The 57671-nt window shown below is 64.9% G+C and carries 49 protein-coding genes and 5 pseudogenes (1 of these 54 running past the window's edge); 20 read left to right on the top strand and 34 right to left on the bottom strand.

The window, feature by feature from the left end; translation table 11 throughout:
- Positions 1-969 carry the 3' portion of a beta-ketothiolase BktB gene (gene bktB, locus NHG85_RS13665; protein WP_253333270.1) on the top strand. Its footprint begins 213 nt before the window's first position, so 969 of the gene's 1182 nt are visible here — the last part of the coding sequence; its start codon lies beyond the left edge, outside the window; its stop codon occupies positions 967-969.
- A gap of 143 nt (positions 970-1112) precedes the next feature.
- Positions 1113-2141, top strand: coding sequence for an IS110 family RNA-guided transposase (locus NHG85_RS13660; RefSeq protein ID WP_253333268.1), 1029 nt, complete (start codon positions 1113-1115; stop codon positions 2139-2141).
- A 401-nt stretch (positions 2142-2542) separates the two neighbouring features.
- Here the strand turns inward: NHG85_RS13660 and NHG85_RS13655 are convergent.
- From NHG85_RS13655 to NHG85_RS13645, 3 pseudogenes are all read right to left on the bottom strand, one after another.
- Positions 2543-3361 (bottom strand): annotated as a pseudogene (locus tag NHG85_RS13655) (IS110 family RNA-guided transposase); the annotation flags it as partial.
- Between the two features lie 276 nt (positions 3362-3637).
- A pseudogene (locus tag NHG85_RS13650) lies at positions 3638-4753 on the bottom strand (IS110 family RNA-guided transposase).
- A 109-nt stretch (positions 4754-4862) separates the two neighbouring features.
- Positions 4863-5105, bottom strand: a pseudogene (locus NHG85_RS13645) (IS110 family transposase); the annotation flags it as partial.
- A gap of 626 nt (positions 5106-5731) precedes the next feature.
- Here NHG85_RS13645 and NHG85_RS13640 point away from each other — a divergent pair.
- Positions 5732-8827 carry a Calx-beta domain-containing protein gene (locus NHG85_RS13640; RefSeq protein WP_253333266.1) on the top strand — a complete coding sequence of 1032 codons (3096 nt, stop codon included), beginning with the start codon at positions 5732-5734 and terminating at the stop codon, positions 8825-8827.
- A gap of 239 nt (positions 8828-9066) precedes the next feature.
- On the opposite strand, the pseudogene NHG85_RS13635 reads toward NHG85_RS13640, so the two are convergent.
- From NHG85_RS13635 to NHG85_RS13590, 10 genes and pseudogenes are all read right to left on the bottom strand, one after another.
- Positions 9067-9845: pseudogene (locus NHG85_RS13635) on the bottom strand (integrase core domain-containing protein).
- 142 nt (positions 9846-9987) lie between these two features.
- The gene (locus NHG85_RS13630) at positions 9988-10314 is read right to left on the bottom strand and encodes a GNAT family N-acetyltransferase (protein ID WP_253333264.1); all 327 of its coding nucleotides are present in this window, start codon (positions 10312-10314) and stop codon (positions 9988-9990) included.
- Positions 10307-11851: a VOC family protein gene (locus tag NHG85_RS13625; RefSeq protein ID WP_253333262.1), complete on the bottom strand. Its 1545-nt coding sequence runs from the start codon at positions 11849-11851 to the stop codon at positions 10307-10309. Before NHG85_RS13625 ends, NHG85_RS13630 begins: the two co-directional genes overlap by 8 nt.
- Positions 11852-12208: 357 nt before the next feature.
- Complete coding sequence (gene fahA / locus NHG85_RS13620; protein WP_253333260.1) at positions 12209-13450, bottom strand: fumarylacetoacetase; 1242 nt, start codon at positions 13448-13450, stop codon at positions 12209-12211.
- A 12-nt stretch (positions 13451-13462) separates the two neighbouring features.
- Complete coding sequence (gene maiA / locus NHG85_RS13615; protein ID WP_253333258.1) at positions 13463-14092, bottom strand: maleylacetoacetate isomerase; 630 nt, start codon at positions 14090-14092, stop codon at positions 13463-13465.
- Positions 14089-15441, bottom strand: a complete 1353-nt coding sequence (hmgA, locus tag NHG85_RS13610; protein ID WP_253333256.1) for a homogentisate 1,2-dioxygenase — start codon at positions 15439-15441, stop codon at positions 14089-14091. The genes maiA and hmgA overlap by 4 nt, the downstream gene beginning before the upstream one ends.
- Positions 15438-17255: a SulP family inorganic anion transporter gene (locus NHG85_RS13605; protein ID WP_253333254.1), complete on the bottom strand. Its 1818-nt coding sequence runs from the start codon at positions 17253-17255 to the stop codon at positions 15438-15440. Before NHG85_RS13605 ends, hmgA begins: the two co-directional genes overlap by 4 nt.
- Before the next feature lie 61 nt (positions 17256-17316).
- Entirely contained in the window at positions 17317-18888 is a 1572-nt protein-coding gene (locus tag NHG85_RS13600; RefSeq protein ID WP_253333253.1) for a sulfatase family protein, read from the bottom strand.
- Positions 18888-20846, bottom strand: coding sequence for a TRAP transporter permease (locus NHG85_RS13595; RefSeq protein WP_253333251.1), 1959 nt, complete (start codon positions 20844-20846; stop codon positions 18888-18890). Before NHG85_RS13595 ends, NHG85_RS13600 begins: the two co-directional genes overlap by 1 nt.
- A gap of 67 nt (positions 20847-20913) precedes the next feature.
- The gene (locus NHG85_RS13590) at positions 20914-21927 is read right to left on the bottom strand and encodes a TAXI family TRAP transporter solute-binding subunit (protein WP_253333249.1); all 1014 of its coding nucleotides are present in this window, start codon (positions 21925-21927) and stop codon (positions 20914-20916) included.
- A 110-nt stretch (positions 21928-22037) separates the two neighbouring features.
- Between NHG85_RS13590 and NHG85_RS13585 the strand changes: the two genes are divergently transcribed.
- From NHG85_RS13585 to NHG85_RS13575, 3 genes are all read left to right on the top strand, one after another.
- Positions 22038-22910 carry a LysR family transcriptional regulator gene (locus NHG85_RS13585; RefSeq protein ID WP_253333247.1) on the top strand — a complete coding sequence of 291 codons (873 nt, stop codon included), beginning with the start codon at positions 22038-22040 and terminating at the stop codon, positions 22908-22910.
- Positions 22911-23317: 407 nt separating this feature from the next.
- Positions 23318-23683 (top strand): cupin domain-containing protein, encoded by a 366-nt coding sequence (locus NHG85_RS13580; protein ID WP_253333245.1) that lies wholly within the window; start codon positions 23318-23320, stop codon positions 23681-23683.
- A 7-nt stretch (positions 23684-23690) separates the two neighbouring features.
- A complete protein-coding gene (locus NHG85_RS13575) occupies positions 23691-24602 on the top strand; it encodes an SMP-30/gluconolactonase/LRE family protein (protein ID WP_253333243.1) in 912 nt (303 codons plus the stop codon).
- Between the two features lie 117 nt (positions 24603-24719).
- Here the strand turns inward: NHG85_RS13575 and NHG85_RS13570 are convergent, their stop codons facing one another.
- Positions 24720-25391, bottom strand: coding sequence for a substrate binding domain-containing protein (locus NHG85_RS13570; protein ID WP_253333327.1), 672 nt, complete (start codon positions 25389-25391; stop codon positions 24720-24722).
- Between the two features lie 102 nt (positions 25392-25493).
- Positions 25494-25619 (bottom strand): annotated as a pseudogene (locus NHG85_RS13565) (helix-turn-helix domain-containing protein); the annotation flags it as partial.
- A gap of 114 nt (positions 25620-25733) precedes the next feature.
- Between NHG85_RS13565 and NHG85_RS13560 the strand changes: the two are divergent.
- The 5 genes from NHG85_RS13560 (at position 25734) to NHG85_RS13540 (ending at position 29512) form a co-directional block, all read left to right on the top strand.
- Positions 25734-26666, top strand: a complete 933-nt coding sequence (locus tag NHG85_RS13560; protein ID WP_253333241.1) for a ring-cleaving dioxygenase — start codon at positions 25734-25736, stop codon at positions 26664-26666.
- A gap of 54 nt (positions 26667-26720) precedes the next feature.
- Entirely contained in the window at positions 26721-27332 is a 612-nt protein-coding gene (locus tag NHG85_RS13555; protein ID WP_253333239.1) for an alpha/beta hydrolase, read from the top strand.
- 222 nt (positions 27333-27554) lie between these two features.
- Positions 27555-27860, top strand: coding sequence for a GNAT family N-acetyltransferase (locus NHG85_RS13550; RefSeq protein WP_253333325.1), 306 nt, complete (start codon positions 27555-27557; stop codon positions 27858-27860).
- Between the two features lie 178 nt (positions 27861-28038).
- Positions 28039-28947, top strand: a complete 909-nt coding sequence (locus NHG85_RS13545) for a LysR family transcriptional regulator (protein WP_256500416.1) — start codon at positions 28039-28041, stop codon at positions 28945-28947.
- Between the two features lie 121 nt (positions 28948-29068).
- Entirely contained in the window at positions 29069-29512 is a 444-nt protein-coding gene (locus tag NHG85_RS13540) for a DoxX family protein (protein ID WP_253333235.1), read from the top strand.
- A gap of 95 nt (positions 29513-29607) precedes the next feature.
- On the opposite strand, the gene NHG85_RS13535 is transcribed toward NHG85_RS13540, so the two are convergent.
- On the bottom strand, positions 29608-30198 hold the full coding sequence (locus NHG85_RS13535) for an NAD(P)H-dependent oxidoreductase (protein ID WP_253333233.1): 591 nt from the start codon (positions 30196-30198) through the stop codon (positions 29608-29610).
- Between the two features lie 129 nt (positions 30199-30327).
- Positions 30328-31290, bottom strand: a complete 963-nt coding sequence (locus NHG85_RS13530) for a pirin family protein (RefSeq protein WP_253333231.1) — start codon at positions 31288-31290, stop codon at positions 30328-30330.
- Positions 31291-31411: 121 nt separating this feature from the next.
- On the opposite strand from NHG85_RS13530, the gene NHG85_RS13525 reads away from it, so the two are divergent.
- Entirely contained in the window at positions 31412-31753 is a 342-nt protein-coding gene (locus tag NHG85_RS13525) for a winged helix-turn-helix transcriptional regulator (RefSeq protein ID WP_253333229.1), read from the top strand.
- Here the strand turns inward: NHG85_RS13525 and NHG85_RS13520 are convergent, their stop codons facing one another.
- Genes NHG85_RS13520 through NHG85_RS13505 form a run of 4 tightly spaced genes read right to left on the bottom strand, consistent with a single transcriptional unit; the run spans position 31754 to position 34361 of the window.
- Positions 31754-32710 carry a DUF5996 family protein gene (locus tag NHG85_RS13520; protein ID WP_256500415.1) on the bottom strand — a complete coding sequence of 319 codons (957 nt, stop codon included), beginning with the start codon at positions 32708-32710 and terminating at the stop codon, positions 31754-31756.
- Positions 32707-33336: a glutathione S-transferase family protein gene (locus NHG85_RS13515; RefSeq protein WP_253333227.1), complete on the bottom strand. Its 630-nt coding sequence runs from the start codon at positions 33334-33336 to the stop codon at positions 32707-32709. The genes NHG85_RS13520 and NHG85_RS13515 overlap by 4 nt, the downstream gene beginning before the upstream one ends.
- A 43-nt stretch (positions 33337-33379) precedes the next feature.
- Complete coding sequence (locus NHG85_RS13510; protein WP_253333225.1) at positions 33380-33772, bottom strand: nuclear transport factor 2 family protein; 393 nt, start codon at positions 33770-33772, stop codon at positions 33380-33382.
- A 31-nt stretch (positions 33773-33803) separates the two neighbouring features.
- Entirely contained in the window at positions 33804-34361 is a 558-nt protein-coding gene (locus NHG85_RS13505; RefSeq protein WP_253333223.1) for an NADPH-dependent FMN reductase, read from the bottom strand.
- Positions 34362-34703: 342 nt separating this feature from the next.
- Here NHG85_RS13505 and NHG85_RS13500 point away from each other — a divergent pair, with 342 nt between their 5' ends.
- A complete protein-coding gene (locus NHG85_RS13500) occupies positions 34704-36563 on the top strand; it encodes a monovalent cation:proton antiporter-2 (CPA2) family protein (RefSeq protein WP_253333221.1) in 1860 nt (619 codons plus the stop codon).
- A 78-nt stretch (positions 36564-36641) separates the two neighbouring features.
- Here the strand turns inward: NHG85_RS13500 and NHG85_RS13495 are convergent, their stop codons facing one another.
- Positions 36642-36989: an MliC family protein gene (locus NHG85_RS13495; RefSeq protein WP_253333220.1), complete on the bottom strand. Its 348-nt coding sequence runs from the start codon at positions 36987-36989 to the stop codon at positions 36642-36644.
- 506 nt (positions 36990-37495) lie between these two features.
- Here NHG85_RS13495 and NHG85_RS19870 point away from each other — a divergent pair.
- The 6 genes from NHG85_RS19870 to NHG85_RS13465 all read left to right on the top strand — a co-directional run bounded on the left by NHG85_RS19870 (position 37496) and on the right by NHG85_RS13465 (position 42154).
- Entirely contained in the window at positions 37496-37759 is a 264-nt protein-coding gene (locus tag NHG85_RS19870; RefSeq protein ID WP_370363027.1) for a DUF1127 domain-containing protein, read from the top strand.
- Between the two features lie 112 nt (positions 37760-37871).
- A complete protein-coding gene (locus tag NHG85_RS13485) occupies positions 37872-38090 on the top strand; it encodes a hypothetical protein (RefSeq protein ID WP_253333216.1) in 219 nt (72 codons plus the stop codon).
- 195 nt (positions 38091-38285) lie between these two features.
- Entirely contained in the window at positions 38286-38771 is a 486-nt protein-coding gene (locus NHG85_RS13480; RefSeq protein WP_253333214.1) for a Dps family protein, read from the top strand.
- A gap of 152 nt (positions 38772-38923) precedes the next feature.
- A complete protein-coding gene (locus NHG85_RS13475; protein WP_253333212.1) occupies positions 38924-40225 on the top strand; it encodes an MFS transporter in 1302 nt (433 codons plus the stop codon).
- 589 nt (positions 40226-40814) lie between these two features.
- Entirely contained in the window at positions 40815-41117 is a 303-nt protein-coding gene (locus NHG85_RS13470) for a YjiS-like domain-containing protein (RefSeq protein ID WP_253333210.1), read from the top strand.
- 569 nt (positions 41118-41686) lie between these two features.
- Complete coding sequence (locus NHG85_RS13465; protein WP_253333208.1) at positions 41687-42154, top strand: hypothetical protein; 468 nt, start codon at positions 41687-41689, stop codon at positions 42152-42154.
- Positions 42155-42256: 102 nt separating this feature from the next.
- On the opposite strand, the gene NHG85_RS13460 is transcribed toward NHG85_RS13465, so the two are convergent.
- From NHG85_RS13460 to NHG85_RS13430, 7 genes are read right to left on the bottom strand one after another with little or no spacing between them, the layout of a single operon-like run.
- The gene (locus tag NHG85_RS13460) at positions 42257-44239 is read right to left on the bottom strand and encodes a CocE/NonD family hydrolase (protein WP_253333206.1); all 1983 of its coding nucleotides are present in this window, start codon (positions 44237-44239) and stop codon (positions 42257-42259) included.
- Positions 44236-46533: a S9 family peptidase gene (locus tag NHG85_RS13455; protein ID WP_253333204.1), complete on the bottom strand. Its 2298-nt coding sequence runs from the start codon at positions 46531-46533 to the stop codon at positions 44236-44238. Before NHG85_RS13455 ends, NHG85_RS13460 begins: the two co-directional genes overlap by 4 nt.
- A complete protein-coding gene (locus NHG85_RS13450) occupies positions 46530-47546 on the bottom strand; it encodes an oligopeptide/dipeptide ABC transporter ATP-binding protein (protein ID WP_253333202.1) in 1017 nt (338 codons plus the stop codon). The genes NHG85_RS13455 and NHG85_RS13450 overlap by 4 nt, the downstream gene beginning before the upstream one ends.
- Positions 47543-48526: an ABC transporter ATP-binding protein gene (locus tag NHG85_RS13445; protein WP_253333200.1), complete on the bottom strand. Its 984-nt coding sequence runs from the start codon at positions 48524-48526 to the stop codon at positions 47543-47545. The genes NHG85_RS13450 and NHG85_RS13445 overlap by 4 nt, the downstream gene beginning before the upstream one ends.
- Entirely contained in the window at positions 48523-49419 is an 897-nt protein-coding gene (locus NHG85_RS13440; protein ID WP_253333198.1) for an ABC transporter permease, read from the bottom strand. The genes NHG85_RS13445 and NHG85_RS13440 overlap by 4 nt, the downstream gene beginning before the upstream one ends.
- Complete coding sequence (locus tag NHG85_RS13435) at positions 49403-50347, bottom strand: ABC transporter permease (RefSeq protein ID WP_253333196.1); 945 nt, start codon at positions 50345-50347, stop codon at positions 49403-49405. Before NHG85_RS13435 ends, NHG85_RS13440 begins: the two co-directional genes overlap by 17 nt.
- A gap of 21 nt (positions 50348-50368) precedes the next feature.
- A complete protein-coding gene (locus NHG85_RS13430) occupies positions 50369-51964 on the bottom strand; it encodes an ABC transporter substrate-binding protein (protein WP_253333193.1) in 1596 nt (531 codons plus the stop codon).
- A 90-nt stretch (positions 51965-52054) separates the two neighbouring features.
- Between NHG85_RS13430 and NHG85_RS13425 the strand changes: the two genes are divergently transcribed.
- A complete protein-coding gene (locus tag NHG85_RS13425) occupies positions 52055-52207 on the top strand; it encodes a hypothetical protein (RefSeq protein ID WP_253333191.1) in 153 nt (50 codons plus the stop codon).
- A 40-nt stretch (positions 52208-52247) separates the two neighbouring features.
- Here the strand turns inward: NHG85_RS13425 and NHG85_RS13420 are convergent, their stop codons facing one another.
- From NHG85_RS13420 to NHG85_RS13400, 5 genes are all read right to left on the bottom strand, one after another.
- Positions 52248-53150 (bottom strand): LysR family transcriptional regulator, encoded by a 903-nt coding sequence (locus NHG85_RS13420; RefSeq protein ID WP_253333189.1) that lies wholly within the window; start codon positions 53148-53150, stop codon positions 52248-52250.
- A 206-nt stretch (positions 53151-53356) separates the two neighbouring features.
- Entirely contained in the window at positions 53357-54901 is a 1545-nt protein-coding gene (locus NHG85_RS13415; RefSeq protein WP_253333187.1) for a phospholipase D family protein, read from the bottom strand.
- Positions 54898-55992 (bottom strand): AI-2E family transporter, encoded by a 1095-nt coding sequence (locus NHG85_RS13410; RefSeq protein WP_253333185.1) that lies wholly within the window; start codon positions 55990-55992, stop codon positions 54898-54900. The genes NHG85_RS13415 and NHG85_RS13410 overlap by 4 nt, the downstream gene beginning before the upstream one ends.
- Positions 55989-57047, bottom strand: coding sequence for an FUSC family protein (locus tag NHG85_RS13405; RefSeq protein ID WP_253333183.1), 1059 nt, complete (start codon positions 57045-57047; stop codon positions 55989-55991). Before NHG85_RS13405 ends, NHG85_RS13410 begins: the two co-directional genes overlap by 4 nt.
- 1 nt (position 57048) lies before the next feature.
- Positions 57049-57671, bottom strand: a 623-nt coding sequence (locus NHG85_RS13400) for an HlyD family secretion protein (protein WP_253333181.1), incomplete at its 5' end; no start/stop codon positions are given.

Genomic DNA, 57671 nt, shown 5'->3' with positions numbered 1-57671 from the left:
GCCCTGCGGGCCGGCGTGCCCGAGACCGCGCCGGCGCTGACGCTCAACCGCCTGTGCGGCTCGGGACTGCAAGCGGTGGTCAGCGCCGCCGAGCAGATCCTGCTGGGCAATTGCGAGATCGCGCTGGCCGGCGGCGCCGAAAGCATGAGCCGCGCCGGTCATCTGCTGACACAGTCGCGCGGGGGCCAGAAGATGGGCGACGTGGTGGCGACCGATATGATGCTGGGCGCGCTCACCGATCCGTTCGGCAACGGCCACATGGGCGTCACCGCCGAGAATGTCGCCAGGCGCGGCAACATCGACCGCGCGGCGCAGGATGCCTTTGCCGTCGAATCCCACCGCCGCGCCACCCGTGCCATCGAGGAGGGCCGGTTCAAGAACCAGATTCTGCCGGTGACCGTGCGCCGTGGCCGCGAGGAGGTGACATTCGACACGGACGAGCATGTGCGGCCGGGCCTGACCGAAGCCGATCTGGCCAAGCTGCGCCCGGTCTTCGCCAAGGACGGCTCGGTCACGGCCGGCAATGCCTCGGGGATCAACGACGGCGCGGCGGCGCTGGTGCTGATGGAGACCGAGACCGCCAAGGCGCGCGGTATCACCCCGCTGGCCCGGATCGTCGCCTATGGTCTGGGCGGCGTCGCGCCCGAAGTGATGGGTCTGGGCCCCGTGCCCGCCTCGCGTCAGGCCCTGGAGCGCGCCGGCCTGCGGGCGAGCGATCTCGATGTGATCGAATCGAACGAGGCCTTCGCCGCGCAGGCCTGCGCGGTCAGCGCCGACCTGGGCCTGCCCGCCGAGAAGGTGAACCCCAATGGCGGCGCGGTGGCGCTTGGTCACCCGGTCGGCGCCTCGGGCGCAATCATCCTCACCAAACTGCTTTACGAACTCGAGCGCATCGGCGGCCGCTACGGCCTTGCGACCATGTGCATCGGCGGCGGCCAGGGGATCGCCGTGATCGTCGAGCGCGGCTGACCGGCCTCCCGAACCGACGAAAGAAAGCGCCGCGTCCCGTCCTGATGCGTTCTCATTCATAGGGGCGCTGATGCTGTAACCGCCCCCCCGACGGCATCGGTGTGCCAAGGTGGGTTTGCAACATTCCACATTGGAGGGCGGTCATGCCGGAAGTTACCATAATCGGTCTGGATCTGGCGAAGAACGTGTTTCAGGTGCATGGAGCTGATGGCTCCGGCCATGCGATCCTTCGCAAGAAGCTGCGCCGGGATCAGGTCCTTGCTTATTTTAACCGAGTATCACCGTGTGTTGTCGCCATGGAAGCCTGTGGCGGCGCTCACTTCTGGGGCCGTGAAATCGGCAAGTCGGGCCATGAGGTGCAGCTGATCCCGCCAGCGTATGTGAAGCCCTTCGTCAAGCGGCAGAAAAACGATACTGCCGATGCGGAGGCAATCTGCGAAGCCGCGCAGCGCCCGTCGATGCGCTTCGTGCCGGTGAAGAGCGAAGCGACCCAGGGGGCTGCCATGGCCTTCCGCGTCCGGGAGCTTTTGATCCGACAGCGCACCCAGGCGATCAATGCCCTGCGCGGCCATCTGGCCGAGTTCGGGGCAGTGGTGCCGCAAGGGGCCACCAACGCCGGGCGCCTGGTGGCTCGGGTAGAGGATCGGGACAGTGGCCTGCCAGACGATGCACGAGGCACCTTGGAAGTCTTGATCGGAACGCTGGCGCAGCTCGACACACAGATCAGAAAGCTTGATGCCGAGATTGCCCGTCATGCCAAGGAGAGCGACGTCGCGCGACGGCTGATGACGGTCCCGGGCATTGGCCCGTTGATCGCCACGGCGATCGCGGTTTTGGCGCCCCCGCCGAAGACGTTCCGAAGGGGCCGGGACTTTGCCGCTTGGCTCGGCCTGGTGCCGCGACAGCATTCGACGGGCGGCAAGCAGCGCTTGGGCGCCACCACGAAGATGGACGAGCGATCCTTGCGACGCCTGCTGATCATCGGCGCCAACAGCGTCATCATCAAACGACACGTTCACAAGGAGGCGCAGCCGGGCACGTGGCTGGGCGGCCTGCTGTCGCGCAAGCTGCCGATGTTGGTGCGGGTGGCGCTGGCCAACAACGAGCCTTTGTGCGCCATTGGTTCAAGCACAATGGCGAGTGCGCGGATCGTCTGGGCCTTGATGGCTTGAGGCGGCGTCTACAGGTCTTAGGTCGCGATGGCGTAAGCCAGCGTCGGCCGCGAGGGCGTCGGAGCGAAAGAGGGCAAGGAGTTGTATGGCGCAACGGTCGTGAGACGGGATCGGGAAAACCAGTGTGCATGTATGGATGCCCCGTTGATGCAAGCGATGTTTGAACGGCTCAAGCGTATGATCGGGTGCGGTCATGTATCAGGCCTCTCTATGCGGCGCCGATGCCGCCGCGAGCCGGTATGGCGATGCGCGGATCAGAGGCATATCAACAGACCGAGCTCGATGGCTCCTGCACAAACGCTGCGTTCTCTGACCCGGATCTGATCGATCCTTTGCCCTTACTGTTCAGTGACCTCCTCACACCCCCGACGTGCCGGGACGAGGTGGCAAGCGTCGAGCGCTCACGCCATCATCGCCGCCGGGTTCCGGTAATCCTCTTGCTTTGTCATCATGGCCCAGAGGCCACGCGCCATCTTGTTGGCGAGCGCGATCGCGGCGACCATGCGTGGCTTGCGCGTCAGCAGGCGCTTCAACCAGCCACTGTTCGGGGTATCAAATCGTTCGACCGCCTGGAGCACCGCCATCGCGCCGGAGACCAGAAGTGTGCGGATGTCGCGCTGGCCCATCTTCGACGTCTTGCCCAATCGTTGTTTGCCGCCGGTCGAATGCTGCTTCGGCACAAGGCCGAGCCAGGCGGCAAAATCGCGCCCCCGTCGAAACGTCGCCAGATCGGGAGCGAAAGTTTCGATGGCAAGAGCTGTCACCGGGCCGACGCCTGGCATGGTTTGGGCGCGTCGTGCCCGGCCGTCTTCTTTGGCCGCGTCCCTCATCTTCTGGTCGAGATCCGCGATCCGAGCATTCAGGCCCTCGATCTGTTCCAGATACATCCGGCCGAGTTCGCGAATGTCCTGAAGCAACACCGTGTCATCATCCTCGATCGCATCGGCGAGGCGTTTGAGGTGCGCAGGCCCTCTGGCAGCAACCAAGCCATGCTCGGCAAGATGTCCGCGTAGAGCGTTGATCAATTGGGTTCGCTGGCCGACGAACATCTGCCGGGTGCGGAACAGCATCGCTCGTGCCTGCTGCGCTTCCGATTTCAACGCGACAAAGCGCATGGTGGGGCGCGTGGCCGCCTCCACGATCGCTTCGGCATCCGCCGCGTCGTTTTTCTGGCGCTTGACGAACGGCTCACATGAGGAGGATCGGATCAAGGGGAATTCTTCAGGCCATTGGTTTCTCTCCCTGACAATTCGGATCCGGGTTCGACCCCTTGATAGAGCGCGTGTCGTGGACCAACGCGCTCAAGCTCACATACGGTCGCCGGTTATACCGACTGCACCATCATCCCGCTTCCTGCGGTCGGGGTTCGAGCAGACGGGACCACTCTTGACTACGGCAGTTTTTGGCCATGCCATTCGCCGGTCCGTCCCCCCGGATCCGCCGAGGCTGATCATTCCTCGGTGGAACGCTGGAGTTCTTAAATTTCGAGTTCGGCTTCACGCCGCTTTCATAGCTGCACCCTCAATAACAACGCCGCTCGTTACGTATTTCCACAAGGCGACGAGAAGCTTCCGCGCCAGCGCGACAATCGTGACCTTTTTGGCGCGTGGGCCAAGCCGGCCAACCCGGTCGTGGAGCCACCGAGTGAGCGCCGATCCCGGTTAATGCCGCAGCCAGAGCCAAGCCATTTCCACCGCGATAGCTCGCAGCCGGGGATTGCCGGCTTTGGAAACGCCCTGTTCGTGGTTGATTGCCCCGCTCTTCCACGGTGTTGGTGCGAGCCCCGCATAGGCCGCAACCTGGCGTCTGTTTCTGAACGTTCGGAACAGCCCTTCGGACCAAAGGGCGCCGGCAAAGCCTGGGCCGATGCCCTTGAAACTGAGCAGCATGCGCACCGAGGCTGGCGTTGAACCGGCGGCCTACATCTCGGCAAGTAGTGCGTCACGCTCCATCTTCACGGTCTCAATCTGTCGTTTCAGCAACTCGATAATATCCAACTCGCGCAATACCAGAGCCTTGAGGTGGTGCAGGAGAGTGCGTCCGTCTCCGGTGCGCAGCTCTTCCAGACGCCTCTGGCGATCCTTGTTCCGCGGCTCATAGTCTCCAATACCTTGCGCGAAGAGCACCCCCTTCACTCGGTTCACGTGCCTGATGCGTTCTCCGATCAAGCTCTTCAGTTCCCGGCATACGCGACGACGGTCTTCCTCCTCCGGGGTCGGCACATGCACCATGGCGCAGACCCGGGGTTCGCCGCGTTTCCATGCCATGAGGGTGCGGACGAGTGCTTCACAATCAATCCGGTCTGTCTTGGCCCGACGGTGCCGTCGAGAGACGGCAATCGAGGCTGGGTCGACCACATGGCTCTCGATGCCCGCCGCAAGCAATGTGCGAGGGATCCAGAACCCATCCAGTCCAGCTTCTTGGATCACGACCACCGGCACGATTTTTCCGGTCCGCCGTTGGACGGTATGTTGCAGGTCCGCAAAGCGCTTCAAGAGTGCGGGAACATCGCCGCCCCGGATTTGATGACGCGACATCCTCGCGCCCAAGGCCGCTGCAAGCGCCGTGATCAACCAAGTTGATCGGCTCAGTTCCAGAGATACGAATATCACGGCGGCGGTGGTGGTGACCTAAGTAGTCCGCATGGCAGTGATCTCCATAAAAATGGCGGGTGCCAAGACTCTTCCAGAGCTGCAGGCGCCGGTCACCTCCTCATGGGATCTTCACGTAGATCGGTGGGATCAGGCGGACTTCATGCCCCAGCTTGCCAATCTCACGCCCCCAGCCATGCGCCGTCGCGCAAGCTTCCATGGCGATGATGCACTTTGGATGCTGTGACACAAAGGCCATCAATTGAGGTCGCGAGAGCTTCTTGCAGAAGACGACCGACCCGTCGTCGCGTGCTCCGTGCAATTGGAAGACACGCTTTGCCAGATAGATACCGATGAGGGTAGCTTCGGACATGGATGCACTCTCCTTCCGTGATGGCTCTACACACATCACAGTGGCACATTGCGATGCCGTCGGGAGGGAGCATCCACGCCATCAACAAAGCCTGTAAAGCCCATTAAATCGATAGACACGTTCTTGCCGACCTGCCGAAACCTTGTCGGTTCGACACGACATTTGTGACGTGACTGCCCATTTCGACAGGCTGGTCCCGTCGGGGAGCGTTCATCCTATCGACGCCAGGTGGAATGACCCATCCCGACAGTGCCAAGAACCGTGCTGTCCGCCACTCTTTCAAAGCAGGGCTCGCGGCATGATGCGGACGGCAAAAAATCTGGGTCATGTCGTCGGTCGGGGCATGAGGTCGCGATGACACCAGAATAACCAACGCTCTAGACGGGGTTGTCGAAAACGACGAAAGGATACTGACCCTGAGGCTTCATTTCATATGAATTGCTGGCCGCGTAAATATTTCGCAAACGGGGGGGATGCCGGAAACCGATCAGGTCAATTGCGAAACAATCACGGCTGTATATACTCACTGGAATCCTGCCTTACCCTGCGTCACCCGGGTGACGTAGGAATGCGTATATTTTCTGACCAACTCCATCTGCAAGTATTTTTATTTGTTAGGAAAATTTATGTCGGTTGTAGATGTTCGGGACCTGACAATCCTCGAGGGTGATAGCAGTTCGAAGAAGGCCGTTTTCACGCTGTTTCTCGATGAGATGGCTACTGCGCCTGTCACGGTGGAATATTTCCTGCACAGTCAATCCGCCGCTCCAACGACGGGGGACTATTTCGACACGCGCGGGACGGCGACGATCCCGGCGGGGTCATCGAGCGTGGACATTTCCGTTTCCGTCTATGGGGATACCCTTATCGAAGGGAGCGAGACCTTCGATCTTGTGGTGATGGCGCGCCAGAACGCGACGCTGGCGGATGGAGCCGCGGCGCTGTCGGCGACGGCGACGATCCTCGATGACGACGATGCCATTCTCGATCCGGTGCCGGGGACCGGTGGTCTTGCGGAGCGCATCATGGGGCCCACGGCCGAAGCGGGGGTCCTGCCCACGCTCGACATTCGGGGCGTAAAACTGATCGAGGGGGCGGGCAGTTCGGACCCGGCCAGCGTTCTGATCTTGCTCGACCGACCCGCGACAGCCGCCGTCAGTGGACAATTCCATTTGCAAAGCGTGGATGCGGCACCGACCACAGGGGACTACTTCGACACTCGGGGTTCCTTTTCGATCAAGGCTGGCGAGCAGGCGATCAGGCTCAACCTATCGGTCTACGGCGACACCCTGATCGAAGGGGACGAAGACTTCCAGGTCGTGCTGACAGATATCAATAACGCCGTCTTCGTGGGTGGCGCCGAGGCACTTTCCGCGACGGTGACGATCCTCGATGACGACGACGCGGGTGGCAGCCTTGTCGGGGGGCGGGTCGATGAGAGCACCCAAATTCAGGGGCCACCCTCTGCATCCGACACCTTGCCGACCGTCCGGATAAACGACGTCGCTGTGATCGAAGGCAATAGCAGCAGCGATCCCGGCCATTTCCTCATCACGCTCGACCGTCCTGCCCCGGCGAGCATCACCATGCAATATACGGTCATTGGCGGTTCAGCGGACGAGGGATCGGGCGATTACTTCCCGTCGCGTGGGACTCTGACCATCCGGGAGGGTCAGGAAAGCCTGCGCCTCACCACGAGTATCTATGGCGACGTGGAGATCGAGGGAGACGAACAGTTCTCCGTCGTGTTGAGCTCGCTCCGAAATGCCGTTTTCGAGAACAATGCTCCATTGCTTCAGGCTTTTGCGACGATCCTCGACGATGATGGCGGGCCGATCTCCGGGCCGGCAGGGATCGGCGAGCCGGGGCGGGGCATCGCCAAGCCGCCCAAGAGCACGACGGTACAGATCGAGACCGTGGATACCGGCCTCATCGAGGGCAACGGCAGTTCCGACCGTGCATCGGTCTTCCTGGTGCTGTCGCAGCCCGCGACCAGCGACATCACCATCCGCTTCGCGACCGTCGAAGGCACTGCCACGGCCAGAGAGGACTACTTTCCCGCCGCAGGGACCGTGACCATCGCAAAGGGCCTGCTCAGCGCCGAGGTCGGTATCTCGGTCTATGGTGATGTCGCAATCGAAGGCGACGAGACGTTCACCCTGCGCTTCACCGAACCCACCGGAGCCCTGTTCTCCAACGGGCTGTCGACGCTCGACGCGACGGTCACGATCTTCGACAATGACGACGCCCAGTCAGAGGCAGGCAAGGCGATCGGCCCACAGTTCCGCGAGGCCCCGTCCTTCGAGGTCGAGATCGTCGGCACCGCCGCCGAAGACGGGACGTTGTCGGCGAAAACCACCCTGCCTGCGAGCGCGGCGGGCACCTTCGCCTACCAATGGTATCGCAATGGTGAGACCATTCCCGGCGCATCGGCCAAGACCTATGTCCCGGGCCAGGCCGATGTCGGCCACGTACTGACGGTCCGGGTCACCTTCGACGCAGCCGGATCCAAAGGCCCCGAAGCCGTCGACAGCGGCCCGACGGCGGCGATCCTGAACGTCAATGACGCCCCGACCGGCAACGTCGCGATCTCGGGCCCTGCGAAAGTCGGCGCGACCCTGACCGTGCAGCACAGCTTGGCCGACGAAGACGGTCTCGGCACGCTGTCCTATCAATGGCTGCGTGGTGACACCGCGATCAGCGGGGCCAGGGGGACGAGCTACACCCTCGGCAGCGCCGATGTGGGGGCCGGCATATCCGTCCGGGCGAGCTATCGCGATGGGCAGGGCACCTCGGAAATCGTGGAAAGCGCCGCGACGGCCAGGGTGGCCGCCATGGCCACCAACGGCGCCGACGTCATCGTTCTGACCAGTGGCGGCAAGATCAACGCAGGAGGCGGCAACGACAGGGTCCGAGGCTCTAGCGAGACCGACATCATCAATGGCGGTGCAGGCCGCGATACCCTGCAGGGGAACGGCGGCAACGACAAGATAAACGGCGGCGCGGGCAACGATATCGTCAGGGGTGGCGTGGGCCGCGACATCCTCAATGGGAACGGCGGTGCCGACAAGATAAACGGTGGTGCGGGAAACGATATCATCCGGGGCGGCGGCGGGGCCGATGACCTCAAGGGCAACGGCGGCACCGACAAGATGATCGGTGGTTCGCGCAACGACACCCTCAGAGGCGGTGCTGGCGACGATACGCTCAGGGGCGGCAGCGGGGCCGACACCGCCATCGGTGGCACCGGCGACGATACCTTGCTGCTTGGCCGCGGCAACGACATTGGCAAGGGCAGCGGCGGCGCCGACGTGATCCGCGGTGGCAATGGCGACGACAGGATGTTCGGCCATGGCGGCGGCGACCTGCTCGATGGGGGGAAAGGGCAGGACTATTATCGCGGCGGCGGCGGCGGCGATATTTTCGTCTTCCGCTCGATCAGGGACAGCGCGACCAAAGACCGCGACGTCATCTCGGACTTCCACCGCCAGCAGAACGATGTGATCAGCCTGAAGGCGATCGACGCCCGCGAAGGCGGCGGCAATCAGGCCTTCCAGTACATCGGCGACGACGGCTTTTCGGACACGAAGGGAGAGTTGCGCGCGGTCAGCAGAGGCAAGGACATGATCGTGTCGGGCGACGTCGACGGCGATGGCAGAGCCGACTTCGCCTTTGTCGTCCGGGGGCTCTCCCGTCTGACCGAGGACGACTTCATACTTTGACCGACGGTCTCACGGTCCGGGAGCCACCGGCTGAAGTGGTCCAAGGAAGAGAACAGGCGCCTGACGCATGTGGTGGTCACGCCATTAAATGACATCGCAACTGATGACAGGTCGGCAACTCGTGACCGGTTGCGGTAGAACGTCGCCGAAGATCTCTCCGCGGCATAGCTTTCTTGTGCTAATGCCGACCGGCCCGAGAGCGTCAATGTCCGGTGACCTGCTCCCCGCCGGTCCCTCGGTCATAACGAGAGTTTGCGGGTTTGAGATTGGTAGTTGGACTGGTCGTTTCGGGCAAGCGCGGCGGGCGCGGCGCCCTCAAATTGCTCAAGCGCCCGGCGCGCTTCGAGCGGTGTCTGGTTTCCGAGCGAGGAGTGCGGCCTGACGGCGTTGTAGTCGTAGCGCTAGAGGGCCAGCTTTCGCCGGGCATCGTCCAAGGTGTCGAAGATCTCCTCGTTCAACAGCTCGTCGCGTAGACTGCCGTTGAATGACTCGATGAAGGCATTCTGCTGCGGCTTTCCGGGGTCAATGTAGTGCCAGGGGACCGCGTTCTGGTCGGCCCATTTCAGAATGGCCCGGCTGGTGAACTCCGTTCCGTTGTCGCTGACGATGCAAGAGGGCTTCCCGTAGATCCGCACCAGCGCGTCCAGCTCGCGGGCAACACGAGCGCCCGAGATGCTGGTGTCGGCGATCAGGCACATTGCGATGCCGGGAGCGGGAGCCATCCACTCCATCAATGGCGGACGATGGCTCACCGTCAGTTCTTTCCCAGCAGGTCTTTCAGAACCACGTTGTCCAGCATGGTATCGGCCAACAGGCGTTTGAGCTTGGCATTCTCATCCGTCAGCGCCTTCAGCTTCGCGGCATCGGACACTTCCATGCCGCCATACCGGGCCTTCAGCTTGTAGAACGTCGCCGGGCTGAGCCCATGACGGCGACAGACTTCGGCAGTCGGCATCCCGGCTTCCTGCTCCTTGATCATCCCGATGATCTGCGCCTCGGTGAAGCGGCTCTTTCGCATCGTCTGCTCCTTCGCAATTGAGCAAACTCTACATCAGACTGAGGGATCTCAAGGGGAGCAGGTCACATCGCTGTGCGCGCGAGCTCATGGGCGACTTGGCTGCCGTTGCAGCGATCGCCGCGACCCTCTCCCTTGTCCGGGTTCAAGTCGTCGTGTCGGTCTTGAAGAGGCGCTCCACGTCTGAGGTCGGATCGCGGCGCTGGCGTTCAAGCTGTTTCTTCACGAAGGGGCAGACGGGAATGATGCGGAACCCGTGTTCTCGTGCGTCTTCCAACATGAAATCATAGAGCGCCTTGGCGACGCCCCGCCCGGACATGGCATCTGGCACGCCGGTGTGATCGGCGCTGATGACCTTGTCGGAGCGACGCGTGAAGGTCAGCTCGGCTTCACCCTCCAGACCGGCCACCTTTGCCACGTAGCGGCCGTGACGCGCATCGCGAACCTTCCTGGTAATGCGGATGTCAGTCATTGCACCTTCCCTTCCGAACCTCGTCCAGCCAGTTCCGCGCGATGGCGAAGTCCTCCCGCGTCAGCCCGTGACCGCCCTCGATCCGTTGCGCGTCGAGCTGCGCGCCACTGTCCAGGGCCCAGTCGTTGAGACGCTGCGCAAAGCGGCCATAAGGGTCATCGGCGCCGGCGATGGTCAGCAGCTCAAGGCCGGACAGGTCGACCTGTGGAGAGTCATCGAGCGGCATCAGCGGTCGCAACAGGATCGCGCGACGGATCAACCCGGGGTAGATGCTCGCCACCGCGGCGGCGAAGTTGGCGCCATTCGAATATCCGAGCACGGTGATGTTGTCCGGATCAAGCCCATAGGCACTTGCGGCGTCCTGCATGAAGGCGTTGAACACTTCGGCTTCGGCTTGGATGTCCGCTTGGTCGAACCGGGCCATATCGCGCCTGCGAAAGAAGCGGGTCACGCCTTCCTCGGTCGAGCGACCGCGAACGCCCAGAAGCGTCGCCTCCGGGTCGAGCCGCGCGGCGAGCGGGAAAAGGTCGGTCTCGTTCCCGCCGGTGCCGTGCAGCGTCAGGATCACGTGGCCATTCGGTCGCTCGGGCGTGTGAAAGCGGTGGATGAAAGACAGGTCCCGCATGGCAATTCTTTCCGCGCCTGGCAGGGCGAATTGCGGAAGCATGACGCGCAGATCCGCGGCGCGATCCGCGTCATCGGAGGGGACGAACAACGTCTCTCCCAGGTGCCCCGCCTCCTCGTCCACGGTCATCCCCGGACCATCGGTGGCATATTCGACAAGTGTTCCAGCGGGCTCGCGAACGTAAAGAGACTGGAAATACTTGCGGTCGTGGACCGTGGTGAGGTCCTCGCTATTCTTGAGCGCGACACGCATCCGGCGCAGGGCCTCGGCGTCCGCCGCGCGGAACGCCACATGATCGATGATACCCGTGCCCGGGATGCCCGGAACGAAGCCGCCGGCGTCCCGGATGTCGACGGCATCCCGATCCGACAGCCAGCGCTGGATGTTTCCTTCCCGCGCGCCGCGTCGATACCCCATGCCTGCGATGAAGCCGCCCGTCACATCGGGGGCTTCGCTCAGCAGGCTCACCGCTCGCAGCCGAGTCGGTGCCGCCGGATCGGTCAGCGGCGCCTCGGCCCTCATGTCACTGCCCACGAGCTTCACGATGATACGGTCGGGGTCCTTCAGGCGCAGAACCGGCTCACCGAACTCTCGAACGGGTCCCTCGCTTGGCAGACCGGCGTCGATGGCCCGCATGAGCCAGGTGCCGATTGCCTCGCGCGGAACGGCAAGGGCAATCTCGGCCACCTGGCCATGACCGACACGCCCGGCGGAGCCTTCTTCCCATACGAGAAAGGTCACAAGCGAGCCCGGGCTGCCGGCGGCATCCCCGTAGAACAGGTGCAACTGCTCGGCATCCTCGAAGCCGCCCGTTTGCTTGACGAGCCGAAGACCGAGGAAGCCCGCGTAGAAGTCGACATTGGCCTGCACGTTGCGCGTGATCGCCGTGACGTGGTGAATGCCCAAAGTCATCATGTTCTCCCGGGGATAGTTTCCCCAAGTGTAATGCGTTTGCCCCTCGATACGATCCGGGGCGCCCGGAACACGGCGTTCGGCATGTACGAATGCCCTTTGCCGGATGATACGAGACAGGCCGGTCAGAGGTCGGACGGCAGATCTGACGCGCTCGGAATTCGGTCATGCGACTGTCCGGCGGGGCAGCACGCGACGCCTTTCGATCTCCTCGGCCTTGGCTCTCCTCACCTCTGACGAGGATAGGCTCCACTCCCGCGCAGGCGGGCGCCACGGCCTTCTTTCAGCAATGTCAAAAGCCGACATGCCGGAGAAAAGGCCGCAAGCGCCCTGTCCGATGATACGCAGCCTCGCGGTTCAGCTGCCGCGTCGATCGCTCAGAACCTGCCCCACGCATTCGCCGAACCCCACGCGGTACCCCTGCCCCTCGGCATGGCCGCGCAGCGTCAGCACGTCGCCGTCTTCGATGAAGGTTCGGGTGCCGCCCGCGATCTCGACCGGCTCCTTTCCGCCCCAGCTCAGCTCCAGAAGCGATCCGCGATTGCCGCGCTCGGGCCCTGAAATAGTACCCGAACCGAGCAGGTCGCCCACCCTCATCGGGCAACCGCTGCTGGAATGATGCGCAAGCTGCTGCGGCGCGGAGTAATACATTTCGCGGTAGTTGGTGCGGCAGATGACGGTCTCGTCGCGGCCCTCGGGCGCCAGTCCGACCTCGAGATCGATGTCGTAGAGCATCGGCCCCGGTTCGTTCAGATAGTCGAGCAGCGGCACCTCGCGGTCGGGCGTGTCGACGCGGAACGGCTCCAGCGCGGCTGCGGTGACGATCCAGGGGCTGATCGTCGTCGCCGTCGCCTTGGCCTGGAAGGGACCGAGCGGCTGGTATTCCCAAGCTTGGATGTCGCGCGCCGACCAGTCGTTCAGCAGCACGTAGCCGAAAATGTTATCGAAGGCCTCGGCCACCGAAAGCGGGCGCTCGGAGGGTTGGCCGACGATGGCGCCGAGCTCCAGCTCGATGTCGAAACGTTGCGAAGGGCCGAAACGCGGCACCGCCTCATCGGGCCCCTTAAGCTGGCCATGCGGCCGCCGCACCGGCGTGCCCGAGACCACGACCGAGGAGGCGCGGCCATTGTAGCCGATCGGGATATGCAGCCAGTTCGGCGGCAGCGCGTTCTCGGCTCCGCGGAACATCGTGCCGACATTCTGCGCATGGTGCCGGCTGGCATAGAAATCGGTGAATTCGGAGACGGCAAAGGGCATGTGCAGCTGCACCTGTGCCATGGGCACCAGATGCGGCTCAATCTTCGCCTGCGCCTCGGCGCCCTCCTCCAGCATCTCCATCAGCTCGCGCCGCAGCCGGGCCCATGTGTCGCGCCCCATGGCCATGATCTCGTTCCAGCGACCGGTCTGGAGCTGGTTCGAGAACTCCAGCAGTCCCGCTTGCTCAAGCCCGTGCAGATCGAGGATCCGGTCGCCGATGGCGGTGCCGCAACGCGGCGCGCCGCCTGCGGTCGAAAAGACGCCGTAGGGGAGGTTGTTGAGAGGAAAATCGCAAGCGGGATCATTGGCGCTCGCGATCCAGGATCGGATCAGGTCGGTCATTCAGGGTCTCCTTCAGGTCGCATCGGGTTGCAGCTCGGGCCGCGCCGCGGCAAAGCCCGGCAGTGCGAGGCAGCGTGCCTCGATCTCCGTCAGCCGGGCGAAGGGGGCAAGGTCGCAGCCCCAGCGGCGCGCGTTGTAGAGTTGTGGGACAAGGCAGACATCGGCGAGAGTGGGCGCATCGCCGAAGCTGAACGCCGTATCGGCCATGATCATGCGCGCGAAGGCGTGAAATCCTCGTGTCATCCAGTCGTTCATCCACGCCGTCCGTACCGCCGCATCGAGGCCCAATTGCCCGAGCCGGGCGACGACCCTCAGGTTGTTGACCGGGTGGATGTCGGTGGCGATGACCAGCGCTGCGGCGCGTGTATGCGCGCGCGCGGGGGCGCCCGCGGGCAGGAGCGGCGGCGTGGGATGGGTTTCCTCCAGCCAATCGAGGATCGCTATCGATTGCGTCAGCACGGTGCCGTCGTCGAGGACCAGGGCGGGCACCCCTTGCGACGGGTTGAGCCGTGCATAGGCCGCCTCCGCCTGCTCGCCCCGCATGAGGTTCACGGGGGCCGTCTCAAAAGCGACCCCCTTGAGATGCAGCGCGATCCGCACCCGGTAGGAGGTGGTCGAGCGCCAGTAGGAATAGAGCCTCATTTTTCGCCCGGAGTGCCGTCGAACTTCTTTTCGAGCGAGGTCCAGCAGTCGAGGTAATCGTCTTGCAGCGGTGCCTCTCGGGCAGCGAACTCGGTCAAATGCTGCGGAAAGCGTGTCTCGAACATGAAGGACATCGTATCCTCGAGCTTGTGCGGTACCAGATCGGCGTTCGAGGCGCCTTCGAAGGCCTCGCGGTCGGGACCATGCGGCAGCATCATGTTGTGCAGGCTCATGCCGCCGGGCGCGAAGCCCTGCGGCTTGGCGTCGTATTCGCCGTGGATGTTGCCCATCAGCTCGGACATGACGTTCTTGTGGTACCACGGCGGGCGGAAGGTGTTCTCGGCCACCATCCAGCGGTCGCGGAACAGCACGAAATCGATGTTCGCCGTGCCCTCGACGCCCGAGGGCGCGGTCAGCACGGTGAAGATCGACGGGTCGGGATGGTCGAACAAGATCGCGCCAACCGGGCAGTAGGTGCGCAGGTCGTATTTCATCGGCGCGTAGTTGCCGTGCCAGGCCACCACGTCGAGCGGGCTGTGCCCGATCTCGCAACGATGGAATTGGCCGCACCACTTGACGGTGACGGTGGAGGGCGTCTCGCGATCCTCGAAAGCGGCCACGGGCGCCTTGAAATCGCGCGGGTTGGCCATGCAGTTGGCACCGATCGGGCCGCGGCCGGGCAGTTCGAACTTCTGGCCGTAGTTCTCGCAGACGAAGCCGCGCGCCGGTCCCTCCAGCAACTCGACCCGGTAGACCAGCCCGCGCGGAATGACCGCGATTTCCTTGGGCTCCAGATCGATGACGCCGAGCTCGGTGCAGAACCGCAGCCGCCCCTCCTGCGGCACGACCAGAAGCTCGCTGTCGGCGGAGTAGAAATAGGCGTCCGTCATGCTTTCGGTGACGAGATAGACATGGCTCGCCATGCCGGTCTGGGTGTTCACATCGCCCGCCGTGGTCATGGTCCGCATGCCGGTGATCCAGGTCAGCGGTTCGTCCGAGTGCGGCACCGGGTCCCAGCGATACTGGCCCAGCGAGGTGACGTCCGGCACGATGTTCGGCGCGGATTTCCAGTAGGGCACGTCGATCTTCGCGTAGCGGCCGGAATGCTTGACCGACGGGCGGATCCGGTAGCACCAGGTCCGCTCGTTCTGATGGCTTGGCGCGGTGAAGGCGGTGCCCGAAAGCTGCTCGCCATAGAGCCCGTAATTGACCTTCTGCGGGCTGTTCATGCCCTGCGGCAGCGCGCCGGGCAGCGCCTCGGTCTCGAAGTCGTTGCCGAAGCCGGGCATGTAGGCCGGGGCATTGCGGGGTTGCCCGGTCGCGGGCAGCTTGGATGTATCAGCGGTCATGGTGTTCCTCCTTGGACGAAAGAAGCGGGGGCGCGGACGGTGGCCGCGCGGGGGGCGGGCGGGCCGGGTTTGCCGGCGCATTCGTGATAGACGCGAAGGCTGCAGCGCGCGCAGACCGTGTCGCGCGCCTGTGCGACCGCCTCGCGGATGGCATCGGATTTGTGGGCGTGAACGTTGCGCGCGCCGAGCGCGTCGAGCACGCCAAGCCGGCGCAGCACGTCAATGATGTCCGGGTTGGCGGCGATCAGCAGGAACCCCAACCCCATGCGCCGGGCGCGGCGCGCCTCCTTTAGGATGAAATCGGCGCCGGCGAGATCGATCTTTCCCGTGCCCTTGAGCGACAGAATGCGGGTCTTGGCGCCATCGCGCGCGTCGATCCGGCGCAACTCCCTCTCGACATGCTCGACCGACGCGAAGAAGAGCGGCCCTTCGAGCCGGGTCATGGAGATCTGCGGACATTGGTCGAGCCCGTGCAGATGCGCATTGGCAAAGGCGCGCCGGCCGCCGGGCTCGGTCACGGGGGCGCCGACGGCGACGATCGGCCGCGCGCTCTGATAGAGAAAGGCGGCAAGCGAGGCGAAGGCGCCGACCATGATCGCGAAGGTCAGTTCGGAGATCACGCCGGTGCCGAAAGTGGCCAGCAGGATCACGGTCTCGGTGCGGCTGGTGGCGATGATGTGCCGGATCTCGGCCAGATCGACCAGCCGCCAGGCGACATGCAGGATGATCGCGGCCATCGCCGGCACCGGAATGTAGCGCACCAGCGGCGCCACGAGGACGAGCAGGACCAGCAGGAAACCGGCAGCGAAGATCGCTGCCAAGGGCGTGCGCGCGCCGCTTTCGGCGTTGAGCCCCGAGCGGGTGAACGAACCCGACCCGGCGTAGCACTGGAACAGGCTGCCGATCATGTTGGACAGGCCCTGCCCCACCATCTCCTGGTCCGCGTCGTAGCGTTCCTCGCGCCGGATCGCGAAGGCGCGGCCGATCGAGATCGCTTCGAGCAGCCCGACGAAAGCGATTGCGACGGCTCCGGGGATCATCGTCATGACCATCGCCAGATCGAGATCGGGGGCCCGGAACGCGGGGGTGATCACGCCGAGCGGCGCGAACATCGCGATGCCGCGCGCCTCGGCATCGACCGCCCAGCCCAGCAACCCGGCCCCGGCAAGCGCGATCATGTAGGCCGGGATACGTCGATCGAGACGGCCCAGACCCAGAAGCACCGCGAGCGTTCCGATCGAGATCGACAGCGCCAGGGGCGCGATGTCGGGCAGTGCCGAGAAGGTGCCGGTCAGCCGCTGCAGCGCATCGCCCCCCTGTGTCGGCAGGCCCAGGGCCGGTGCCAGCTGCGTCGCCGCGATCAGCAGCGCGGCGGCGGCGGTGAACCCGATGATGACCGAATGCGAGATGAAGGCGATGATCGCCCCCGCTCCCAGCAGCCCGGCCGCGAGCTGCAGCGCGCCGACCATCAAGGTCAGGGTCAGCGCCAAAGCGACGTATTCGGCCGATCCGGGCAGGGCCAGCGCGCCGAGTGTCGCAAAGAGCACGGCCGAGATCGCCGTGGTAGGCCCCGAGACCATCACCCGGGACGAGCCCCAAAAGGCGGCGACGAGTGTCACCACGATGGCGGTATAGAGCCCGTAGCGCGGCGGCAGACCGGCGATGATCGCGAAGGCGATGCCCTGAGGCAGAACCACGGTCGCGTTGGTCAACCCCGCCAGAAGGTCGTGACGCAGAGCGGTCCGGTCGACCTCGGCGAACCAGGGCCGCCGCGGATCGAGCCGCGCCACGAGCGCCTTCGATGTCATCGGCATGCGGGTCTCCTCCCTCTCGGTCCGGCCCGGCGGGCCGGGCGGGACCGTATCGGACCGGGCCTCAGGCCCGGTAGGCCGGAAGCGGTGCGCGGTCCTGCAAGGCCACCATGCGGCGCAGCATGGTCTCGGTCAGTCGCGCCCTGATCGCGGCATGGGCTTCGTCGTCATAGAGGTTGTGCATCTCGCCGGGATCGGTCTGCAGGTCGTAGAGTTCGTTCCAGTCCTCGCCGTGGCGCAGGGACATGCGGTAACGCTCGGTGATCATCGTGCGCACGCGCTGCGGGCGGTCGAAGCCGGTCATCACGCGCTGGCTGTCCTCTTCGACGATCACCGCCTCCGGCGGCGGGTCGCCAAACAGGTCGCGGCCCTGCATGCCGTTGAACCCCTGCACCCCGGCGCGGGCGAGAATGGTGGAGGCGATGTCGATCGAAGACGACAGGTCGTCCGAGACCTGCGATTGGCGCGGGGCCTGCGGGTCGCTCCAGATGAAGGGGACGCGGACGACGCCTTGGTAGTGCAAAAGCAGCTTCAGCATCAGCCCGTGATCGCCCATGTAATCGCCGTGATCGGAGGTGAAGATCACCACGGTGTCCTCGGCCAGCCCCAGCGCGTCGAGCCGGTCCAGCACCCGACCGATCGCGTCGTCGATCATGCTGATCATGCCGTAGGTGAGGGCGATGATCGCCCGTGCCTCGTCCTCGGTCACCGCGAAAGGGCTTTGATTGTCGCGCGGGTCGGTGCCCTTCTCCATCGCTTCTCGCATGGCGCGGACCGGCTTCAATGCGTTCTTGCCGAAGGAAGGCGGCAGTTCGATTTGATCGGGATCGTACATGTCCCAGTAGCGCCCCGGCGGCGTGAAAGGGTGATGCGGATCGGGAAAGGACATCTGCAAAAAGAAGGGCGCATCTTCTTGTGCCCGCTGATCGAGCCATGCGGCGCTGCGATCAGCGACCCAGCTGGTCGAGTAGAGCTCCTCCGGGACGGCCGTGCGCCAGGCCTGGGGCGCCCTGATCCGGTCGTCCGGCAGCGCGTTCTCCGGCCCGGTGAGGCTGTCGAAATCGGGCCGCTGGCTGCGCGCCCAGAGCAGGTAGTCGCCGGAGGCCTGATCGGCATGGTCGGCGGCGACCTCGACATGCTCGAAGCCGTAGAAATCGCCCCCCGCGCGATCCGCCAGCGGCTTGTCCCACTTGCCGACATGTTCGAGGTCGTATGCCTCGGAGTGACGATTGTCCTTGAAAGCGTCGCGCAGATGCGGCGCGGGAACATGCTTGCCCGGCTGCGGCACGAAGGTGTTGCTTGCCGGAAGCCCTGTGAAGCTCTGCAGGTGCGACTTGCCGATCAGCCCGGTGCGATAGCCGGCGTCGCGCAGAAGCTCCACGAAGGTGGTATGGTTGCGCGACAGCGGGATGCCGTTGTGACGGGCGCCATGCACCGAGCACATGCGCCCGGTCATGATCGAGGCCCGGTTGGGCATGCAGATCGGATTGGCCACGTAGAACCGCTCGAACCGCGTGCCCCGCGCGGCGATGCCGTCGATGTTGGGGGTCTTCACGACCCGGTTCCCGTAGCAGCCCAGATGATCCGCGCGATGCTGGTCGGTGATGATGAACAGGAAATTGGGGCGCTTGGTCATCAGCGGGCCTCCTTGTAGGGGGTGGGGGCGGGAACGCGGCGCAGATCGAAGAGGATCAGCGCCACGCCGGCGGCGATCGCTGGCAGGTGGATGGCAGGGCTCGCGATCAGGCACATGAAGGCGGTCACGAAGCGCAGACCCACTTCGACGGCGGTCAGGCGGCCCTGGTCATGCGCCGAGAGGGCCGAGGAGAAGAGCCAGATGCACAGGCAGCTGCGCAGGACGATCCATACGAAAGCCCCTAGGTGGAATTCCTCGACGATCAGCAGGGTCGGGTAGTAGACGAAGATGAAAGGAATGATGAACTTCGCCATGCCGAGGCGGAAGGACATCAATGCCGTCATCAGCGGGTTTGCCCCGGCGATCGGCGCCGCCGCATAGGCCGCGATCGCCACCGGAGGGGTGAGCGAGGAGGCCACGCCGTAGTAGAAGACGAACATATGCGCCGTCAGCATCGACAGCCCCAGCGCCTGGATGGCCGGGCCCATCACCAGGATGATGATGAGATAGGCGGGCAGCGTCGGCATGCCCATGCCGAGCACCAGCGCACCGATCATGGCCACGAGCAGGGCCGAGAACAGGCTGTCGCCCCGGATCGCGCCGATGACATTGGCAAGCTTGAGGCCGAGCCCGGTCGAGTCGAGCGATCCCACGAGGATGCCGATCGCCGCGATCGCGATCAGCAGCGAAGCGCCCGCCGCGCTGCCGCCGATGAAGGACCGCCACAGGCGCATCGGGTCGCGGCGCACCTCGGGATTGATCACCGAGAGGGCCACGAGGACGACCGTGGCGTAAAAGCCGGCCGAGGAGGTGGACAGCCCTATGAGCAGGGCGGCGATGACCGTCGCGATCGGGCCGAGAAACAGCACCGAATTGATCATGTCGATGCGGGTGATGCGGTCTTCGGTCCTGACCGGCTGGACCTCGATCCCCTGTCGACGCGCCTCGACGGTGACGGCGCAGAACAGGCTGAAGTAATAGAACAATGCTGGCACGAGCGCGGCGATGATGATGTTGAGGTATCCCGCCCCGGTGAGATCGGCCATGACCAGCGCGGCCGCGCCCATGATCGGCGGCATGATCTGCCCGCCCGAGGAAGCGGTCGCCTCGATGCCTGCGGCGAAGGTGGGCGAGAAGCCCCGTTTCTTGATCATCGGGATGGTGAAGGTGCCGGTGCCCACGATGTTGGCCACGGTTGAGCCCGACATGGTGCCGAAGAGCGAGGAGGCGAGGATCGCGGCATGGGCCGGGCCGCCGCGGGTGCGCCGCGTGGCGAGAAAGGCGAATTTCAGGAGCGTATCGCCCGCACCCGTGCCTTCGAGCAGGGCACCGAAGATGATGAAGATGAAGACCGTGGTCAGCACGATGTTGGTGATCGAGCCGAACACACCCTTGTTGGTATTGTACCACAGGTTCTCGGCCATCTCGTCGAGGCCGAAGCCGCTATGGGCGAGGATGCCGGGCAGGTCCTGTCCGAAAAGCAGGTAGAGCACCGCCAGCGCGCCGACGCTGAACAGGCCCCAGCCCCAGAGCCTGCGGCACAGTTCGAGGAACACCACCAAGCCTGCCAGGGCCGGCCAGGCGTCACGTGTCGAGACGTCGTAGAGCGCCGTTTCCATCAGGGTCTGCACCTGCAGGAAGCTCCAGATCGACCAGAGCCCCGCCAGCAGCATCGCGACGTCGATGACCGCATGCAGCAGCTCCGCGCCGTGCCGGGGGGGCGGCGCGTCGCGGTTCAGATCGCGGTCGGTCCGAACCGTGTCCAGCCGCTTGCGCCGCGCTGCCGCAACCCCCGCGACGAGCGCCAGCGCGAAGCCGCCGGCCCGGTGCAACTTGGGATCGAGCAGACCGAGGCCCGAGGTATAGAGCGCGATCACGCCCAACCCGAGACAGGCCAGCGTGCCGGCGATGAACAAGACGCGGGAGAACGCGCCGAGAGCAGGGCTCTGCACGGTCATGACAGACCTTCCTTTCATTGGGGGCCGAGGGTCCCGCCCGCGCCGGAGCGCGGACGGGAGCGGTGCGTCAGCTGTCCGTGCGCAGCTCGGCGGGGATCTCGAAGCCCGCCTCGTCGTAGTAGCGCAGCGCGCCCGGATGCAGCGGCACGTTGACCCCGACAAAGGCCGTCTCGGGGGTCACTTCGCGCAGGAACTGGGCGCTGCTCTGAACTTCTTCGAGGTTTTCCCAGAAGGCCTTGGTGACCTCGTAGACGACATCCTCGGACATGCTTTCATGGGTGCCGATGAACTGGTAGAACCCCAGCGCGGTGATATCGCCCTCGGTGAGCTGGCCCTTGTAGAGCGTGCCGTCGAAGGAGGTCATGCCGCGGCCCGGTTGACCGAAGATGCGACGGGTCTCCTCCTGCTCTGCGGCCTCGGGCGGGATGGACAGCAGCCGGAAGCGCCCCGAAAGGCCGAACTGCTCGATGTTCGCCGAGCCGACCTCTGCGGGGCGGATCATCATGTCGATCTTGCCATCGGACAGGGCGTCGTCGCCCTCGCCCCAGCTCAGCCGCACGGCCGTGTAATCCTCGTTGGGCTCGAAACCGGTGATCGCCCGGATCAACGCTTCGGATGTCGCCGAGGCCGAACCCGCAGGCGGGCCGGTGAAGACCGACTTGCCTTCGATGTCCTGCCAGCTTTCGATACCCGAGCCGTCCAGCGTGACCGGGTGGTAGGCCCCGGCCTGGAAGCCCAGGATGGCGCGCAGGTTCTCGGCCAGCTCGGGCGCCTCCGAGATCGGCGCATACATGGCTTCGCCCGCCTGCATCAGGGGCACGAGCGAAGGCACGGCCGAGAAGAAGGCCAGCTCGCCCTTGGCGCCGTTGAGCATCGATTTGGTCAGGGTCTGTCCCGCGTTGACCTGGATCTGAATATCCGATTTGCGGGCCTGATTGACGAAGGACACGAACATCGTGTGAACCGGGTCCCCGACCCCGGCGGTTTCGCCCTTGTAAATCTGGGCCGTGGCGGGCGCGGCCAGACCGGCTGCAAGAACCATGCCAACGAGTGCGCGCGGCAGTGCTGAAATACGAATCATGATCTCCTCCCAAAGATGCCGATCTCACGCTAGCGCCGGCGTCACATAAATTATAATGACTTTATTACGGACATATATATCATTCTGGTATGAAAATTGACCCCCGACATTTGGCGCAGCTGGCAGCGATCCTGGAGGCCGGCTCGTTTCAGGCCGCGGCGGATGAGCTCGGCCTGACGCAGCCGGCCCTGAGCCGCAACATGCGAATGCTGGAAGCGCGCCTCGGCGCGCCGGTCTTCGAGCGCAGCGGCAAGCGGTCATTGCCCACGGCGCTGGGGCGCCGCCTTGCCCGCAGCGGGCTGGCGATCCGGGCCGCCGAGGAACAGGCGGGCGTTCAGGCCAGCCTCTGGGCCGAAGGGCAGAGGGGAGAGCTTCGCCTGGGCGCGCCGCCGATCGTATCGGGGCGGTTCCTGACCAAGGCGATCTCGAACTTTCTCGTGGCGCATCCCAGCTGGACCCTCGACCTGCAGGTGGGTCTCGTTCCGGATCTGCAGGCGATGCTGGCGCGGGGCAGGATCGACCTGCTGATCGGCCCGCAAAATCTCATCGATCAGGAGGCGCGCCTGGATTTCGAGCCGTTGATCGATGACCGGATCGGGGTGTTGTGCCGCGCGGACCACCCGCTCACACGGATCGACAGGTTGACCGCCCGTCACCTCGAGACGCAAAGCTGGCTGGTGCATTCCCGCGGCAGCCTGCTGCGGCAACAGACCGAGGCGGCTCTTCTCGCGGCGGGCCTGGAAAAGATCCGTATCGGCTGCGAAGCCGGTGCAACCGGCTCCGCGCTGGAGATCGTCGCCGCCACCGACCTTCTGACCGCGATGCCGGTCGCCATGACCTGTCCGTATCTGGAAGGGCGGCTGACATTCCTGTCCTTCGATCATCCGCTCTTTCGCAGGCCGATTGGCATCATGCGCAGGCGCGGCAGCGTGCTCGATAGCGGTGCCGGGTGGTTGATCGAGCATCTTCGGGACACCGCCTGATCGCCCTTGGCCGAACCGGAGGTTCGCGAGGCTGGCCGGCAAGGCACGGGCCGAAACGCAGCGCCCGAACATTGGGATGAAAGGCTGCGGCGACGGATCCGGCAATGACGCCCATGCCCCTGATCCATTCATTTTCCGGCAACCGATCTGACGCACCGGGCCCCGTTCCGGGTCGCGGCAGTGTTGGAACCCGAGCTTCTTTCCAACGGTTCAGATTCCGACATCGGCATTCGACACGCATGTTTTCGAAGCTGGAGGCCAAGCCGCGACATTGACATATCCCCTTCGTGCCCGGGGCAACCTCCGAAAGGGTGACTTGTATGGAGAGAGACAAACCAAAGCCGAATGTCGCCTATTGGCATTTGTATGTCGACGAGGACGGTATAAGTCACCAGGTCGAATGCGCCATGACCGACTTCGAGCTTGCCGCCATCCAACCGGGGGCCGCGCCGCAATGGCAAGGTCGTAAACATCATGACGGCATGACCGTCATGGTGACCGTTCTTCCCGTCGGGTGGGTCGGGGCCTGGCACGAGAACCCCGCACCGCAATGGATCATTCCGCTGAGTGGCACATGGTCGGTGGAGGCGATGGACGGAATCCGACGGGAGTTCGGCCCGGGCGACATCTCGTTCGGTGAAGACCAGGGCTGCGAGGAAGTGGAAGGCCGCAAGGGCCATCGCTCCACCACGGTCGGAGATCTTCCGGCAACACTGATGATCGTGCAGTTCGATACGTCGCGTGACAAAACCACCCCCTGCCGCTTCGGGTGAAGTGTTCATGAGCCTTTCCGACCCCTTTGAGATCATCGACGCCGCTTTCGCGGGCTATCTCTTGCCCAATGCCGGTCTCGAAGAGCTCGCCAGCGGATTTCGCTGGATCGAAGGTCTCGTCTGGATGGGAGACTGGAACTGCCTGTTGTTCCAGGACCTGCCGCGTGATCGAACCATGCGTTGGTCGGAAGATCAGGGGGTAACGGTTCACCGCGCCCCGTCCGGCCATGCGAACGGTCAGGCCCGTGACCGACAAGGCCGGCTGATCGCCTGCTCGCACCGGCATCGCTGCGTCACCCGTACGGAATATGACGGTCGCATTTCCATCTTGGCTGATCGCCATGCGGGCAAGCGGCTCAACGCGCCGAACGACGTGGCCGTGAAGTCTGATGGAACGATATGGTTCACCGATCCGCTCTATGGGATCTCGAACGACTACGAAGGCGGTCGTCAGCTCTCCGAGCAGCCCCCGGCTCTATATTGCTTCGATCCGGCCACCTCCGAGGTCACCATTGCTGCGAGCGATTTTGCGGGACCGAACGGGCTTGCCTTTTCGCCGGACGAAACGCGGCTCTACGTCGCCGAAAGCGGCGATCAGACCCGCCCCGACCCCGAACAATTCATCCGCGTCTTCGACATCGGTACCGATAACGCGCTCTCGGGCGGAGGCATGTTCCATCGCGTATCTCCCGGCTATTGCGATGGCATGGCCGTGGATGAGGACGGCAATATATGGTCGAGCGCGGCGGACGGGGTGCATTGCATTTCGCGAGACGGGCATTTGATGGGCAAGATCCTCATACCATACCGTGTCTCGAACCTGACATTCGGAGAACGGCATCGCAATCGGCTCTTCATCGGTGGCTCACATACGCTCTATGCCATATTTCTCGACCGGCGCGGTGCCGCGGTCGTCTGAAGACGGCATGCGCATGCCCGGAAACGTCTGCAATCGGTCTTCGATGGGGTGCGAAGCGCTCCGGCCTTCCGGTCGTGTCGAATGGAGATCGAAGATCTGGGGCCCGCCGGGCCGCGCTCAGACAAGGCTTGCCGTTTCGACCTCCTGTTCGAAGAACTCGGAAAACGTCGCCACGCGCAGCGGAAGCCGGTCATAGGGCGGATAGTAGAGCGTGAGCCAAAGCTCGGGGACCGACCAGTCCGGCAGAACCTCCACGAGGCGCCCCTTTTCCAGGTCTTCGGCGACGATGAAGCGCGGCAACAACGCGATCCCTTCGCCGTTCAGCGCCAGTCGGCGCAGGACATCGCCATTGTTCGCGCAGAACGAACCGCGCGCTCGCTGACTGCGGCGGCTTGTGCCGCTCGAGAGCTCCCAGGTCTCTTCGCGCGCTTCGGGACCATAGGCGAGGCAGGCGTGATCGACGAGATCGTCCGGCCCCTCCGGCGTACCCCGCTTTGCCAGATAGCCCGGAGCCGCAACGAGGAGGCGAGGCACCTTGCAGATCTTGCGCCAGATCGTCGATTTGTCGCCGGGCGGTCCGGAGATGCGAATGGCGAGGTCGTAATCCTGCTCGATGATGTCGACGAAACCATCGGAGAGGTTGAGCGCGACCTGGATCTGCGGATGCAGCGTCGCGAAGCGCGACAGGATGTCCGGCAGGACCTTCAGCCCCAGCGACATGGGCGCGCTGATCCGGATCAGCCCCGAGACGACGCCTTGCGCTGCGCGTGTTTCCTCCGCCGCCTCCATGAGACCATGCGAAAGCGGTGCCGCGCGCGCGGCATAAACGGCACCCGACGAGGTCAGGGACACCTGTCGCGTGGTGCGGACCAGCAGTTGCACGCGAAGGCGATCCTCGAGCGCGGCGACCGTCCGCGTGACCGAAGCCGGCGTCAGTCCGAGCTGGCGCGCCGCGCCGGCAAAGCTCTGCTGCTCGGCGACAGCGAGAAAGACGCGGATGGATTCAAGCTCTCCCATGCGCCCACCATTACGCTCATCACAATGGTGTATTCAATATTGTTGCTATTCTCGGGAGGAGTTCCGATGCGCATGTTCTGGTCAGGAAACGCCACCCTGACAAAGGAACCCGTCATGCTCACCCAGATCAAAGGCCTGCACCACACAACGTCGATGGCTTCCGACGCGCAGGAGAACAATGACTTTTTCACCAAGCTGCTTGGCCTTCGCCGGGTCAAGAAGACGGTCAATTTCGATGCGCCGGATGTCTATCACCTCTATTACGGCGACGAGTTCGGCACCCCCGGCTCGGTGATGACCTATTTTCCGTTCCGGAACATGAAGAAGGGCCGCCGCGGCACCGGTGAGGTTTCGGAGACCGCTTTCGCGGTGCCCGAAGGATCTCTCCCCTACTGGCACGACCGTCTTGCTTCCGCGAATGTCGAGGGGATCGAGCGCGTCGAGCAATTCGGCGAGAGGCGTCTGCGCTTCGCCGGCCCGGACGGCGACGGCTTCGCGCTGGTCGAGGTGCGCGGCGACAGCCGGCCCCCCTTCGCCGGCGGTCCAGTCCCGGCAGAGAAAGGCATCCACGGCTTTCGCGGCGTGACCATGCGGCTGCGTGACGGGGAAGCCACCGCCCGGCTTTTGACCTTCATGGGCTACAAGGAAGTGGCGCGCGAGGGCACGCTCATTCGGTTCGCGATCGAGGACGGCAACGGGGCGGACATCATCGACCTCGACGTGCTGCCTGGCGTCGAGCGGGCCCGCGAAGGCGCCGGATCGGTTCACCACGTGGCCTTCGCGGTCGCGGACAGGGCGGCGCAGCTCGAGGTGCGCCAGGCCCTGCTCGACGCCGGCACCCAGGTCACGCCGGTCATCGACCGTGATTACTTCTGGGCGATCTACTTTCGCACGCCCGGCGGTGTCCTGTTCGAGATCGCAACGAACGAGCCGGGCTTTGATCGCGACGAAGACGCGGCCCATCTGGGCGAAGCGCTGAAGATCCCGGAGCAGCACGCCCATTTGCGTGCCCGGATCGAGGAACTGCTCCAGCCCATCGCCGACTGATCCCGCAATGCCCCGCCGGCGCCTGCCGGCGGGGGTCCCGCAAGGAGCGTATTCATGGCTATCGACAGCTACCACCACCTCGCCAAGAACCCCGCCGCCGGAGCGCCGCTGGTTTTCACCTTTCATGGCACAGGCGGAGACGAGCACCAGTTCTCGCAACTCGTCGAGCAGATCCTGCCCGAGGCGGGGATCGTATCGCCACGCGGCGATGTTTCGGAATTCGGTGCGAACCGTTTCTTCCGGCGCCGGGCCGAAGGGGTCTACGATATGGAGGACCTGGCCGAGCGCAGCGCGAAGATGGCCGGGTTCATCCGTGCGCATCGCGAGGCGCATCCTGGCGCGCCGGTCTACGGGCTCGGCTATTCCAACGGGGCGAACATTCTGGCTTCCGTCCTCTTCGAGGCACCCGAACTCTTCGATCGCGTGGTGCTGATGCACCCGCTGGTGCCATGGACCCCGGGGCCGAACCCGGCTCTTGCCGATGTGGACCTGCTGGTCACTGCCGGCCGGCATGACCCGATCTGCCCCCTGCCCCAGACCGAGGCCTTGGTCGACTATCTCGGCGCACAGGGCGCGTGCCCGGAGGTCCGACTTCACGATGGCGGGCACGAGATAAGCCAGCAGGAGCTCCGCGAGGTGGCAGGCTTCCTGCAACGCCGTGCGTAGCCCGCGCAGAGACCGCAGGCCGATCGACCGGGCGGCATGAACGCCGGCTCACGCGGGCTGCCTATCGCGCAGCACGTGTGTCGCCGGGCAGCTTCGTGAAGCTGTGAGGCAAGGAGACGGGCTCTCGACCGCAAGGCTTGTATCCGGCGGCACCGGTCGATCCTTTACGGCGGCGCAATTATGTTCGACCGTCGCGGCAGGACGCCGGACAAGGAGAAGACCATGGCTGCCACACCGCCCGAGACCATCTCTATCAAGCGCGAAGAGGGCGACAGCAAAGGTCGCTACGTCGCCCGGTTTGAGGGGATCGAGGCCGAGATGACCTATTCGCGTGCGGGACAGGCGATGATCATCATCGACCATACGCATGTGCCCGACGCGCTGCGAGGCCGCTCGGTGGGGCAGGCTCTCGTTCAACGCGCCGTCGAAGACGCGCGCGCCGAAGGCCGGTCCATCGTCCCGCTCTGCCCTTTTGCAAAGGCCCAGATCGCGCGCCACCCCGAGTGGCAGGATGTGTTGAAACATTGAGTGCAGCCGACCGTCATGACCGAGCACGCGGTCCGAAAGCGGCGCGGCGCGGCGGCCCGTGTCCCGATCTGGCATGTGAAAAGCGCGGGCGCATGAGCGGGCACCGGCCTGCCGGTTTCTTCCGCGCGTCACGGGTCGGGCAGCTAGGGCGCGCTTGCCGAAATGCCCCGGAGGATGGATGAATCGGCTGGATTGCGACCGCATGTTCGCCGCTGTGATGGAAACCGGGAGCTTTGCCGGCGCGGCGGAAAAGCTTCGAACCAGCTCGGGGCAGGCCTCGAAGCTCGTGTCCCGGCTGGAAGCCGAGCTGGGTGTTCGACTTCTGAACCGGACGACCCGTGCCGTCTCCGCGACCGAGGCCGGGCGCGCCTATCATGATCGGTTGCGCCCCCTTCTCGACGCGTTCGACGACCTCGATCTTTCGATCCGGAACATCTCGCAAACGCCCACGGGGCGGCTCAGGGTCAGTGCGCCGCTCACCTTCGGAGCGCTGGCGCTGACGCCCGCGCTCAACGAGTTCGCGCTGCGGTTTCCTGAGATCGCGCTCGATGTCAGCTTTTCGGACCGCATGGTGAATCTCGTCGACGAGGGCTTCGACATGGCGGTACGGATCGGGAAACCCGAGGATTCCAGCCTGATCAGCCGCCGGCTTTGCAAGGCCCGGATCGTCGTGATCGCAGCGCCGGACTACCTCGACCGGCGCGGCACCCCGGCTGCGCCGGAAGAGCTTGGCGGCCACGACTGCATCATCGACGCGAACTACCGCGACCCCACGCATTGGCCTTTCCTCGGCGCAGGCGGACCCCTGACCGTCCAGGTGGGCGGCCGCATACGCTATTCCAACGCGGAGGCCTGCCTGCGCGCCGCGGAGGCCGGGCTGGGGATCGCCCGGGTGCCGGCCTTCGTCGCGGGCGAGGCGATCGGAGCGGGGCGGGTCGCCCTTTTGCTCGAGCGGTACGAGGCCGCGCCTTACGAGGTTCATGCGCTCTATCCCCATAGCCGCCACCTGGCGGCAAAGGTCCGCGCCCTCGTGGACTTTCTGGCAAAACGCTACCGCGACAGGCCGGATTGGGAGGTGAACTGGTAGTCATTCATTCCATACCGGATGCAATCATCTTCCAATTCGGTGGATTATAATTCGGCAGGAAGGAGGTCATGTTCTCCTTAACAGCGACATGCCGCGACATGCGGCCTCAAGGAGAACCGACATGACCTATGCCAACACCCAGACCTCTTCGCGACCGACCCTCATCGAGGGCGTCACCAATGCGGACCTCGCCGCCACGATCCTTCGTGTCACCATGGGCATCTTCTTTCTCGCCCATGCCGGTCTGAAGATCTTCATCTTCACGCCTGCCGGGACGGCCGGCTACTTCGCCAGCCTCGGCCTGCCCGAACCGCTCGCCTATCTCGTCATCCTGGCCGAGCTTTTCGGTGGCATCGCCCTGATCCTCGGGCTCTACAGCCGCTGGGTCTCGCTGGCGCTGGTCCCGATCCTGCTCGGTTCGATCTACGTGCCGCATGGCGCGGCCGGCTTCTTCTTTTCCAACGAAGGCGGCGGCTGGGAATTCCCGGCGTTCTGGGCGGTCACCCTTGTCGTTCAGGCCCTGCTGGGCGACGGGGCCTATGCTCTGAAGCGAAATCGCGGCTGATACTGCAAGACGGCCGCGGGCAATGCCCGCGGCCGTTGTCGGATTGACGGACCACCGTGTCACGGTGGTCCGTTCATTTCTGTGCGCCTTGGCTCTTACCGAGCGAGTTTCCCGGCATACTCGACCAGGCGCCTGGCCTGGAACTCGACCGACTTCTTGCCCGTCTCGTCCAGGGGCCCGGGCGTGCAGGAATAGCCATAGGGGTTGCCGCCATCCTCGAACTTCACCGGGTCTGCATACCCCGGCGCAACGATGACCGAGCCCCAGTGCATGGCCGTGACGTAGATCGACTGAAGCGTGGTCTCCTGTCCACCATGCGGGTTCTGCGCCGAGGTGGTCGCGGTGACGGCCTTGTTGGCGAGCGCACCCGTTTGCCACAACGGCCCCAGCGTATCGACGAAGGCCCGGAACTGGCTGGCCGGAACGCCGAAGCGGGTCGGCACGGAAATGAAATAGCCGTTTGCCCACTCCATGTCGTCGAGGGACACTTCGGGGATATCCTGCATCTTCTCGAGCTGCTCGCGCCAGGCCTGCTGGCCTTCCACCACCTCGCGCGGCGCAGTTTCCCGCACGCGGCGCAGCCGGACTTCCGCCCCGGCGGCCTCGGCCGCACGCGCGGCTTCGAGCGCGATGCCATGGTTGGTTCCGTAGGTGGAATAGAAGATGATGGCGATCTTGGTGGACATTCATGTCTCCTTTGCTGTGGTTGGTAGGATCGGGGGGTCAACGGAGGCGCATCAGCCGTGTTCCTTGGGCGTGACCTGATGAAGACCATGGATCGCCTGCGTCATGCGGGCCTCCTTTCGTGCGATGATTCAAGGGTAGTAGACACCGCCCATGGCGCGCCGCGGCTTGGTCCTGTCCTGCGGCAGGGGGATGAAATCCTCCTCGTCGCCCGGCACGGTGTCGAACCGACCCCTGGCCCATTCCTCCTTGGCGGCCTCGATCCGCTCGGGGCGCGACGAGACGAAGTTCCACCAGATGTAGCGGGGCCCACCCATCGGCGCGCCGCCGAAGAGCATGAAGCGCGCCGTCGATCTGGCCCGCACGGTGATCGCATCGCCGGGGCGCAGGACCAGAAGCTGGCCGGGTTCGAAGCGGTCCCCCGCGATCTCGATTTCGCCAGAGATCGTGTAGAGGGCGCGCTCCTCGTAATCGGCGTCGATCGGCATCTGCCTGCCCGCCTGAAGCTCGATGTCGCCATAGAGCGTCTCGGAGGACGTCTTGAGGGCGGAGGTCTTGCCAAAGGCCTGCCCGGCAATGATGCGCGCCTTGATCCCCTCGGCTTCGAACAGCGGCAGATTGTCCGATCCGTGATGAATGAATTCCGGCGCGGATTCCTCCTGCGCCTCGGGCAGGGCCATCCAGGTCTGCAGGCCGAAAAGACGCTGACCGGTCTGTTTCTTCTTCTCCGATGTGCGCTCCGAATGGACGATGCCCTGCCCCGCCTTCATCCAGTTGACCGCGCCCGGGCGAATGGTCTGTTCGGTGCCAAGCGAGTCGCGGTGCAGGATCTCGCCCTCGAACAGATAGGTCAGCGTCGCGAGGTTGATGTGCGGATGGGGGCGCACGTCGATGCCGTGATCCGTCAGGAATTCAGCCGGCCCCATCTGGTCGAAGAAGATGAACGGCCCGACCATCTGGCGCTTGGTGGACGGAAGGGCGCGGCGAACCTCCATCTCGCCCAGATCCACCGCGCGCGGCACGATCAGGGTTTCGACCGCGTTCACCGTCTCTCTGTCTCCGAGGACCGGGTCGGGGCATGGGCTCCAGCTCATGACGGGCACTCCTTGGCTTGCCGTTCGGTTTTCACTGATATAGCTCCCTGACCTCGGCTGGTAAGTCGTTACCTTTCGGATAGCGGCTTACCGGTTTCGCGCAGCACCCGAGGAAACCACCGTGACGAAAGACATCACCCCCGATCTCTGCCCGGCAGACCCGATCCTGCGGGTGATGACAGGGCGCTGGAAGACGCATATCGTCTACTTGCTGGGCGAGGACGGCCCGACCCGGTTCACCGCCATACAGCGCCGCCTGCCCCCGATTTCTCCCAAGGTGCTGACAAGCCGGCTTCGGGAACTGGAGCAGGATGGTCTGGTCTGGCGCGTGCAGGAAGAAACGATCCCGCCCAAGGTCACCTACGGCCTGACCGAACTGGGCCTCGAGGTTCATGCGATCCTGAAGTCCTTCGATGCGGTGGGACGAAAGCTGAAGTCTGCTCCGCCGGATAGCCCGGCCTGATCAATCCCGGTGAACGGGGCGAGGCACGCCGGGCCGCCCGAACGCGCATTCGAGGCTGGACCGATCCCAGCCGCCCGTCTTCGCCGCCGCCTCGTAGGTCGATTGTAAAAAGGACATCAGCATGGCCGCGGGGTCGTCGCTTGCCTGAACGGCCGCATAGGGCAGCAGGAATTCCCCAAGCGTCTCGTCGAACCGCGCTTCTGCCGGCGCGACCGGCTGATCGGCAAACCCATCCGGGGCCGGATAGGCATAGGAGTAGAACATCGGCTCATCCACGCCGTTGCCGCCCGGCCAGAATCCCGCCGACGAGACCTCGTGGCTATAGGCCTCCTGCGCCACGTCATCCGGCAGATTCGGGATGCCCGCGGGGTGCAGCGGCGCGCGCCGCCCCGTGAACCTCGTCACAGCCAGATCGAACGAGCCCCAGAACAGATGCACGGGCGAGACCTTGCCGAGAAAGCCGGTACGGAAACGCTCGAACACCGGGACGATGCGCAAGAGCGCGCCGTGATATCGGGATACCGCCTCGGCATCATAGGGGCGCGTTTCGGTGTCTTCGGCAAAGGGCACCGCGTTCGGCATCTCGTTCGGCGCGCCGTGAATATCGAACGTCCCCCCGCATCTCTCGACCGCCGCGCGCGTGCGCGCCAGGAAATCCGCCACGCTCATCGCTTCGAGCGCAAAGCCGTCCTGTGCGCCGCCATCGGCCTGAACGACCAACCGGTGCGCGACGAGATCCAGATCGAGGCTGAAGCAGCCCTTGGCCTCATGCACCGGGCCCGTGCTCAGACCGCGCGGCGTGACGTAAAGCGTCGCATGCCAGGAATGATTGACCCATGGCGTATGCGCGAGGCGATACTTGCCCAGGATCTGCGACGCCATGTGCAACATGCCGCAGGTCTCGGCCCAATCGGCATAGGGCAACGGCGGCCAGCCTTTCGCGACCGACCCGCTCATGCCCCGATCGGCTCCATGTTCTGGCGCTTCAGCGCCAGCTGGACCCCCTCGTCGGCCTCCATGCGCCCGAGATGCTTTTTCAGGGCCGGGTAATCGTCGAAGGACAGGGGCGTCTTCTCGATCCAGCGCGTCAGCACATAGAGGAACGTGTCGGCAAAGCTGCGCTGGCCGAGATACCATTCGCCGCCATTATCGTTCAGGATGCCGTCTATCCGCCGGTAGTGACCGTCGAGCTTCTCGTAGGTCTTGCGCCTGACCTCCTCGATCGCCGCATCCGTTTCGGCGAAGTTCTGGGGCCCGAAATGTCCGCCATAATCGGCGTGAACCTCCGAGGTCATGTAGGACAGCGCCTCGGCTTCCTTGCGGCCGAGCTTCGTATCGCGCGCATAGCCTTCGCCGCCATGCGCGGCCCCGAGCCACGCGAGGATCGCCGAGGCTTCGGTCAGCACGTCGCCATCATCGAAGCGCAGCGCCGGGACCTTTCCCTTCGGATTGATCGCCAGATAGTCGTCCTTCTTGTGATCGCCGTAGGCCATGGCATGAACCTCGACCGGCGCATCGAGCCAGGCCACGGCGATGTTCGGCGATAACGAGCAGGTTCCAGGCATGGTGTAGAGCATCGGCATGATTGATATCCTTTTGAAATCGTTTGAACCGGGTTGCAGTTGCCTAGGAGGCGGCACCGTGTGAAAGCGCCTTCGGATCGCGCAGGCTCAAGGTGTAATGGATCGTCTGTGCGACAACCTTGCCGTCTTCGATCACGAAGGAATCCGCGCCGTCATGCACCGCGACCGCGCCGCAATCGGCCGTCCATTCGAGCAAGGCGAAGCGCCCCTCGACGAGTCGGTTGATGTATCCATACTCCGCGTCGGGAATTTCGTTCTGCAGCATGCCGGCCAGCTGGCGCAGGCCCTCATGCCCATGAAAAACACCGCGATTGGTCAGCACCACGCAATCTTCAGAGAAGTTGCGCGCGATGTCCTCCTCGAACCGCCCCTGCTGCGCCAGATCGAGATGATCCTCGAAGACCTCATGCGTGCTGCGATGTGCGGGTTCGTCCATGTGATCCGCCCCTCGATAAGAGTACTTTTACCTAGTCGGATTGCGCCGCCGCGAAGGCGGAGAAACCGGCCAGAAACCGCTTCAGCCTGTCGCGCATCTGATCGTCCGTCATGCGTCCCTGGTCGTCGAACACGTTGCCCGCTCGCGCCACCATGAGTCGCCCCTCGCACCATGGGCGTGTCCCCAGGGTTCGAAGCACGCTCAACCAGGCATCCTGCGACAGGATCGTGCCGAACCCGCCGGGCGAGGCGCCGAGCACGGCCACCGGCTTGCCGCCGAAGACGCGGCTGATGTCCTTCGCGGGGCGGCTGGTCCAATCGATCGCGTTCTTGAACACGCCGGGGATGGAGTTGTTGTACTCGGGCGTGAAAAGCAGCAGGCCATCGGCCTTGGCGATCTGGTCCTTCAGCGTTTCGACAGCAGCGGGTATTCCTGAAGCCGCTTCCTCATCGCCGTTGTAAAGCGGGATATCCGCAATGCTGCCTTCGGCAAGTGTCGCGCCATCGGGCATCAATTCCTGCGCCGCGCGCAACAGGGCGGTGTTGTAGGACCCTTGCCGCAGGCTCCCCGATATTCCCAGAATGCGCATACCGTTCTCCTCTGCTGGGTCTCACCTAGGACGAGACGCAATGTCTCCCACCGTTTTTTTCGCGTTCATCGACGGCACGGGTCGGTTACCAATCGGTAACCACTTCCGATCGGCAGGCACCGATCTAGGTCGATCCGTGATGGTCGACTGCAACGCCGGGAAAGAAAGGTTTCGCATGAAGTTCGAATGGGGCGCATGTCATGCGCGGCATCAAGCCCGGGCCTCCTTGCGAGCGGTCCGCTGCCGCCCGGCGTCAGAGGCTTGCAATCCGGGGTCTGTCCAGTCCTGCAACAAACAGGCGGATCGCAGGACCGGCGCAAGCACAGGCGGGGTGAGCCGCGTATGAGCCTTCGCCTCGTTCCGCCGATCACGCTCGGCCTGATGGCTTGCGCGGCTCCTGCCCTTGCCGCGGGGGAGACCGAAGGGCCCACCGTCCTAGGGCTCGTCGGCATGGAGATCGCCTTTCTCGAAGCCCTCGCGCTAATCGCGCTCGCCTGCCTGTTCGTGCCCTTGTCGCGCGCGCTGGGGCTGGGCACGGTGATCGGCTACCTCGTCGCCGGGATCGCCGCGGGCATAGGCCTGTCGTTCTCTTTCACGCGGCATCCAGGGGAACTGCTGCATTTCGCCGAGTTCGGCGTGGTCCTGTTCCTGTTCGTGATCGGTCTCGAGTTTCGGCCTGCCCGCCTGTGGGAGATGCGCGGCACCATCTTCGGGAGAGGGCTGGCGCAGGTGCTTGCTTGTGCGGTCCTGCTCGCGGTGCCGGCCCTGCTCTTCGGCCTCGACTGGCGCGCGGCCCTTATCATCGGACTGGGGCTCGCCCTGTCGTCGACCGCCCTCGTGATGCGCGAAATCGACGAGAGCGGCGAGAGGGACACGCCCTTCGGGCAGACCGCCATCGCGGTGCTGCTGTTCGAGGATCTGGCCATCGTACCGCTGCTGCTGCTTGTCACGCTTCTGGCACCATCGGGCGTGGACGCAAGCTGGGCCGATAATGCGCGTGCACTTGCATTGGGCCTTGGCGCCATCGCGCTGCTGATCACGATCGGCCGCTATGCGCTGGACCCGATGTTCCGGGTCATCGCGCGCACACGCACGCCCGAGCTGATGACGGCCGCGGCGCTCGGCGTCGTGGTGTTCGCAGCCCTGGTGATGGCCTCGGTCGGCCTGTCCTATGCGATGGGGGCCTTCATCGCCGGCGTAATGCTGGCCGACTCCTCGTTTCGCCACGAGGTGGAGGCGGATATAGAGCCGTTCCGGGGCCTGTTCATGGGGCTGTTCTTCGTGGCGGTCGGCCTGTCGCTCGATCTGAACGCCGTGGCCCAGAACTGGCTGGTGATCGCGATTGCGGTGCCGCTGCTGATCGTGCTCAAGGGTCTCGCCATCTACGCGGTCAATCGCGCCTTCGGCACCGAACACCGGATCGCGCTTCGGATCGCCTTCGCCATGGCGCAACATGGCGAGTTCGGCTTCGTCCTCTTCGCCGCCGCCAGCGCCGCCCTGATCCTGCCGGGCGACGTGGCCTCGGTCGTGGTGACGATCGTCACCCTGTCGATGGCCCTTTCCTCACAGTCCGACCGCGCCTATCGCATGGTGGCCAGCGAGCAGAAACGCGAGACAATCGACGAGGAATACTCGGATGCCGACGGATCGGTGCTGGTGATCGGGTTCGGCCGGGTCGGGCAACTCGTCGCGCAGCCGCTCCTCGAGAAGTACAACGTCACCTTGCTCGATCATGACGCCGACCGCATCCGCGAAGCGAAACGCTTCGGCGCGCGGGTTCATTTCGGCGATGGCACGCGGGCCGAGGTTCTGCAGGCCGCGGGCGCCGGCCGCGCAGAGGTGATCGTGGTTGCGACCGACGATCCCGACACGACGCTTCGCATCGTCCGGCTCCTGCGCCGCCAGTTCCCGAGCCCCGCCCTCGTCGTCCGGGCCCATGATCGCATTCACGCGGTCCGGCTTGCGGCCGAAGGGGTTCCTCCGGAGGCGATCGTGCGAGAGACACTGCTCTCCTCCCTGTCCATGGGAGAGCTGACCTTGCAAGCGCTTGGCCATGCCAATGAGGCGGCGAGCAGTGTGGTGCAACATGTGCGCGAAAAAGACGCCGCCCGCCTTTCAAAACAGATCGTCGCCGCGCGCGATGCGGGCGGGCGCGAGGCCATCGTCGCCGCCATCGCGCCCGAGCCGGTCGATCGTGCCTAGCGTTCCACCGGTGCACAAGGCCGGTCGGGCCCCTGCGCGATCAGGCGCAAGCCCCCGGTTGCCTCTCCCGAGCGATCGTCAGCTTTCGGCCTCGCAGGTCATGAGCCTGTCTTCGGCGATGAGGTCGGTGAGCATGCCGTCCTCGCCCTTGACCCACCATTCGTATTGCCCGGAGACATAGCGCGCGCCCGACGCGGCCACCACCTGGACGAAGATGCGCTGCTCGTCCTCGACCGGGACAAGCGCCAGGCTTTCGGCACCCGACAGGACATACCGCACTTCGATGGAGGGGATTTCCCCGCAGGCATAGGTGCTGGTCGTCAGCTGCGCGTCGACCAGCTGCAGGCCGACCGAGAGCGATGTATCGGCCAGAGCCGCCGAGGAGGACAGTGCGAGAAGGATGGCACTCGAAATCGTTCTTTTCATTTGGGATCATTCCTGACGCGTGAAAACAGGCAGCGCATGGCGGGTCGATACAGCAGGCCCCGCGCCGGTTCGAGTCCCCGTTTCGCAAATATCGCCATGGCGTCTCCATTTCATGGTCCGGCATATTGCGTTTGACCGAACCGCGGGGAAAAACCGAAGAACTGGGAGCGATCTGTGATTGCCCTCCTGTCTTTTTGGAAGATTTCTTCCTAGCCCTCAGGGAGAGGCTTGCTTATTTTTTTGGACCTCCTATATCCGAGCCATGACCATGTTCAGCACTCATAAGAGGTTCCTGCTCACCGCAGGAAAGCTACTGAACCGCCGGTAACCCCGGGCGGGCAAGCCATGGTGCTTGTTCACGTCTCGGGGGTTTTTGATCTCTCACAGATCCAATCGACACGACAAAGGCGTCATATCCGCAATACAGGGCACGCGTTCGCGGGTCTTGCTTTCGTGTGAAACGGCGCCAGTCGTCCCGGCATCAGTAAATTCAGGGCTGAAAGAACATGTCAATATACATCACGCGCGAAATGATCGATACCTCCATTCGGAAGAGCAAGACTCAAATGAACGGCTCCATCTTCACGGTTCTTTTCCGGTGGGTGCGCAAGCAACTGCAACGACGCCGCATGATATTCGACCTTCAAGCGATGGATGACAAGATGCTCGACGATATCGGAATCCATCGAGCGGATATTCCGCGCCTTGTCGGTTCGTTGGGCGATCGCGATCTGCGCATGCAAAGCATGGGGCCGACCTACAGGACGTAAGGAGCGAAATTGCCTTTCCGGCGTCCGGCGGGCCAGCACCATGCGCCGGACACGCCCGCCGCCGGTCCTGTTCACCTATCGCATTCAACCCCGCGCAATGAGGATCGAGATAATGTTTTACCAGATGAATATCGAAAACCCGCCAACCATTGAAACCGCGCCCAATGGCACATGCATTGCCCGCTGGGAGGATGACGGAGGCGGGCCCGACCCCATCGCGTTGGCCGATCGCTCGCCGGGTCCGAAAGCGCGCCGTATCGGTGGGCTGCCCCCCGCGAGATCTTTGCGGCATCGGGCCAAACATGTCTGCTTCGAAAAGGCGAACCATTAATGAAGCCCCCCCCGGAATGAACATCATGTAGCGTGATGCAGCGGATAAATGGGTAGGCGCTCAGGACGAACAGACCACCACGACGATCATTCGTGGCGCCAAAATGAACTTTATTCGAAACAGATGCCGGCGCCCCGATCCCGCGCCCATTTCGGAATGCCGCCCCAAATCTTTTCTCTAACGATGGAGGCACCATTGACGATCACCATGAAGCACGGCCGATACTCCGAAGACGCCAAACCCGTCGACCGCAATGCCGTGGCCATTGCCGACGCCCTGTCCGATGCTCTGACGGACACCTACCGCCTCGTGCTGAAGACCCATGCCTGCCACTGGAACGTGGTGGGCGCAATGTTCTACCCGCTGCACCAGATGACCGAAGAGCACTACACCGACATGTTCACCGCCGCGGATGTTCTGGCCGAACGCATCAGGGCCCTGGGAAAACGCGCCTCAGTGAAGCCTGTCCGGATGATCGACGGCCTGGACACGGGTGCGGATCTGACGGCGGACGAGATGGTCAGGGGGCTGTTGTCGGATCACGAGGCGCTGTCGCGGCGCTTTTATGCCCTCGTGGAGGCCGCCGAGATTTCGGGCGATCCGGTCACCGCCGACCTCGCGACGGAGCGCGCGGCATTCCACGACAAGGCGGCCTGGATGCTACGAGCGACAGCCGCATGAACGCGGCCCGTCGCGGCACCAGGCAAAGGAAATGCCCCGGCTTCGGCCGGGGTATTTTCATTGATGCGGTCCCGGCGCGGCCCTCAATCGCCGGACCGCCTTCACGTTCGAAATGAATTGTCCCGTCCGGGGACAAGATTGCGGAGCAGGCCATGGCATACAAACTACGCGAACTCCTGGCGCCCGTGAAATCGCTGCTCGGCGGCACGACAGCCTTCATGGCCGGAAACAGCCTGCTCGGCGTCGTTCTGCCGCTTCGCATGGAAGCCGGGGGCTATCCGGTCGCGCTGACGGGCGCGATCATGGCGGCCTATTACCTCGGTCTCGCTTTCGGTGGGATGAAGTGCAAGCACGTCATCCTGCGGATCGGACATATCCGGGCATTCTCGGCCTTTGCCGCGCTCACCGCCGCGATCTGTCTGGCCTATGCGTTCTTCTTCAACCCGGCGGCCTGGATGATGCTGAGGCTCGTCAACGGGTTCTGCATCGCCGGCATGACGACGGCGATCGAAAGCTGGCTCAACGATCGCAGCAGCAACGAAACCCGCGGCCGCGTTCTCGGCTATTACATGCTGACCTTCTACCTCGCCATCGCCCTTGGCCAGACCTTGGTGAACACAGCCCCCGTCGCGGGAAGCGATCTTCTGATGATGTCGGCGGCGCTGATCGGACTGTCGCTCGTTCCCGTGGCCCTGACGACCCTGGGAGAGCCGAGCCTGGGCGAGTTGCGCGTTCTGAACGTGAAGGAGCTGTTCGAAGCCTCCCGCGTCGGCGTGGTCGGCGCCGGCGTGGCGGGCATTCTCGTCGGCTCCTTCTACGCCCTGGGGGTCGTCTTTGCCCGCCAGATCGGGCTGAGCGTGACGGAGGCTGCGCTGTTCATGAGCACCGTGGTGCTCGGCGGGCTGAGCTTTCAGGTGCCTATCGGCATACTGGCGGACATGTTCGACCGGCGGATCGTCATGTCCTTGATGCTGATCGGGGTGGGCGTGTCGTGGGGTCTGCTATCGAAGTCGATCGCGAACGAGGTGTCTCTGCCCGCCCTGATGCTCATGGCGCTGGTCTTTGGCGGTGCCATCAGCAGTGTCTACCCGCTCTGCGTCGCGCAGACCTTCGACCGGCTGGACAAGAGATACTACGTCGCGGCCTCGGGGCGGCTGCTGATGGTCTATTCGATCGGCGCGGCGATCGGCCCGTTGCTCGCCTCGGCCCTCATGTCGCTTTACGGACCGTTCTCGTTCTTCCTATTCGAATCCGCCATCGCGATCGCTTATGCGCTGTTCGTTCTCGTCCACATCCAAGCAAGGCCCGAGATGCCCGTGGGCGAACGCGAGAAATTCGTGCCGCTCCCTGACATTTCGCCCGTTACCGTGGGGCTCGACCCGCGCACGGAGCCCGACCCGACAGAGCCGGACACCCCGTCGGCATCAGCGCCGGAGAGCGCGGTCGACCGGTGACGAAGCGGTCGGTCTGACACGCGAAGCCTTCCGGTCACCTCATTGCGATACCGGAGGCTGGGCCACAGGCAGAGTGAAGCGACGATGGCAGGCATTGTCGAAATATCCGGTGGGTCGGGGCAACGTGTGACGTAATCCGAAAATGAAATGGAATGGGGAGCATGATACTGAAACCAGCGCCGCGTCGTATTCGCATCTGGACCCGAGTTCAGCCGTTTTTCTTTCGGCGGCTCCCTGAGACATCGGCGGTCTTCGCCATGAGCAACTTCGCGCCTTAATGTCGCACACATCTGTCGATTGCTTGAGTTCACGCCGCCAAAGATGTATATAGAACGCATGATGATGTTCAGCCTTCATACGAGGTTCCTGCTTTTCGCAGGCAATCTGCTGAACCGCCGGTAGCCCCGGGCGGTCCGGTCCGGCTGGGCCGGCTTCCGCTCCGGGGTTCTTCTGATCCGCAACGAATCGAACAGGACGACGGCGCAATTGCGCTGTCTGGCAAAAGCGTTCCGCTGGCTCAATCCTTTTGCCCGACGGTTCGCATGCCCCCAAACGTTCTGTTTTGCTGGTCCTTCTACCGGAGAATGACATGTATCTTTCCATCGAAAAAAACGCACTCAATCGGCTGCCTCGCTGCGACCATCCAAAATCGTCACCGGGCGTCATTCGTCGTGGGATCGCGGCTGCCATGCGGGGATGGCAACGTCGCAAGATGATCGCCGCGCTCGAGGCCATGGATGGCAGGCTGCTGCGCGACATCGGGATATATCGTGGTGACATCAAAAACGTCGTATATGGCCTTGATGATCGCGAATTGAGGATGACCCCAGTCGCACGGACCGCTGCGAAGGCGCAACTGAGCCGACATTCGTCCTTCCAATCCACCTGGTAACCGGAAATTCGAATTGCGCCTCGCATGCAACGGTTTCCATGGAGAATGTTCGTGATGCTCAGCAATGTCGATTTCGAAGATCTGTTTCCAGAGTCCTTTTCGCCGAAACCGCGGATCACGGAGAATTGCCGACCGCCCTTTGCTCCGGATAGGAACGGTCCGCCCGATCATGATGCCCCGCACGGGTCAAACGGAACGGCGGTCGTCCTGGCAATGACCCCCATCATCGCGACAACCGGAGCCATTCACGCCGTCATGGCGGCTTGGGCGCGAAACGCGCGGTAACGTCGGTCATACGGGAATTCACGAAACTGGGCGGACGTTCAGGCATGAATATACCCGCTCTGTCTTCGATTCAATTCCCGGTCACCCGCAAAGCCGTTTCGATGGGACAATCGTCGAATTGAGGAGGTTGATTTCAGGATCTCGCACGAAACCTATGTCCGGTTCCCTGCACCGAACAGCCTGGTGCCCCGGGCGGTCTGCGCAAGGACGCGTCAAGCACCGGCCCGGGGTGTCTCGTTCTCGCAAACTTGAAACAAGGGCCATCTGGCCCGGGGAGTATGATCATGACCCTCTTGAAACTGGTACGGCCATCGACAGACCCGGCCATTCCATTGATGCTGGAACAAACCGCTCTCGGCGCGGGATTTGCGCTGACCCTCGCAGATCGCCTCGCCATCGAGCGCCTGCTTGACGACGGCGCGACGCTCATCGCACCCAATCCGCTGCTCCTGACGGGCCTTCTGCGTCACAAGCTGCGGATCTCGCGCGCGGCCAGAGAGCCCGCGGCGCACGATCTCGTCGTGTCCGGTCGCACCGTCACCTACGAGATCGAAGGAGAGGGCATCCGCACCGGGATGCTCAGCACGTCGTGCATGCCGTTCCCGAACCATGTCATCGTCGCTTCCCTGCTCGGTGCCACGCTGATCGGGATGCGAGCGCTGCAGACGGGGCCGCTGCTGCGCAGCGATGGAAGCGTCACCTCGGTCACCATACTCGATGTAGCTGCGTGCCCGGTCGAGGCCGCGGCCTGACCGATGAACGATCCGCCTCGTCATGATGACGTCTTTGATCGGCATCTGCGCCTCATCGGAGTTCAGCATGATGAGGGTGGCTGGCTTCCGACATCCCGAGGATCAGCGGGCAACGCAATATTTCCAATCGCGTGCGAAGACTTCGGTTTCCCCCTCTTTGGCAACCAAACGCTGCGTGATGTCATAGCTGTCCGAGCAGCCCGAAACCCGAGTCCGGGCCCGAGTGCTGACAAACCAGTCGCCCCGGCCGAACTCGCGATCCCACTCGATCAACACATCGACTTTCGCCGGGTTCCCGGGGTCGATGGAATAGGTCTCGGTCACGGCGCTTCCGGTCACGAGCCCGGTCTCGAGATCCTCGATCCGCCCGTGATCGGCGCTGATGACCAGCGTGGTTCGACCGGTGTCGAAGTCGATCTCGTGATGCTTGCGGCTCCAGGCCTTGCGAAGCTCGCGCGTTTTGCGCGCCGGCGCCGAGACCGGTAGCGGAAAGTCGAACTCGTTCTCCTGTGCCAGCCGGGTCCGCAGCGGCAGGTCGAGATCGCCTGCCACGACCGTCAGCGTCGCGCATTCGGGTTCGGGCCACACATAGGGCCAATAGCTTCCGGCCACGGCAAGCCGCAGCCGATGGCCCGCGGGCAGGCGATAGGCGGTTTCATCCAGATCGAGGATGACCTCGACCGTCTCGCCCGGGGTCAGATCCGCTTTGGTCTCGAAGCCGTCACGGTTGCGCAGGTCCAAGAGCCCCATGGTGATCAGCATCGAGGTGCCGTCGGGGCGCAGGTCGCACAGGCGCACCACCAGCTGCGCGCGGGGCCGGTCCGCCGAAAGCCGCAGCCGGACCCGTGGCCGTCCGAGAATGTCGACATCCGTGTCGCGCGCATCCGCATCGAAGCACGCGGCGCGGGCGTCGTCGGGCATCTGGTCGCCGGGCAGCTCGCCCGCGCCGAAGCCGAAGGTGAAGAATTCGCCGCATTGTTCGCCATGCCGCAGATCGGCGGGCTGCACGCGCGGCAGATCCCCCGCCAGACCGGCGCCAAGCACGAGGCGCTCGCGCGACACGTTCGGCTCGGGCAGCGTCGGCTCGGCGATCCATCGGCCGTCGCGGTGATCGGCCGATGGGTCGGGCCGCGCGCTGTCCATCACGTAGGCGCGCCAGGCGGGATCGTTCTCCACGCCGGTCCCAATGCCCTTGAGCCAGCGATCCCACCAGCGCAGCGCCTCCTGAAGATAGCCGATCGACGGGCCGATATTGCTGACATGCGGGTATTTGTGCCCCCACGGCCCCACGATCCCCTTGACCGGGGCGGACAGGTTCTCGACCAGGTAGCGCATGGTGTTGCGGTAACCGTCATGCAGGCCGCCAAGCGCGAGGACGGCGGCCTTGATCGATCCGTAATCCTCGCAGACGGAGCCGTGTTTCCAATAGGCATCGCGCGTGTTGTGCTCGGCCCAGATCCGCGCCAGAGGCGGCGTCTCCTCGAGCCTGCGCAGCCAGATGTCGCGCCAATCATCGCCCACCAGGGCAGGGTCCGGCGGGGTGGAGAACCACGACAGCACCGTCGCGGCCCAGCCGGTGTTGTCCGTGTGCTGCAACCCGCCCTTGTAATGCACGTCGTCGGCATAGCGGTCGGTGGTGGAACCGATGGTGACGACCGCCTTGAGCGCCTCGGGCGCGCGCGCAGCGAGTTGCAGGCTGTTGAAGCCGCCCCAGGAAATGCCCTGCATCCCGACCGCGCCGGTGCACCAGTCCTGCGCCGCGATCCAGGCGATGATGTCCTCGCCATCCTGCAGTTCCTGTTCGGAGTACTCGTCGTCGAACAGCCCTTCGCTTTCGCCGCAGCCGCGCCGATCGACGCGCAGGCAGGCGTAGCCGCGCTGCGCGAACCACGGGTGCATGCCCGCATCGCGTTCGGCGGTGCCGTCGGATTTGCGGTAGGGCAGGTATTCGAGGATCGCCGGAACCGGGGTCTCGTCCGCATCGACAGGGCACCACAGCCGGGCGGACAGGATGGTGCCGTCGGGCAAGGGAATGCGGAAATGTCGGTCATCGCGGATGTCGTGCAGGGTGTCGTTGGAAGTCATATTGCAGGCCCGGATTTGGAGAGGTGTCGGACGAGAAAGGCCATCTCGCGGCGCACCACATATGGCGCGCGCGGAAAGCTGTAATGGTCGTCGTTGGGTGTCATCAGCAGGTCGAAATCATGCCCGGCCTCGATCAGCGCGCATGCCAGGCGTTGGGTCTGGGCGGGGTGCACATTGTCGTCGAGATCGCCGTGGCCGAGCATCAGCGCGCCACGCAGCCCGGCGGCAAGGCGGGAATTGTCGGCGGCGGCGTAGCTGTCGCCGCCGGCGTCGTCGCGGATCAGCGGGCCGTTCCATTTTTCCGGCCAAGCGTGGTTGTAAAGCCGCGGGTCGTGGCTTCCCGCCGTGGCGATCGCGGTCTGCCAGACATCGCCATGCGCCAGAATCGCCCGCGCGGCGGCATGGCCGCCGGCGGAATGGCCCATGATCGCCACGCGGCCCGGATCGAGCGCGGGATGACGGTCGCACAGCTCCGCGATGGCCGAAGCGTGGTCTTCGAGATAGCCGGGATCGTGCAGGCGCCGGTGGCACAGGTCGTGAAACGCCTTGGAACGAAATGGCGTGCCGCGCGCGTCGAGGATCACCACCGCGATGCCGATCCTGGCGAAGGCCCCGGCCAGCGCGGTCTTGAAGAACTCCGAGGGATCGGCGGGCCAGGCACTGAGCGGCTGCTCGATGCATTGCGGACCAGGATAGATCATCTCGAGGATCGGGATCGAGCGCACCTCGCGCGCGCCTTCGGGCATCCAGATCATGCCGTGCAGCATCGTCTCGCCATCGGCGGCGCGGGTCTCGAAGGGTTCGGGCAGGATCACGTCGTCTTGCGCGCAGGAGCCACACTCGACCCGCGCGACCAGCGTGCCGTCGGCGCGGCGCAGCTCGGACACGGGCAAGCCATCGATCGGTGCGCGCGTCACGACAAAATGCCTCCCCCCCGGCGCGACGGCCGCCGGAAGGGGCCCCGCGCGGTCCGCCACCGCCCGCGCATCCGCCCAGCCCAGATCGCGCATGACCGCGTCGTGATCGCCCCGCTCCGGCGTCAGGATCTCGACCTCTCCGCCATCGAGCGACACCGCGCAGACCTTGCGCTGATAGGGCGTGTCGCAGGGGCCCATGCCGCCCGCCAGAAAGACGACGCGCCGCGCCTCGGGATCGACGGCAAGGATGTCGCGCACGACCCATTCGCCTTGCGTCAGCTGCCGCTTCACCGCGCCATCGGCAAGGTCGATCAGGTAGAGATGCGCCCAGCCGTCGCGCTGCGAGAACCAGATCGCCTCGCCCGAGCCATCGAGTATGCGAATGTTGGGGCGGCGCCCGAACTCCATGTTCACATCGACGAAGGCTGTCTCCGTCTCGCGGATGACCTCGCGCGAGGCGCCGGTTGTCGTGTCCATCTCGATCAGCGAAACCCGCGTCTCGTAACGGTCGTGATCGAGGAACCAGACCTTGTCGCCCGCAGCGCTCCACCAGCCTTCGGCTTTCTCGAGCGGCGAGGTCTCGGACACATGCACCGGACCGCCCGCATGGGGCGTCACCTGTCCCGAGGCAATGTCGATCACCGCGAGATGCGCCATCGGCAGTTCGGCGTCGCCGGTGAAGGCCACGCGCAGATCGTGCAGGACCGGGCGCAGCCCGCCGCCATCTGGCAGGTTCTGCACCAGAGGAAGCGATTTCACCCGCCGCTCATCGAGCTGATGGGTCAGGATCTTGCGCGAATCCGGCGACCAGAGCGCGACGGGCGGCAGCGCGATGCCCTGCCGTCGCAGGCGAATAGTCTCCAGGCTTTGATCCGGCGACTTGGCCCATTCGAAATGCGGCGCGCCGGTATCGGTCAACCGCGTCTTTGCACCGCTCGCGACGGCGCGCAGCCACAGGTCGCCGTCGCGCAAGAAAAGGGCATGACGACCATCGGGGGACAGCAGGTCGAGCGGTTCGCCCTGGGACGCGCGCATCAGCCTGAGGCGCACCCCGTCGAAGGCATAGGCTGCACCGTCGAGGGCCATACCGCCCTCCCGGTCCAGGATCTCCAGACGGGCAAGCGCCGCGTCGGGATCGGTGTCGAGCGCCGCCAGGGCCGCGCGCATCGCGTCGCGATCGAAAGCCAAAGCCGCATTACCGGTCTCAGCCTCGACGATCACATGTTCCGGCCCAACGGCGGTCTCGCGCGCATACCAGAAGGCCGAGCCGTCGGCGAACCACGTCGGTGTCACACGCAGGTTGCGCGTGCGCTGCGCGAGGTTCCAGGGCAGGAACGGCTGGGCGCGCCTCCAGAGCGTATCGAACTCCTCGGTCATGCCGGGCTCTTTTCGTCGGGCGCCTCGGCAGGCGTCGTGGCGTTGATCCCAACAGGATAGCGGCAGGTGTAGGCGCGCGCGCCATCGGCCGTGACGCGGGGGACGACGGTGGCGCAATCGGGCCGGGCAAAGGGACAGCGCCCGTGAAATTCGCAACCATCGGGGCGGGCGATCAGGCTTGGCATCTCGCCATCGAGCGTGATCCGCTCGGGCACGGCCTCTGGATCGACCACCGGGTTCGCCGACAGGAGAGCGGCGGTATAGGGGTGGCGCGGATCGTGGAACACGGTCTCGGTCGGCCCCGTCTCGACCAGCCGCCCCAGATACATTATCGCCATGCGATCAGCCACATGGCGGACGATGTTGAGGTTGTGCGTGATCACCAGGATCGACAATCCCAGCCTTTCACGAAGATCGTTCAGCAGGTTCAGCACCTCGCCCTGCACCGACACGTCGAGCCCCGCCGTCGGCTCGTCCGCGACGATCAGCCGGGGCTTGAGCGCCAGTGCCCGCGCCACGCCGACCCGCCGCGCCTGCCCGCCCGAAAGCTCGTGCGGGCGTCGATCGGCCATCGAGGCGGGCAGGCTGACCATCTCCAGCAGGCGGATCACCTCGGCTTCGATGTCGTCGCATGCGACGCCGTGGATCTGGAACGGCTCCGCCAAGAGCTGGCGGATCGTGTAGCGCGGGCTGAGCGAGGCCACGGCATCCTGAAAGATGAAGGCCACGTCGCGGCGCAGCCGCTGCTTGCCGGCCGCACCGAGCTCAAGGATATCGCGGCCTTCGAAATGCACCTGTCCCGACACATCCTGCGCGAGGCCCGCCACGGCCCGTGCGAGGGTGGTCTTGCCGGACCCGGATTCGCCAACCAGCGCCAGCGTCTCGCCTTGCGCCAGATCGAAGGAGACATCGGTCACGGCGCGGACATGTCCGGCGCGTCCGAGCAGCCGCGAGAGCGCGCTGCCGGTCCTGAACCGCACCGTGAGGTCGCGGACACTGAGAAGCTCGCTCACGACGTCACCTCCGGATCGTGCAGATGGCAGCGGACCGCCTCGGAGCCCCGCACCCGCAAGGGGCGCGGATGCAGCCGGCCGCAGGGGGCGAACCGCTCGGGGCATCGCTCGGCGAAGACACAGCCGGGCGGCACGTCGATCAGCCCCGGCACCGTGCCGGGGATCGTCGGCAGATGACGGCTGCGCTCGCGGATCCGTGCCGGGTCGCAGGCAAAGAGCAGGTCGGTATAAGGATGTCGCGGTGCCTCGAAGAGCGCCCGGGTCGGCCCCGCCTCGACCACCTCTCCGGCATACATGATGACGGTATCGTCGCAGAGTTCCGACACGACACCGAGGTGATGGGTGATGAAGACGATGGCGCAGCCGATCTCCTGCTGCAGCTCGCGCAGCAGCTCGATGGTGCGCATCTCCAGCGTGGCGTCGAGCGCGGTCGTGGGCTCGTCGGCCACCAGCAGGTCGGGCTCGGCCATCAGCGCCATGGCGATGGCAACGCGCTGGCGCATCCCGCCCGACAGCTCGTGCGGGTAGCGGTCGAGACGCGCGGCGGGATCGGGGATGCGCACCTTGTGCAGCATCTCGATGGCGCGCTCGCGCTTTGTGCGGCGCGACAGGCGGTGGCGAAACTGGATGTCGGTCATCTGCCGCCCGATGGTCAGCACCGGGTTGAGCGAGCGCATCGGGTCCTGGAACACCGCGCCGATCCGGTCGCCCAGCAGGCGCCGCATCTCACCGCGCGACAGCGTCAGAAGATCGGTCTCGCCCAGCCAGATTTCGCCGGACTCGACGATCGCCGCCCCGTCGAGCAGGCCGAGGATCGCCGACATCAGGGTCGACTTGCCGCAGCCGGATTCGCCCACGAGTCCGGTGATGCCGCCGCGGGCGACATCGAAGCTCACCTCGCGGATCGCCCGCAGACGGCCCTCCGGCGTGTCGTAGCTGATGCTCAGGTCGCGAATTGAAAGGGCTGTGTTCCGGGTCATTTGCGCCCCGCGATCTTGGGGTCGAAGGTGTCCCGCAGCGCCTCGCCCAGAAAGGTGAAGCCCAGCGTCGTGACGATGATCGGCAGGCCGCCCGCGATCACCGGCCAGGGGCTTTCGCGCAGATACGAGAATCCATCGTAGAGGATGCTGCCCCAGGACGGAGTCGGCGGGCGCACCCCGAGGCCCAGAAAGCTCATCCCCGCCTCGATGCCGACGACCACCGGGATGTCCATCGCCGCCACGATCAGGATCGGACCGATGATGTTGGGCAGGACATGGCGGAACATGATCCGGCCCCCCTTGGCCCCGAGCGAACGTTCGGCCTCGATGAACTCGGAGGAGCGGATGGCGAGGGTCTGGGTGCGCGCCATGCGGCCGTAGGCCGGGGCGTTGACGATGACCACCACCAAAAGCACCGCATAGAGACTCGGCCCCGTCATCGTGACGAGAACCAATGCCAGCATCACCGTCGGCACCGATTTCATCGCGTCGAAAACCAGCAGCAGCAGGTTATCGAGCCAGCGCGGCCCGTATCCGGCGATGAGGCCCGCGATGACGCCGATGACGAGCGCGAGCGCCGTCGCGCCGATCGACAGCGTCAGCGCGATCCGCGCCCCGGCGAGCACACGGGTGAACAGGTCGCGGCCGAGATTGTCGGTGCCCAGCCAATGCGCCGCCGAAGGGCCCTGGAAGCGGTCGATCGGGTTGAGCGCGGTGGCGTCCTGGCCGGTGACCCCCGCCAGCAGCGCGCCGATCACGGTAAGCACGATCAGGCCCAGACCGAGCGCGCCCAGGGGGTCCGAGACGAGCCGGGCGAACGAGGATGCACGCCGGCGCGGTCTTCCTCCGGCGTCGGTCCGCGACGCGGTTTCGGCGTCAGCCGGCAAGGTCATGGCGCACCCTCGGATCGAGCCAGGCGATGACGAGATCGGCCAGCAGGTTGACGAGAACGAAGAAGATCGTGGTGAGCAGCACCGCGCCGGTCACGACCGGGTAGTTGCGCGAGATGATCGCGTCGAAGACCAGCTTGCCGATGCCGGGCCGCGCGAAGACGATCTCGGCGAAGACCGCGCCCGACAGCATGTGCCCCACGCCGATGCCGAGAACCGTGATGGTCGGCAGGATCGCGATGCGCAGCACGTAGTCGTACATGATGCGGTTTTCCGACAGGCCGAAGGCGCGGGCGGTGCGCACATGCGGCTCGTTCATTTCTTCGAGGATCGAGGCCCGCAGGATGCGCGCGACGTAGCCGATCCAGGCCAGCCCCAGCGCCAGCGACGGCAGCACCAGCCTGTGCAGGCGGTCGAGCACCCCCTCGCCCGCGCCGATGGCCGGGAACCACTGCAGCTCGATCGAGAAGATCAGCAAGAGATAGATGGCGATCACGAAGGCCGGGATCGACATGACCGAAACCGAGATCACCGAGGTCACACGGTCGATCAGGCTGCCGCGATGCCGTGCGGCCAGCGTGCCCAGGAAAACCCCGGGCACCACCGCGACAAGAATCGAACCCAGCACGAGGTAGAGCGTGTCAGGCAGCTGCGAAAGCAGGATGCGCAGGACAGGCTCCCCGCTGACCGCGTCACGACCGAGATCGCCACGCAGCAAGGAGACGTAGAAATTGCCCATCTGCACCAGAATGGGCTGGTCGAGGCCGATCCGTTCGCGGAACGCGGCGACCAGCTCCTCGCTCGCGCGGGGGCCGAGGGCCACGCGCGCGGGATCGCCCGGAATGGCATGTATCATCGCGAACAGGGCCGCGATCACGATGGCGACGACCGCCACCGCGAGCCCCAGCCGCTTGAGGAAATAGAGCCACATCAGACGATCCCGACCCCGGCCCTAGCCTTTGGCCCGGGTGAACTCGTAATAGACCGGCTCGCCATCGGGGCGCAGCGCCGGGACGATGTCCTGGCTGTAGAGCGCGCCGACCGGGGTGAAATTGAGGAAGACGAAGTCGCCCGACTCCTCCATGAGATCCTGCATCCGCACATACATCTCGTCGCGCCGGGCGGAATCGAGTTCGCTTTGCGCATCGACATGCAGCTTGCCGAATTCGGCGTTGTCAAAGCCCTGCCAGTTCCAGATGCCGACCTGTTCGGGCGTGAACCACATGGTGGCCCAACTCGGATCGGGCTGCATCGAGAAGCGCATCAGGAACAGCTGGAGATCGCGCCACTGCTCGCCCTCGGAGCGGACGCCGAGACTCCAGAATGTGCCGCTTTCATACTGGTTGATCTGAACCTGAATGCCGATCTCGGCCAGGTTGGCCTGGATCACCTGGGCCGCGGCGAGGTTCTCGGCGGTCTGCTGGATCGAGATGGTGATCGGAAAGCCGCCGCCATGCCCGGCTTCTTCGAGCAGCGTGCGCGCCTGATCGAGATCGCGCTCGTAGAGGTTGACGTCGCGCGCCCCCGGCAGGCCCGGCGCCACGATCCCCGCCGCGGGGGTGGCCCCGCCCAGATAGGCCGCATCGACGACGGCCTGACGGTCGACAGCCAGCTGGATCGCCCGGCGCAGACGCTGGTCCTCGAGCTGCCAGTTGTCCTCGTTGATGCCGAGCCAGTAGTAGTTCAGCCCCTCGAACCGCTTGAAATCCGCGCCTTGCGGGGCGCCGTCCTTGTACCGCATGATCGAGGAGACGCCGGTTTCGGTAAAGTCGAGATCGCCGGCCTCGAAGCCGAGCTCCGCGGTCTTGGGATCCTCGATCGGCACGAGGTGGATCTCGTCGAACTCGGGTGCGTCGAGCGTCCAGGCCGGGTTGCGCTCCAGCGTCAGCCGGGTCTTGGGTGTCCACTCTCGAATTCGATAGGGACCCGAAAAACATGGCGGCTGGGTGGAGAAGCGGCCCCCCGCCGCCTCGATCGCGGCCTGGGGCAGGATCACGCCGCTGATGCCCGGCAGGGTCGTGGTGAAGAGCGGGGCAAACGGCTTCTTGAGATGAATGATGCCGCTAAGCTCTCCGGTCACCTCGACATGATCGAGCGCGGCCCAGTCATCGATATAAGGAGAATCGAGTTCCGGGTCGGCAATCCGCTCGAAGGAGAACTTCGCATCCTTGGCGGTCATCGTGCCGTAGCCGTCCGAATATCCCATATCGGGGCGAATATTGAAGGCGATCCGCGTATCGTCGAGCACCTCGTAGGATTCGAAGGCATGGGGACGGGTCCGGAACTCCTCGGTGCCCGTCTCGTGTTCGAGCGCCGGGGCATAGATCGAGCGCATCACCAGCGCATCGACGGCGGAGGTCCAGAAGGCCGGGTCCAGATTCGAGATATCGGCATATATCCGCGCCGTCAGAATGCCGTTCTCTGCGCTGGTCTGGGCGAGAACACCGCTCGGCAGGGCGCCGAACCCGGCCAGAGCGCCAAGCGTCGCGCCCCGCCCCAGAAACGCCCGCCGGTTCATTCCATGCGCCATCGTATCAGTCTTTGTCATGCCTTGCTCCTGTTCGCGTCGCTTTCAGCTCGATGCCGAGCCATCACATGATCCGCAACGCGGAGGCCCGGGGTGCCGTGCATCGACATCATGGCTGTGCAGCCCCTCCACAAAGCCGCGATGGCGGTTCCGGGCTCACCGGAAGCGGGGCGCAAGATATTTCGTCATGCCGCGAGCGCCCTCTCGGGCTCCATGTTTCAAGTCGCGGCGTATCTTGAAAGCAGCATCAACTCTGAAACTTGAGGCTTCAAATGAAAAATTGTCATACCCCCCTGCCACATCTTCATGGCGTGGAACGGGACGCCCCTTGCAGCGCCGCGCCAGACAGGGCCGGACGCCGGTTGCTCTCGAAGAGCCAATCGCCCACCTGGCGGGCGATCTGCCGTTGATGGCGCGACGCGGGCCGCATCAGGTAATAGGCACCGTTCGCCTTGAGCAGCCGCTCATCCGCAGGGACCAGCCTGCCGCTGCGCAGGTCTTCGGCAATGATCCATGTCCATCCCATCGCGATGCCCAGCCCCCGCCGGGCCGCCTCGATCGAAAGGTGATAGTCGCCCAGTTTCCAGCGCATCGTCTCCTCCGGCAATTCGAGGCCCATCGCGGAGAGCCAGTTCCCCCAATCGGTCCATTCCTTGTGGGTCTCTTCCACGGCAAGGATCGTAGGGGCCGGATGCCCGGCGAGCGGCATCGCGCCGGGCGCCATGACGGGCAGCATTTCCTCGGGCCCCAGCACGTCCACGATGTGATCGCCGGGCCGGGTGGGCCGGTAGTAGATCGCCAGATCGTATTCGTCGTGACGCATCTGCTGGAAGAAATCATTGACGATCAGCTTGAGATCGAGCGCCGGAAACGCCGCGCGCAGATCGGCGAGGCGCGGGATCATCCACAGATCCGCAACGCCGCGCGAGCATGCGATGGTCACTTGGTCTCGACCGCGCCGCCCGATATTTCCGGCTTCCAGGGATTGCAGCGCGTCCAGAGCCCGGCCCACCTCCTTGGCATAATCCTCTCCTATCCGGGTCAGCGCGACTCCCGAAGGCTGCCGCTCGAACAACGCGGCCCCGAGAAAGGATTCCAGCTGGGCGATCTGTCGGCTTATGCCGCTTTGCGTCATCGCCAGCCGATCGGCGGCGCGGGTAAAGCTGCCGCAGCGTGCGACGGTCTGAAACGCAACGAGCGCGCGCAAGGGCGGAAGGCGAGATGTATCCATATGCGCGGTATAAGGCTTGGCCACCGCCGCTGCGACAGCCGATCCTCGGGCGGAGGCATGTCCGTAGCGGCCGGGTCGGGCGAAAGGGCGCTGCTGCGGATCCCGCTCGGCGCCTGGCCGCGCCCGTCAGGCACTGCGGACGCCGGACCGTTCGCGAAACTCCCGGGTGCCGGTGCCGCCCGCTACAGGAGCCATTCGACCGGCAACCACCCGATGATCGTCAGCGCGACACGACGCAGGATGCTGGTGCCCGGCTCAGTGGCGGTCACCGCGCCTGTCTGCGGGTCGGTCCAGACCAGGTGTCCGCCCTGTCGTTCGACCCGCCACGCAAGACCATCCAGCCCGTCGTCGAAGGCGGCGTGCAGCCCTTGGGCCATGCGCGCGCTGTCGATCAGCAGGCCCATCTCGGTATTGAGCGTGGTGGAGCGGGGATCGAAATTGAACGACCCGACGAAGATGCGCCGGCCATCCACCGCGAATGTCTTGGCATGGAGGCTGGATCCCGACGATCCGAAGGGGCCGGGATGCGCGGCCGGCACTTCAGGGGCAGCCTGTCGTCGCAGCTCGAACAGAGCGACACCGCTCTCGAGCATGTCCTTCCGGCGCTTGGCATATCCGGCATGGACCGGCAGAACATCCGTCGCTTCGAGCGAATTGGTGAGCATCCGCACCGCCACACCCCGCCTTTGCAGCGTGGCGAATGCCTCGACCCCGGCGGCGCCCGGCACGAAATAGGGCGAGACGCCGTCGAAACGGCTCTCGATGTCGCCCACCACGTTGCGCAGGCGCGAGGCCAGCAGATCCTCTCGCGGAACGGCGCCTTCGCCCTTCACCGGATCGTCGCTGACGAGGAGCGCCGTCGTCCATTCCAGATCGAGCTCCCCCGCCCTGAGGTCCGACACGATGCGAGAGTCCTGCAGGATCTTTTTGTAATCGGCCATCTGCGGGTCATCGCGGAAGGCTGCCAGGCGGCGGCCGACCGGATCGCCACCCTCATGCGGCCCGACGACAGGCCCCGCCGGGTGGACCGCCCGCGCGGACCAGTAGCGGTCGAAATCGGCCGCGACCTGCGGCACGATCGCGCCGACCGCCAGCACGTCGAGATCGATATAGAGCGGGGTCGGTCCCGTTCCGAAATACTCGTCACCGACATTGCGCCCGCCGAGGATGGCTGCCCGCCCGTCCACGATGAAGGACTTGTTGTGCATCCGACGGTTCAGCCGGAAGAAATCGAACGCGTAGGACAGCGTCTTGAACGCGCCGCGCAGGTTGAAGGGGTTGTAAAGGCGCAGTTCGGCATTGGGATGCGCAGCCAGCGCCGCGATTTCGGCGTCGAGGCCGGAGGTGCCGTTGTCGTCCAGCAGCAGCCGCACCCGCACGCCCCGCTCGGCCGCGCGCATCAGGGCATCGAGCAGAAGGGTGCCGGTCAGATCGCCGTGCCAGATGTAGTATTGCGCGTCGATCGAGACGGTGGCCGTATCCGCCAGCAGAATGCGCGCCGCGAAGGCATCGGCGCCGTTTGACAGCGGCGCGATGCCCGTCAGCCCGTCATGCATGGCCTCGCGCGGGGTCAATGCCTCGGCCAGCGGGCCGCTCGTCGCCGGCGGCAGGGCGACGGTGTCGGGCCGGTCGCCGGCCGCCGGAAGCGCGAAAAGGAGACGGGCGGCGATGATCGCGACCGCCCCGAGAAGGACGGCGACGAGAAGCATTTTGAACATCGGGATCATGCGGGCGGGGTCCGCTGCGGGGGCGGCGGCGGCGATGCGCGGTCACGGACCAGCTGATCGGCCATCAGGATGGCGATGGGCCGGGTCGGCTCGAACGCCGACAGCACGATGGTCAGCATCGAGGTCAGCGGCACGGCGAGCAGCGCCCCCGGCAGCCCCCACAAGGCCGACCACACGGCGAGCGAGACCAGCACCACGAAGGGGCTGAGATTGACGCGCCGTCCGATCAGGCGCGGTTCGAGAAAACTGCCGACCCAGACCTGCGCCGCGATGAGCAGCGTCGCAAGCAGCAGCGTCCGCCCCAGATCGCCGAATTGCAGCACCGAAAGGGTGATCGGCAGCAGCACGCCCACCAGTGAGCCGAAATAGGGAATGTAGTTCAAAAGGCCGATCGAAAGGGCCCAGAACAGCGGAAAGTCGATGCCGAGCGCCCAGAGAATGACGAAGGAAAGCGCCCCGAGGATCACGTTCACCAGCGTCTTGACGGCGAGATAATCGCCGATCCGATCGTTGATCCCCCTGAGGATGTCCTCCGTCCGGGCGGCGCTTGCCGGATCGCGCAGGGCGGTCGAAAGCTTGTGCGCGAAGCCCGCCCGCTCGGCCAGGAGAAACGCGGAGTAGACGGTGACCAGGAAAACCGAGGCGCCGATCGAGGTGATGTTTGTGAGCGCGACGTTGATGAGGTTCTGCACCGAAAAACCGCCGAAGACGGCGTTCTGCACCGTCTGCCAGTCCGGCCGGTCGTCGAGGCCGAGAAATTCCGCCCCCTGCGCAATCAGCCGTTCGATATTGGCCTGATAGGCGGGCGCTTCGGACAGGACCTGGCTGATCGTGTCGACGATCACGCCGGTCAGGGCGAACAGGCCGATGGCAAAGGCCAGCAGGACGAGCGTTCGCCGCATCCCGGCGGGCAGGCGGCCGATCAGCGGCACGCGCCCCAACGCCTCGGACGCCCCGACCAACACGTAGACGACGATGATCGCGGCGAGGATCGGCAGCAGCACCGGCTTGCCGATGACCAGCAGAAAGCCCCCCAGAACGAGCAGCAGCGCCGTGTTGACCAGCACGGACAGGGATTTCGCAAAGCTCATGCCGTGTCCCCCGCATCTGCCGCGCCCACCGTGTCTGCCGCGCCCGCAGCACCATCGCGCCATTGCGTCAGCCCGTCCAGCACCGCGACGGCGAAGGCGGCGGCGAAGGCGCCGGTCAGCGTCAGGACGATCCGGGTAAAGGTGGCGTAACCCGGGTCCTGCGTGCTCAGCGCCCCCGCGACCAGCGCCAGCGTCACCGAGAAAGCATATTGATAGACCATGCTCGGATGTGCGCCGAACAGCATCCGCTGCCCCAGCCACAGCCCGCCCAGAAAGACGAGGCCGAGCAGTATCGGCAGATGCGGCGAGAGCGTGAAGAGCGCGAGGATGCCAAGCGCCACGGCGCCGCCATAAACGGTCGCCCGGATGCGCTGAAGCGCTTCGGAAAAGACCGTGCGGCGGGTCGGAAAGACCAGCACCATCGACGCGACCACCGCCATCATCATGTCCGAGGGCTGCATCACGGCATAGAGCCAGAAGCTCAGCGCCAGCAGGACCGTCGCCCGGATCGCCGCGCCGGTGACGGCGCGGCCACCGCCGGGCACGGGCGCGTCCACATGCCTTTCCCGCGTCCGGGCGGGCAGGATCAGATAGACCAGCGGTCCGATGACGAGCGTGACCAGCGAGGCCTGCAGGAAACCGTCGCGCAAGGTCTCGACCGTGGCCGTGCCGTGCATGCCCATGACCGAGATCAGCACCGTGACGACGACGATCAGCATCCCGGCCTGCGCCCCCGAGCGCAGGATCATCAGAAAGCCCGCGAAATAGAGCGCCCAGATCGCCGTGACATAGACAAGCGGCATCGGCCGCAGCCATTCCACGAACCAGGTCATCAGCCAGGGCAGCACGATCATCGCGATCACGCCGCCGATCAGCTTGCCCGGATCGAAAGCCTTGCGCTGCGCCGCGATGAGGCCCACGGGCAGCGCGGCGATGATCGGCGGGAGGGCGGGGTTCAGCAGCGGGATCGCGCCGTAGGCCAGCGCGCCGGTCAGGCCGAGCCGGATCCCGTAATACGGATCCTCGGCGGCCACGGGTCTGGGGGTGACATACATCTCAGTGCAGATAGGTGGCCCAGGAGCGCAGCCGCTGCATCCCCCGCGCCAGCCATGCCATCGGCCCCGCATCATCGCCGCCCGCGAAGATCACCGCATGCACCTTCCCGCCGACACGGACGGATTGCGGCCAGGCCTCCATTCCCCCAATGAGCTCGATCCGCACCGGAATGCGCCGCGCCGGTTCGAACCAGCGGTTGGCGGGCTGGTTCACCACCAGGCCGCCCTGGACATTGCGGCCCGGATTGATGCCCCAGGCGATGCTCTCGACCCGCCCTTCGAAGATCCGCCCCGGCAGCGCGTCGAACAGAAGATGCGCGGGATCGCCCGGATCGACCTGCTGCAACTGGTTCTCGCGCAGATCCACCGTGATCCAGGCGGCACCGGAATCGATGAAGGTCAGGGCGGGATTCCCGGCGCCGATATACTGCCCCTCCGACAGGGTGACATTGGTGACCACGCCCAGATGCGGCGCGGTGACGGTGGCCGAGGCCAGATCGTATTGCGCCCGTTCGAGCTGCGCCTCGGCGGCCTGGATGGCCGGGTTGTCCTCGCCTTGCGGGCCGAGCTGGGCGCGGGCGCTTTCGAGCTGCGCCTCCGCGCTTTCGAGCTGCGCCTCGGCCT

Source organism: Limimaricola litoreus (assembly GCF_024159025.1).
Classification (GTDB): Bacteria; Pseudomonadota; Alphaproteobacteria; order Rhodobacterales; family Rhodobacteraceae; genus Limimaricola; species Limimaricola litoreus.
This window is presented reverse-complemented; position numbering and strand designations above follow the sequence as displayed.

Excerpts from the sequence above, each read along its gene's own strand:
- NHG85_RS13660 (WP_253333268.1), top strand. The coding sequence starts at position 1,113 with ATGCCGGAAGTTACCATAATCGGTCTGGATCTGGCGAAGAACGTGTTT.
- NHG85_RS13640 (WP_253333266.1), top strand. The coding sequence starts at position 5,732 with ATGTCGGTTGTAGATGTTCGGGACCTGACAATCCTCGAGGGTGATAGC.
- NHG85_RS13630 (WP_253333264.1), bottom strand. The coding sequence starts at position 10,314 with ATGACTGACATCCGCATTACCAGGAAGGTTCGCGATGCGCGTCACGGC.
- NHG85_RS13625 (WP_253333262.1), bottom strand. The coding sequence starts at position 11,851 with ATGACTTTGGGCATTCACCACGTCACGGCGATCACGCGCAACGTGCAG.
- fahA (WP_253333260.1), bottom strand. The coding sequence starts at position 13,450 with ATGACCGACCTGATCCGATCCTGGATCGCGAGCGCCAATGATCCCGCT.
- maiA (WP_253333258.1), bottom strand. The coding sequence starts at position 14,092 with ATGAGGCTCTATTCCTACTGGCGCTCGACCACCTCCTACCGGGTGCGG.
- hmgA (WP_253333256.1), bottom strand. The coding sequence starts at position 15,441 with ATGACCGCTGATACATCCAAGCTGCCCGCGACCGGGCAACCCCGCAAT.
- NHG85_RS13605 (WP_253333254.1), bottom strand. The coding sequence starts at position 17,255 with ATGCCGATGACATCGAAGGCGCTCGTGGCGCGGCTCGATCCGCGGCGG.
- NHG85_RS13600 (WP_253333253.1), bottom strand. The coding sequence starts at position 18,888 with ATGACCAAGCGCCCCAATTTCCTGTTCATCATCACCGACCAGCATCGC.
- NHG85_RS13595 (WP_253333251.1), bottom strand. The coding sequence starts at position 20,846 with ATGACCGTGCAGAGCCCTGCTCTCGGCGCGTTCTCCCGCGTCTTGTTC.
- NHG85_RS13590 (WP_253333249.1), bottom strand. The coding sequence starts at position 21,927 with ATGATTCGTATTTCAGCACTGCCGCGCGCACTCGTTGGCATGGTTCTT.
- NHG85_RS13580 (WP_253333245.1), top strand. The coding sequence starts at position 23,318 with ATGACCGACTTCGAGCTTGCCGCCATCCAACCGGGGGCCGCGCCGCAA.
- NHG85_RS13575 (WP_253333243.1), top strand. The coding sequence starts at position 23,691 with ATGAGCCTTTCCGACCCCTTTGAGATCATCGACGCCGCTTTCGCGGGC.
- NHG85_RS13570 (WP_253333327.1), bottom strand. The coding sequence starts at position 25,391 with ATGGAGGCGGCGGAGGAAACACGCGCAGCGCAAGGCGTCGTCTCGGGG.
- NHG85_RS13560 (WP_253333241.1), top strand. The coding sequence starts at position 25,734 with ATGCTCACCCAGATCAAAGGCCTGCACCACACAACGTCGATGGCTTCC.
- NHG85_RS13555 (WP_253333239.1), top strand. The coding sequence starts at position 26,721 with ATGGCTATCGACAGCTACCACCACCTCGCCAAGAACCCCGCCGCCGGA.
- NHG85_RS13550 (WP_253333325.1), top strand. The coding sequence starts at position 27,555 with ATGGCTGCCACACCGCCCGAGACCATCTCTATCAAGCGCGAAGAGGGC.
- NHG85_RS13545 (WP_256500416.1), top strand. The coding sequence starts at position 28,039 with ATGAATCGGCTGGATTGCGACCGCATGTTCGCCGCTGTGATGGAAACC.
- NHG85_RS13540 (WP_253333235.1), top strand. The coding sequence starts at position 29,069 with ATGACCTATGCCAACACCCAGACCTCTTCGCGACCGACCCTCATCGAG.
- NHG85_RS13535 (WP_253333233.1), bottom strand. The coding sequence starts at position 30,198 with ATGTCCACCAAGATCGCCATCATCTTCTATTCCACCTACGGAACCAAC.
- NHG85_RS13530 (WP_253333231.1), bottom strand. The coding sequence starts at position 31,290 with ATGAGCTGGAGCCCATGCCCCGACCCGGTCCTCGGAGACAGAGAGACG.
- NHG85_RS13520 (WP_256500415.1), bottom strand. The coding sequence starts at position 32,710 with ATGAGCGGGTCGGTCGCGAAAGGCTGGCCGCCGTTGCCCTATGCCGAT.
- NHG85_RS13515 (WP_253333227.1), bottom strand. The coding sequence starts at position 33,336 with ATGCCGATGCTCTACACCATGCCTGGAACCTGCTCGTTATCGCCGAAC.
- NHG85_RS13510 (WP_253333225.1), bottom strand. The coding sequence starts at position 33,772 with ATGGACGAACCCGCACATCGCAGCACGCATGAGGTCTTCGAGGATCAT.
- NHG85_RS13505 (WP_253333223.1), bottom strand. The coding sequence starts at position 34,361 with ATGCGCATTCTGGGAATATCGGGGAGCCTGCGGCAAGGGTCCTACAAC.
- NHG85_RS13500 (WP_253333221.1), top strand. The coding sequence starts at position 34,704 with ATGAGCCTTCGCCTCGTTCCGCCGATCACGCTCGGCCTGATGGCTTGC.
- NHG85_RS13495 (WP_253333220.1), bottom strand. The coding sequence starts at position 36,989 with ATGAAAAGAACGATTTCGAGTGCCATCCTTCTCGCACTGTCCTCCTCG.
- NHG85_RS19870 (WP_370363027.1), top strand. The coding sequence starts at position 37,496 with ATGTCAATATACATCACGCGCGAAATGATCGATACCTCCATTCGGAAG.
- NHG85_RS13485 (WP_253333216.1), top strand. The coding sequence starts at position 37,872 with ATGTTTTACCAGATGAATATCGAAAACCCGCCAACCATTGAAACCGCG.
- NHG85_RS13475 (WP_253333212.1), top strand. The coding sequence starts at position 38,924 with ATGGCATACAAACTACGCGAACTCCTGGCGCCCGTGAAATCGCTGCTC.
- NHG85_RS13470 (WP_253333210.1), top strand. The coding sequence starts at position 40,815 with ATGTATCTTTCCATCGAAAAAAACGCACTCAATCGGCTGCCTCGCTGC.
- NHG85_RS13465 (WP_253333208.1), top strand. The coding sequence starts at position 41,687 with ATGACCCTCTTGAAACTGGTACGGCCATCGACAGACCCGGCCATTCCA.
- NHG85_RS13460 (WP_253333206.1), bottom strand. The coding sequence starts at position 44,239 with ATGACTTCCAACGACACCCTGCACGACATCCGCGATGACCGACATTTC.
- NHG85_RS13455 (WP_253333204.1), bottom strand. The coding sequence starts at position 46,533 with ATGACCGAGGAGTTCGATACGCTCTGGAGGCGCGCCCAGCCGTTCCTG.
- NHG85_RS13445 (WP_253333200.1), bottom strand. The coding sequence starts at position 48,526 with ATGACCCGGAACACAGCCCTTTCAATTCGCGACCTGAGCATCAGCTAC.
- NHG85_RS13440 (WP_253333198.1), bottom strand. The coding sequence starts at position 49,419 with ATGACCTTGCCGGCTGACGCCGAAACCGCGTCGCGGACCGACGCCGGA.
- NHG85_RS13435 (WP_253333196.1), bottom strand. The coding sequence starts at position 50,347 with ATGTGGCTCTATTTCCTCAAGCGGCTGGGGCTCGCGGTGGCGGTCGTC.
- NHG85_RS13430 (WP_253333193.1), bottom strand. The coding sequence starts at position 51,964 with ATGACAAAGACTGATACGATGGCGCATGGAATGAACCGGCGGGCGTTT.
- NHG85_RS13425 (WP_253333191.1), top strand. The coding sequence starts at position 52,055 with ATGGCTGTGCAGCCCCTCCACAAAGCCGCGATGGCGGTTCCGGGCTCA.
- NHG85_RS13415 (WP_253333187.1), bottom strand. The coding sequence starts at position 54,901 with ATGATCCCGATGTTCAAAATGCTTCTCGTCGCCGTCCTTCTCGGGGCG.
- NHG85_RS13410 (WP_253333185.1), bottom strand. The coding sequence starts at position 55,992 with ATGAGCTTTGCGAAATCCCTGTCCGTGCTGGTCAACACGGCGCTGCTG.
- NHG85_RS13405 (WP_253333183.1), bottom strand. The coding sequence starts at position 57,047 with ATGTATGTCACCCCCAGACCCGTGGCCGCCGAGGATCCGTATTACGGG.